Here is a 57671-nt window from a genome sequence, read left to right as displayed (position 1 = left end):
AAAGATCACGGCCACCAGGATCACCAGTACGGCGACACACACCGCACCGAAGATCAGGCCACCGTCGGTGTCGAGGATCCGCTTGCCGTCGAGCGGCAGTCGAGCGGCGATACCGGCGAAGATGAGCAGCGACATGCCGTTGCCGACACCGCGCTCGGTGATCTGCTCGCCGAACCACATGACCAGCGAAGCACCCGCGGTCATCACGAGGACGATGATGATCATGCCGAAGATGCTGGTATCGGCGAGAATCGGCTCGTTACAGCCCTGCAACAGCTGACCGCGCGAGGCCAGCGCGACCAGACCGGTGGCCTGCAGGATCGCCAACGCGACCGACAGGTACCTGGTGTACTGCGTCATCTTGGTCTGGCCGGATTGGCCTTCCTTGCGCAGTTCCTCGAACCGCGGGATGACGACGGTCAGCAGCTGGATGATGATGCTCGCGGTGATGTACGGCATGATGCCGATCGCGAACACCGACAGCTGTAGCAGCGCCCCGCCGGAGAACAGGTTGATGAGCTGGTAGATGCCGGCGGATTCACCGCCGGAGACCACCTTCACGCATTCCTGAACGTTCTGGTAGTCGACACCGGGGGACGGCAGCGCGGCACCCAACCGGTACAGCGCGATCAACCCCAGCGTGAAGAGAATCTTCCGCCGTAAGTCCGGAGTCCGGAAGGCCGATACGAAGGCGGAAAGCACAAATCCTCCTGGCGAACGACATGGTCATGCCATGCGACTGAACCACTGGACAGCATGTGGAATCGTCAGCCGATGACGAGCTTGGCAGACAACACTTGGAACTCTAACAGTGACACCGGACGAGCTCGCGACTCGTCCGGTGTCAGCTGCTGACTACAGTACCGTCAGGCCAGTTCGGTGACAGTGCCACCGGCGGCGGTGATCTTCTCCTTGGCGGAGCCGGTCACCTTGTCGGCGGTCACCTGGATGGCGACACCGATCTCGCCGTCGCCGAGAACCTTGACGAGCTCGTTCTTGCGAACGGCGCCTGCCTCGACGAGTTCTGCCTTACCGATGACGCCGCCCTGAGGGAACAGCTCGGCAATGCGGCCAACGTTGACGACCTGGTACTCGACCCGGAAGCGGTTGGTGAAGCCGCGAAGCTTCGGCAGACGCATGTGCAGCGGCATCTGGCCACCCTCGAACGCCGCGGGGACGTTCTTGCGTGCCTTGGTGCCCTTGGTACCGCGACCGGCGGTCTTACCCTTGGAACCCTCACCGCGACCCACACGGGTCTTCTCGGTCTTGGAGCCAGGGGCGGGACGCAGGTGGTGCAATTTGATGGTCATGTCTAGACCTCCTCAACTGTTACGAGGTGGCGCACGACGTTGATCAGACCGCGGTTCTGAGCGTTGTCCTCACGAACCACCGACTGGCGGATCTTCCGCAGACCAAGCGTCCGCAGGCTGTCGCGCTGGTTCGACTTGGCACCGATCGTGCTCTTGATCTGAGTCACCTTGAGATCAGCCATGTCAGGCTCCCTGTCCTGCACGCGCACGCAGCATGCCCGCCGGAGCGACATCCTCGATCGGCAGACCGCGACGAGCGGCAACCTCTTCGGGACGCTGGAGCATCTTGAGCGCGGCAACCGTCGCGTGAACGACGTTGATCGCATTGTCGCTACCGAGCGACTTGGCCAGAATGTCGTGAATGCCTGCGCATTCGAGCACGGCGCGAGCCGCGCCGCCCGCGATCACACCGGTACCGGGCGAAGCCGGACGCAACATGACCACACCGGCCGCCGCCTCACCCTGAACGGGGTGAGTGATGGTCGAGCCGATCATCGGGACGCGGAAGAAGCTCTTGCGAGCCTCCTCGACACCCTTCTGGATGGCCGCGGGAACTTCCTTGGCCTTGCCGTAGCCGACGCCGACCAGACCGTTGCCGTCACCGACGATCACGAGGGCGGTGAAGCTGAAGCGACGACCACCCTTCACGACCTTGGAGACACGGTTGATCGCGACGACGCGCTCGAGCTGGTTCTTCTCGGCCGCGTTGTCACGACGGTCGCCGCCACCGCGACGATCGCCACCGCCACGACGGTTGCCCTCGGGGCCTCCGGCGTTGCTGTTGGAGTTGCTGTTGGGTCCGGCGGGTCCGTTGCCGCCGTCACGCCGCTGACGTCCCGGCATCAGACGTTCCTTCCGTTCGAAATAACAGTCATCAGAACTTCAGCCCACCTTCACGAGCGGCATCGGCCAGCGCCGCGATACGGCCGTGGTAGTCGTGACCACCACGGTCGAACACGACCGCCTCGATACCGGCAGCCTTGGCACGCTCGGCGATCAGCTGACCGACCTTCGCGCCCTTGGCGGACTTGTCGCCCTCGAGCGCACGCACGTCGGCCTCGATCGAGGAAGCGGCGGCAATGGTCTTGCCCACCGAGTCGTCGATCAGCTGAGCGTGCAGGTGCCGCGCGGAGCGGTTGACCACCAGGCGCGGACGCTCGGTGGTGCCTTCGACCTTCTTACGAAGACGGAAGTGACGGCGGGTCTTCGACAGGCGACGCTTCGTGGAAGCATCCTTGCCCAGCGGAATCCGCTTCGCCTTCTGGTTAGCAGTTTGCGCCATGATCACTTACCCGTCTTTCCGACCTTGCGGCGAACGACCTCGCCGGCGTAGCGGATGCCCTTGCCCTTGTACGGGTCGGGCTTACGCAGTCCGTGGATGACAGCGGAGATCTGACCGACCTTCTGCTTGTCGATTCCGGACACCGAGAACTTGGTGGGCGATTCCACCGCGAAGGTGATGCCTGCCGGGGCCTCGATCGGCACCGGGTGGCTGTAACCGAGGGCGAACTCGAGGTTCGAACCCTTGGCCTGAACGCGGTAACCGACGCCGAAGATTTCCATCTTCTTCTCGTAGCCCTTGGTGACACCCTCGACCATGTTGGCGATCAGGGTGCGGGAAAGGCCGTGCAGCGAACGGTTCGCGCGCTCGTCGTTGGGACGAGCAACCTCGAGCTCATTACCTTCACCCTTGGTGACGATGATGGGCTCGGCCACGGTGTGCGAGAGGGTGCCCTTGGGCCCCTTGACCGTGACAACCTGGCCGTCGATGTTGACGTCGACGCCGGCCGGAATCTCGATGGGCTTCTTACCAATACGCGACATTTGTCCTGACCTCCCTTACCAGACGTAGGCGAGGACTTCGCCCCCGACGCCCTGCTTGGCCGCCTGACGGTCGGTGAGCAGACCGGTCGACGTGGAAATGATCGCCACGCCGAGGCCGCCGAGGACCTTGGGCAGGTTGGTGGACTTCGCGTACACACGCAGACCCGGCTTCGAGACGCGACGCAGGCCCTGCAGGCTGCGCTCACGGCTGGGGCCGTACTTCAGATCGACGACGATGGCCTTGCCAACGGTCGCGTCTTCGGTGCGGTAATCGGCGATGTAGCCCTCACGCTTGAGGATCTCGGCGATGTTCACCTTGATCTTCGAGTGGGGCGCCTTCACCTGATCGTGGTACGCCGAGTTGGCGTTGCGCAGACGCGTCAAGAAGTCTGCGATCGGATCAGTCATGGTCATGGTTAGACCTCGACACCTTTCTCGCTGCGGTTCCCATGCAACATCTCCCGCACTCTCACGCGGTCGACCGTGGGCCTACAACAATTCGGCTGGTCCGGTCGGCACTTACCGACCGGATGAGTTCTCTTGCGAGCTCTCGGCGCCTGGCACGGTCCCACCCGCGCCGAAGCGCGCAGCGGACACAGATCTGCCCAGGCAACCGCTCTAGTGTAGGCAACGCCGTGGTCAGGACCAAACTCGGGGGCCGACGGACCGGGGCGATCTCCGTCACGCGGCGGTGTGGCCGGCCCTCCCACCCGTCTTGTAGGTGATCAGGATCGCCACGGCCGAGACACCGGCGGCGACGATCAGCATCATCTCACCACCCACCACCGTGCTCATCAAGCCGCCGAGCAGGGCGCCGACGGCGAACGCCGCGTACTGCATGCCGTAGCCGAGCCAATCGCGCGCACTACCCCCGCTGACATGGCTTTCGATGCCCTGGCTCAGTTTCACGACTGTTCCGGTGGCATAGCTGAGCGGAACGCTGGTCTCGCCGTTCTTGACGAACGCGGTGTTGAGCGCGCCCACCGCGAACGCGACGAACGCGATCGGGATGAACCCCACCTCCTGGCCGCCGGTGCGGTCGAGGGCGAAGTCGACCACCGCGGCCACGGCGAGCGCCACGGTGGTCACCACGGACGCGCCGTAGTGACCGCGCCGCCACAGCCGCCGTCGCAGCAGCGAGGCCACGAACACACCGAGGCCGAACGAGAAAAGCAGCGTGATCGCCCCGGTGGCCAGCAGCTGATCATTGTCGAACCAGCCGAGAACGGCGCGCTCGGTATTACCGGTCATGAATGTCACGAAATATCCGGCGGAATGCGTATAAGCGGCCGCTCCGATAAATCCGGCCAAAATAGAAAGAAACGCGACCATCGGCATCGCGCCGGCCGGAATTCCACGCAGAGACACCCGGTGGGCCACGTCACGTGGCTTGTTTACTGTGGTCGGGGTCACGAACTCACATCCTCTGCATTCACTCGGCAAGGGATCGACATTGACGCCCATCTGCTCGCTGCATTGTCACGCAACGACCCCGACAGTAGCCACGAAATGAATTGCCGACCAGCAGGGAGATCACATTCTCGGGAAAGACACAGAATTATGAGGAGCCGGTAATGCCGCGGTAACCCAGAAATTCGAGGACAATTCTGTGGACGACCACATCCACCGCCGCGCGAAGGAACCCGACGACCTGCGGCGATGCCGTCCGATCTACATCGTCGATCGAATTGTGTTCGATACCAACCACTTTGCGTTAGTAAGCGCCGCTCACGAATGTGGTAGCTTCGCGTGGTTCGTCGGAACCGCGCAGGAGGCTCGGCCGTTGTCTTCCCACTGTGCACGCCGCCGGGGCTCGGCTTATCTGCTCGCCGTACTGCTCGGGATCGGCGCGCTCGTCACGCCCGCGCGCGCTTCGGCCGATCCCTACGTCGACCAGCTCGCCGAGGGTGCCGCCACCCCGACACTGGCGTGGGAGTCCTGCGCGGACGGGTTCGAATGCGCGCTGGCTCAGGTGCCGATGGACTACAACAGCCCGCAGGCCACGCAGATCGACCTGGCTGTCATCAAGTTGCCCGCGTCCGATCCCGCACGCCGCATCGGCACGTTGTTCGTCAACTTCGGCGGGCCAGGACCCTCCGGCGTCGACCGCTTGCGCGAGCGGGCCCGCTGGCCGTGGCTGTTCTCCGACGAACTGCGCGCCCGCTTCGACCTGGTCTCCTGGGATCCGCGTGCGGTCTCGCGCAGCGCGGGCACGCAGTGCTTCCCGAGCGCCGATGAGCAGACCGCGTACCTCGGTTCCTTCCCCGGCACTCCGACCGATCCGGGCGACGAGCCCGCGTTCTTCGCCGCCTCGGCCGATATCGCGACCCGCTGCGCGCAGCACGCGGGGCCGATCCTGCGCCACGCCTCCACCGCCAACACCGCCCGCGACCTGGATCTACTGCGCCGCGCGGTGGGCGATGAGGCACTGACCTACCACGGCATCTCCTATGGCACCCAGGTCGGCGCGGTTTACGCCAACATGTTCCCCGGCCGGGTCCGCGCGATGGCGTTCGACGGTTCTCTCGACTTCGAGGGCAATGTGAACGGCCACGGCACCGACGGCGTGAATCTGCCGCTCGACACCCGCCAGGGCGTGGCCGCCGGCATCGCCGAAACCTTCGACACCTTCCTGCGCGACTGCTCCGCCGCGGGTCCACGCTGCGCGTTCGCCGCGGGCGATCCGAAACTCAAGTGGATCGCGCTGGCCGAGCGGGCCCGCCTCGCGCCGATCACGGTCGCGGGCACGCCGTGGACCTTTTCCCAGATCGTGAGCGCCGCGGGCAGTCTCTCCCGCCCCGACACCTACCCCGACCTGGCGATCCTGCTCCAGAACCTCTTCGACGCGGCAACAGTCCTGCCCGCCAGAGTCCCCGACGCCCTCTTCGCGGAGAACCACCCCGCCAATCGAGTCGAGGCCTTCTACACCATCCAATGCTCCGACAGCACCGTCCCCACCGACCCCGCCGTCTACAGCCGGGTGGCCGCCGCCGAAGACCTCCAGTCCCGCTACTTCGGCCGGATCGCCGTCTTCAACGCCACCCCCTGCGCCTTCTGGCAGGCCGAGGACCGGGACCGCTACACCGGCCCGTGGAACCGCGAAACCGCCGCCCCGATCCTCGTCCTCAACAGCCGATACGATCCCGCCACCCCACTACGGGGAGCCAAAGCCGGTGCGGCCCAACTGAACCGGGCCCAGGTAGTCGTGATCGAAGGCGCGGGCCACAGCTCCATGTACGTCCAGAGCACCTGCGCCGAACACCTCAAACGCGACTACCTGTTCACCGGCCAGCTCCCGCCCGCCGGCGTCAGCTGCGGAATCGACCGCTCCCCGTTCAGCTGAGCAGGCAGAGCAGGTCGTAGAGCGGCGGCTTCTCCACACTCCCCGTGGCGAACAACAACTGCGCGATCGGCGAACAGATCAACTCCGTCTCCGACGACCCCGACCCACCCCCGGACCCGGAACCGGCGCTGGGGGCGGCGGATGCAACAGCGGGCGCCCCGAGGAGCGCGACGGAAAGAACAGCGACTGTGGCGAACTTCTTCATGCGCCAAGAGAACACATCAGCCCTCACCCCTGGAGTGAAATGCATATATTTCATCCAGTGCTGGTGACAGCTCACAACGTGGAAATGCGCGAGGGCACGGACTTCACTGAAGTAGTCCGTGCCCTCCCGAGAAGAACGGGTTGGCGACGATTGTGCACGTGCCGTGTTTCGGCGCGGCGCTCGCCATCGCGGCGCTCGCCCCGAGCCCCATGGCGGCCAACACCACACTCAACACGAGCACAGCGGGCCGACGGGCGGCAGAAACTCGCAGTTCCGGCGCGGATCGAGTGGATGGTTGTGTGCGGGTTTCCGGCAGAGGATCCTGAAGAGGTCGGGTAGTTGGAGGCTGTTCGATGACACCTCGTTCGATCGCGCTCATCGGTGGTGTGACGGCCAGTGCCGCCGCGTTGAGCGTCGCCGTGGTGTTGTCGGTGGACTGGTCGGAGGTAGCGCTCTACGACCCGGCCAGAATCCTGTTGCTCGGCCCGCGCGAAGCCTTCTCGGCGGCTCAGCATTCGCCGAAGTTCGGGCAGGTCGAGCTCGTGCTGTTCCTGCTGACCGGGGCATCGTTCGTGGCGTCGGGACTGTTCACCTGGACCAAGCGGCCACACGAGCTGGCCGGTCCACTGTTCGTGGTGGCGGGATTGGTGTGGTTGGCCTGTGGCGTCCGCCGGTCCAGTGACCCGGTGTTGTTCACCGCTGGTGCTGTCCTGACGAATATCTATCTGCCGGTGATGATTCCGGTGCTACTCGGCTTCCCGTCGGGTCGGCTGCGTCAACCGTGGGAACGCCGGTACGTCCGGCTGTGCTGGGCGCTGGCCGTGTTCGGTGTATCGGCCGAGTGGATGTTCTTCGACCCGCGGGAGGTGCCCGCACCGCACCGATCGACCTCGGTCAACCTATTGCTGATCCGCCACGATCCGGTGCTCGCCGATCGAATCCAGCTCATCGTCGGTGCATTCGCCTTTTTGATCGCCGTCACTGCCATCGTCGTCGTGATCAAGCGGTGGCGATCCGGCACCGCGGCGTATCGATCGGGCTTCGCCCCCATCATGGTGCTCGCGACGGTCGCCGGAGTGAGCGTCCTGTGGCTCATGTTGACCGCGATCCGATTCCCCGGTTCGCTGCACGGTTGGACGCTGAATCTGCGCTACATCCCGATGGTGCTACTACCGATGGCCATCGCGTTCGGGCAGGTCCGGTATCGCATGGCCAGGACGGCGGTCGGTGACGCCATGGTCGAAATCGGCGCGACCCCGATCAGTTCGGGTTTCGTCGAGGCACTGCGGCGCGCACTGCACGATCCCACCCTGGCACTGTGGAACTTCGACGCCGATCGACGCGGCTACGTCGACGACCAGGGCATCGCCAGGGTACTGCCGCGCGGCACAGGTCACCGGGTGGCGACGATCCTCGAGCGGGACGGCGCCCCGGCTGCCGCCCTTGTCTATGACAAGCATTTACAGACCGAACCCGAACTGCTGGCCGCTGTACGCGGCGCGACCGAACTCGCCCTCGATCACGAACGGCTGCGCAACGATCTGCAGGCCCAGCTCGCCGAGGTACGTCGCTCGCGCGAGCGCATCGTGGCAGCCGGCGACGCCGAGCGACGCCGGGTCGAACGCGATCTGCACGACGGTGCGCAACAACGTCTGGTCGCCGCGGCCCTCCTGCTGCGTCGAGCTCAGCGCACAGCGGACACCGAAACCCGGGGTGATCTGGTGACGCTCGGCGCCGCCGAACTGGACACCGCGCTCAGCGAGCTCCGCGAGCTGGCAAGGGGCGTGTTCCCACCGATCCTCGCCGAACGCGGTCTGACGGCGGCGCTGACCTCACTCGCCGAACGCGCCCCGATCGCCGTACGGATCCACGGCACACTGGTTCCGAGGCCACCGGCCGGGGTGGAGCTGGCCGCGTACTTCATCGCCGCCGAGGCCGTCACCAACGCGGCGAAACATTCCAACGGCACGCACGTCGATATCCAGGTCGGCATCGTCGACGAGGCCGTGCGGCTCGTGATCGCCGACGACGGTCGCGGCGGAGCCCAGGTCGGACCCGGCGGCGGCCTGAGTGGCTTGGGTGATCGAGCCGCGGCGCTCGGTGGGCACCTGCGGGTGGACAGTTCCTCCGGCGCGGGCACAGTCCTCACCGCCACCCTTCCACTTCGCGGGGGCGACGCATGAGAGGGTGCGACCTGGAAGCAGGCACGGTGTTCGCGGGCTACACCATCGAGCAGGTGCTGGGCGCGGGCGGCATGGGCTGCGTCTACGCGGCTCGGCACCCCACACTGCCACGCACCGTCGCACTCAAAATCCTGCATCCCTCGCTGACCACGGACGACTACGTCCGTACGCGATTCGAGTTCGAAGCCGACCACGCCGCCCGGCTGGAGCACCCCGCCATCGTGGCGGTCTACGACCGTGGCCGCGAGGGCGATCGCCTCTGGATCGCGATGCAGCTGGTGCCGGGGACCGATGCGGCGCGCCTGGTGCGGGACGGGCCGGTAGCGCCGGAGCGGGCCGTGCGCATTGCTGAAACGGTCGCGGCGGGCCTGGACTACGCGCATCGGACAGGTGTGTACCACCGCGATGTCAACCCGTCGAACATCCTGCTGGCCGCGCCCGACCAGCCGGGCGAGCCCGAACGGGTGCTGCTGACGGATTTCGGCATCGCCAAAGCGCTCGACGACACCGTGCACCTCACCAGCGCCGGAATGATGGTCGCCACCATCCGCTACGCGGCCCCCGAACAGATCGAAGGACGAACCATCGATCATCGGGCCGATGAATACTCGCTGGGCTGCACACTGTTTCATCTGCTCACCGGCCGCCCGCCCTATCCAGGACCGAGTCGAGCGGCCATTCTGAACGGCCACCTCAACGCGCCGATTCCACGACCGAGCGCGCTGCTGGACACCCTGCCGAGGGCATTCGACGCGGTCATCGCGCGGGCGATGGCCAAGCTCCCTGGCGACCGCTATCCGGACTGTGGCACGTTCGCGGCCGCCGCGCGGGCGGTACTCACCGCGGCAGCCGACGCCACCGCCGAACATGCGACGGTCCGCCACCACCAGGCGCCGACCGCACCTTGCCTGCGCGTGGTGCTCGCCGACGACTCGGCGCTGCTCCGGCAGGGAATCGCCCGATTGCTCGAGGACGAGGGCATGGAGGTGGCCGGGCAGGCCGGCGATGCCGCGGCGCTGCTGGGCCTGGTCCGCGCGCACCGCCCCGACGTCGCTGTGGTCGACATCCGGATGCCACCGACCTGCACCACGGAGGGCATCGATGCCGCCGTAGTCATCCGTCGCGACTTTCCCGAGACGGCGGTGCTGCTGCTGTCGCAGTACATCGAAACCGAGAGCGTTCTCGACCTGCTCTCGGGCGGCGCGCGCAGCCTCGGCTATCTGCTCAAAGACCGGGTTTCCGATATCGACGAGTTCGTGACTGCCCTCCAGCGGGTCGCCGCGGGTGGCTCGGCGATCGATCCCGACCTGGTCGGCCGCTTGGTCTCGCGACCGCACCACGGCGCCCTCCCACTCGACGCGCTCTCCACCCGCGAACGAGAAGTCCTGCGGCTCATGGCCGAAGGCCGCTCCAACCGTGCGATCGGCGCCACCCTGTTCCTCGGCGAACGCACGATCGAAACCCACGTCCGCAGCATCTTCGTCAAACTCGGCCTACAGCCGGAACCCGACGACCACCGCCGCGTCCTAGCGGTACTGACCCACCTCCGGGTCTGCAACTGAACGCCCGAAGGCGGTAGGTACTTCATCCATCAACGTTGGTTCCAGAGAACCAACAGCAGTGCGTCAGCGCCGAGGACCACCACGGGAACGAAGTACTGCCATGGCCAACTCCACCGCGAACGCAACACGATGAAGACCAGCGCTGCCCCGGCCCCTCCAGCCGCTACCAGCCCGAATCTCCATGCGGGATTCTCGGTGTCGAATACTCCAAACGCCGCGACGATCACCGAGAAAAGTACGGCGCCCTGCTGCAAAGCCTCCCTGACCCAGTGCGCGACAACCATTGCCAGCCCATATCCGAGGACCGGTGCAAGCTTCTTTCTCCGCTGTCCGCTATCGGCGTCGTCGTAGGCCGCCGCCTCGAGACCTTTGCGATACAGCGGATCAGCTTCCCGCTCTTCCTCGTTCACCGGTTCACCCCCACACAGTTCTCACTCGGTATCGAGAATGCCGACGACGGAGTGGGCGATCGCGGTGACGTCATCGCAGACATTCGACGTGTTCTTCGATGAATCGACCAGGGTGATGTCCAAGACACCGTCCTCGGATTTGACGGCGATCGCACAGGTCCGCCCGGCCTGGGGCGACTGATAGACCGCCGCGCCCCGCCCGCCGACCACTTCGTTCGCCAGAACAGGCCAATTCTTGTCGGCACGAACCTCGTCGATGGTCCGGTTGCTCGATCGGACCGAGAGGAGACCGACCGGAATCATCGTTCCGTCGACCCCCTCGTTCCGTATGAAGTCGCACCCGATGGTTGTCAGACCCGCCGTGACGACGCCGCCGGACCTGGCCCGGGTGGCAGGATCGAAGCCGATCCGGGTGACGACGTCGTCGCCCAGCCGAGTACACGGATCGAGTCGCACCTGCCCCGGGCCGCTCTGGGAGGGTGGCGCGGCGACCGTCACCGCGATCGGCGGGGGCACGAAGGTCGTAGGAGTTGGCCCGCCAGAGGCAGATTCACCGGCACCACAGCCCGCGACAAATGCTCCGCAGGCCACGACGCAGACTGAGCCGACTAGCTTTCCGATCACCGGTACAGCTCGGCGGGCATGCCGTTCGGCCCGACCCCCGCGCGTGCCGCGGCGCCGTGCTCGGCCTGCATCGCATCCAGATGAGAAATAACCAGATCCGAATTGCTGGACTGCCCGGAGAACAGGGAATCCCAGGTCTCGCCTCCGCCGGACACCAGCCCGGCGGCCGCTTGCATATCGGCGCCCAGTTCGCCACTGGCGGCCTTTTCCTGCAGGCCCTGCCACACCTCGGCGGGAACCTGGCAGGAGGCTTTGAAACTGGCGAGTTGCCGCTCGAGCTCACCGAGCGCGGTGTCGATGGCAGACACGGCAGCCTTGATCTTCGAAGCGTGGTCTACGGTTGCCATCGTCTGTCACGACACCTTTGCGGGTTCGGCCGGAAGTGCGTCCCGGGAGAGTACGTCCTGTGCTGCGATGATGGAATCCTTGATCAGCCTCAGCAGCGACCAGAACAACATCAGAACCTTGCGGGCCTGATTGAGGACCGACACTGCCTCCATGGCGGTTCGCACCATCTTGACCTGGCCCCAGAGCGGGACCACAGCGGCTCCCCACCCTGCGCCCGCCAAGGCGATCACGGTTTTGATCACGTCGACCACGACCTGCGCGAGCTTGACTGCCTCGTTGACGGCGTCTCGCAGATGACTTCCCATCTGAGTCATCGCACTCCGCTGGCTGGTCCAGACGGTGTCCCAGTTCCCGAACAGCGTGGCCTGCGCGGTGGCGGCCTGACCCGTCCAGGTCTTCGCGATATTGGTCTGCCCGTGCTTGATGTTGGTCTGGATGTTCTCGAGATATTCCTCCAGCCGATCCCACGACGCGCTCTGCGTCCCGGCCTCGGCGATATCGCCGGCGATCCAGGTGGTGATGTGCTCACGCGGGTCCGGACCGCCGACCAGCTCGAGGAGGTCACAGACCTTGTCCATCATTCTGCCGAGCGAAATCTCCGGCAGGGTTCGCGTATCACGCGTCGGCATATTCATGCCAGGAACTACACCGTCGTTGAATCCGGCGGCCTCGCCGTCATCGGTGCGGTTCATCGTCTGCCCGTTGTCGAGCTTCGCGATCTCACCGGCCCAGTTGCTGTCTACACGGACATATTCCTGACCTGCGAACGCCAGCGCCTGCTGGGTGGTCGCCAGCCGCTTCGAAGCAGTAGCCAACGCATCATGAAACTTGGGCAGGAGTGCGGCGTAGTCGGCCGTGATGATCTCGAGGATCCTTCCGAAGTCCGTCGACGTCATCCCGATGAGCGAGCAGGTGTACGTGTTATCCATATATTCGCTGTTCCGGCCGACTTGGGCCGCCCACCCGTTCAGATCGGAAATCTCCACAGAGAATGACGTCACGGCTCCCCCGAACTATCGAGATGAAATTTCAAAGTTTCGCTGCGCGTGAGGATTTCACTCTGATTGACCCCCCGCCACGCGTCCCGACCTTATTCACCCGGCCGAGCCCGAGTCAAGATGTCCGAATCATCCGATTCATACCAAATCGACCGCCCCCTGAACGCGCGAAGGCACGGACTCCCGTCGGGAGTCCGTGCCTTCGTCGATATTTCGCCTAGGCGGCGGGTGCGCTCACGAGGAGCGCAAGCTCACCAGGAGCTCTTGTGCACGCCCGGAAGCTCACCGCGGTGCGCCATTTCGCGGACGCAGATACGGCACAGGCCGAACTTGCGGTAGACCGCGTGCGGGCGACCGCAACGCTGGCAGCGGGTGTACGCGCGGACGGCGAACTTAGGCTTGGCCTCCGCCTTGATGCGCAGTGCTTTCTTAGCCATGTGCTCAGTTCTCCTTGAACGGGAAGCCGAGGTGCTTCAGCAGCGCGCGGCCTTCTTCGTTGTTGGTCGCGGTGGTGACCACGGTGATGTCCATACCGCGCGGGCGGTCGATGGAATCCACGTCGATCTCGTGGAACATCGACTGCTCGCTGAGGCCGAACGTGTAGTTGCCGTTGCCGTCGAACTGCTTCGGCGACAGGCCGCGGAAGTCGCGGATACGGGGCAGCGCGATGGACACGAGACGGTCCAGGAACTCCCACATACGGTCGCCACGAAGGGTGACCTTCGCGCCGATCGGCATGCCCTCACGCAGCTTGAACTGCGCGATCGACTTGGTGGCCTTACGGATTTCGGGCTTCTGGCCGGTGATCAGCTCGAGGTCCTTGACGGCACCGTTGATCAGCTTCGCGTCACGGGCGGCGTCGCCGACACCCATGTTCACGACGACCTTGACGACGCCGGGGATCTGCATCACGTTGGCGTATTCGAACTCGCCGTTGAGCGCGTCCTTGATCTCGGCGCGGTAGCGCGCCTTCAGCCGGGGCTGAGTCTGCTCAGAGGTGGTCATGTCAGATGTCCTTCCCGTTTTTACGGGAGATCCGGACGCGCTTGCCGGACTCTTCGTCGGTGCGGTAGCCGACGCGAGTCGGGTTACCGTCGGAGTCGACGACCATCACGTTGGAAACCTGGATGGGGGCTTCCTGGGTGACGATGCCACCCGAGGACGCGCCACGCTGGTTCGCGGAATCCGCGACGTGCTTCTTGATGCGGTTCACGCCTTCGACGAGAACCTTGCCGGTCGCCGGGAAGGCCTGAATGACCTTGCCCTTGGCGCCCTTGTCCTTGCCCGAAATGACGAGCACGGTGTCACCCTTGTGCACCTTCATAGTCAGAGCACCTCCGGGGCCAGCGAAACGATCTTCATGAAGCGCTTGTCACGCAGCTCGCGGCCGACCGGGCCGAAGATACGGGTGCCACGAGGATCGTTGTCCGGCTTGATCAGCACGGCAGCGTTCTCGTCGAACTTGATGTAGGAACCGTCCGGACGACGACGCTCCTTGGTCGTGCGAACGACGACAGCCTTGACGACGTCGCCCTTCTTCACGTTGGCGCCGGGGATGGCGTCCTTCACGGTGGCGACGATGATGTCGCCGATACCGGCATAGCGACGCGACGAGCCACCGAGCACGCGGATGCAAAGGATTTCCTTCGCTCCGGTGTTGTCGGCGACGCGCAGTCGCGACTCCTGCTGAATCACTTCAGCACCTCCTGGACCTGGATGTATACGTACGCCGGATTGCCGACCCGACGCACATGGTCAGTCACCCTCCGGACGCGCGCCTGCCAGCGGAAATACCTTCCACTGGGGGTTCACTGCCGGATTGCGAGGGCATAGCTCCCGCAGGCAACCGTTCTAGTGTAGGTGAACCCCCAGCACGAACCGAATCGGGGTGCGTCGACCAATCTGAAGTAGATATGTTTCAAACTGGCTTCGTCGCGCACGGCCCGTTGCTACCGTCCCGCCATGAACATCACCCTGCCGATGAGGCGCCGGCTCGCGACCACGGCCGCCACGTTCGCCGCCGTCGTCACCATGGTGGCACCGCACGCGAGCGCGGGCCCCGTCATCGACATGCTCACCGACACGCTCACCGTCGGCTGCACCTCCAAGATCGACGTCGTCGGCCTCGACAACTATGTCGGCGCACAGGTCGACTTCCTCGCCAACGGCAAGTTCTTCGCCAGCGACACCGTCGACCTCGAGGTGAACGTCGCGGGCGTCACCGTCGCCAAGGCCACGGCGTTCTACCACGTCGAAACCGAGGTCGAGGTGCAGCTGTCCCTGCTGCTGCACGCCACCGGAACACCGCTGGTGACCAAGCGCGTGCCGACGGTCATGCGAATCGTGAACGCGGGCAGCGGACTCGCCTGCGACCTGGCGACAGGCAGCTCGAGCCTGTCTTCCTAGCCACCACTCCACCGAGACGGCGTCGCGCCGGTAGCCTGTGCGAGCTAGCTGGATCGCAACAAGCAGGGTGCGGCTGCCGCATCGGGGAAGGAAGTCCTGTGACATCGTCCGGTCGTCCGTCGGTGGTCGACCGCCGCGCATTCCTGATCGCCATGGGCTTGGTGCCCGTGGCCGCCGCGCTGGCGTCGTGCTCGCCCGAACCCACCGAAATCCAGCTCACGGGCGTCGACCTGGGCGGCGGCGACCCCACCATCCGCCCGCAGGACGATCTGTACCGCCACGTCAACGGCACCTGGCTGCGCGATTACCAGCTCCCGCCCGACAAGGCCTCGGTCGGCGCGATCACCGACGCCAACGACCGGACCCTGGATCAGCTGCGCGCGATCATCGAGGGCATCAGGGATCCGAAGCACGGCTCGGAGGCGCAGCAGATCAAGGATCTCTACGACGCGCGCCTGGACCTCGACGAGATCGAGCGACTCGGCATCACGCCGCTCAACAGCCTGTTCGCCGCGATCGACAAGGCCGCGGGCAAGCCGGAGCTGGCGAAGGTGATGGCCGAGGCGCCCATCGCCGGGCTGATCGGGATGGGCATCGGGATCGACCGCAAGAACTCCAAGGCCTATATCCCCAGCGTCGGCCAATCCGGGCTCACCCTGGGCGAGCAGTACTACCGCAAGCCCGAGTTCGCCGCCCAGCTCGCGGGCTATCAGATCTACCTCGAGCAACTGGCCGCGGGCCTCGGCCTGCCAGACCCGGCCGGGGTGGCGCAGCGGACGGTCGATCTGGAGAAGCGCATCGCCGCCGGGCATTGGGACAGCGTGCGCCTGCGCAACACCGATGCCACCTACAACCTGATGAGCTGGCAGGAACTGACCGCGCTCGGCCCACAGTTCGATTGGGATCCGTGGCTGGCGGGCATGACCGACCGGCCCAAGTCGCTGTTCGACAAGATGGTGGTCGGCCAGCCGTCCTTCGTCACCGCGGCCGCTCAGCTGTGGGGCGAGGTCGATATCGCCCAGTGGCGCGACTACCTCAAGCTGCATGTCGCCAACAGCTACGCGCGCTTCCTGCCCAAGGCCATCGCCGACGCGCGCTTCGAGTTCGTCGGCCGGGTGCTCAGCGGTATCGAGGAGAAGCCGGAGATGTGGCGCTCCGCGGTGGGTGTGGTCGACGACAATCTCGGCGAACCGCTGGGAAAGCTGTACGTGGACAAGCACTTCCCGCCCGCGGCCAAGGAACGCGCGTTGGAGATGGTCGCCGACCTCACCGCCGCCTACCGCGACAACTTCACCAATTCGACCTGGATGACCCAGCCGACCCGTGACGCCTCGATCGCCAAGCTGGACAAGATCGTCGCCCAGATCGGCTACCCCGACAAGTGGGTCGACTACTCGTCGGTGCCGGTCACCCGCGGCAAGCTGATCGAATCCCTGTTGGCCATCAACACTTTCGAGTCCAAGCGCGCGTTCGCCCGCCTCGGCACCGAGGTGGACAAGATGGAGTGGAGCATGTCGCCGCAGACGGTGAATGCCTACTACAGCCCGACCACCAACCAGATCGTCTTCCCGGCCGCCTACCTACAGCCCCCGTTCTTCGACAAGGATGCCCAGGCCGCGGTCAACTACGGCGCGGTGGGTTCCACGATCGGCCACGAGATCGGGCACGGCTTCGACGACCAGGGCTCCAAGTACGACGGCGACGGCAACCGTCGCGACTGGTGGACGCCCGAGGATCTCGCGGCGTTCGACGCCAAGACCCAGCAGATCATCGCCCAGTACGACGTGCTCGTTCCCGAGGGCGCGCCCGAGGGGCAGCACGTGAACGGCGCGCTGACCGTCGGCGAGAACCTGGCCGACCTGCGCGGCCTGCAGATCGCATTGGCCGCCTATCAGAAGGTGGCCCAGCGCTCCGGCGAGCAGCCCGATTTCCGGACGATGTTCCTGTCGTGGGCGCGGCAGTGGCGCGACAAGCAGACCGAGGAAGCGACGCTACAGGGGTTGCAGGACACCCACTCCCCCAACGAGTTCCGCTGCAACCAGGTGGTTCGCAATATCGGCGAGTTCTACACCACCTTCGAGGTGAAGGACGGCGACAAGCTGTTCATGCCGCAGGACCAGCGCGTCACGCTGTAAGGGCACAGCTTCCCGCCGAAAAGCGACGTAGGTTAGCCTAGGCTGACTTACGCTGGAACTTGCTCTACGGAGGGTGTACCCATGACGACTGTTCGGACTTCGCGCGGCTGGCGGCGCGCGGCGGTGGCCGCGCTCGCCGGTGCCCTCGCCTTCGGTGTCGTGGCCTGCGGTTCCAGCGAGGACGAGGCCGCCTCGGGCGAAGCGGTGACCATCACCCACGCCCGTGGCGAGACCACCGTCCCCGGCACCCCGAAGAAGATCGTCGCCCTGGGTAACCAGTGGCTCGACAGTTCCCTCGCCCTCGGCGTGGTTCCCGTCGGCTACATCGACAACGTCTCCGCGGTGTCCAAGAGCACCCCGCCGTGGACGCCGGAGTCCTTGAAGGCGGCCACCGCCCTCAACACCACCGGCAATATCGCCGAGCAGGTCGCGGCGCTCGAGCCGGACCTGATCCTGGCCGACCCGTTCATCGCCGATCAGAAGACCTACGACGACCTGTCCAAGGTTGCCCCGACCCTGCCCGCGCTGACCAAGGACGCTGTCACCCCGTGGCAGGACCAGGTCACCGCGCTGGGCAAGGTGCTGCACAAGGAGTCCGACGCGAGCGCGGTGATCAAGAAGGTCGACGACAAGGTCGCCGCCATCGCCACCGCCAACCCCGGCCTGAAGGGCAAGACCTTCGCCAGCACCTGGCTCGCCAGCCCCGCGCAGCTGATGGTGCTCACCGACCCCAACGACGGTTCGGCCAAGGTGTTCACCGCACTCGGCATGGGCATTCCGGCCAACCTCACCGCGCTGCCCGCCAACCAGGGCCGCCTGGCGCTGTCGCCGGAGAAGGTCGACGAGCTCACCGCAGACCTGCTGCTGGCCGGCTATTCCCCCGGCCTCGACGAGAAGTACCGGCAGCTGCCCGGTTACGCCGATCTGCCGTCGGTGCGCAAGGGTTCGGTCGTGTTCCTGACCACGCAGGAGATCAGCGCGATCAACCAGCCCAGCGCACTGTCGGTGCCGTACATGCTGGACAAGCTCGAGCCCGCGTTCGCCGCCGCCGCGAAATAGGCTCTGCCCCAGACCGGTTCTACCCCCGAGGATTTCACCGTGCTCGCCTCCGCTTACCCCGCCCAGACCCGATTCGCCCTGCGCGCGGGCGTCACCTGCCTGACGACTCCCGTCGGCGCGGTGCTGCTCAATCCGCCGCGCAACGAGAAGCTGACCGGTCTGGGCGCGGGGGCGCTGCAAGCGCTGAAAACCCTGAACCAGGGCCCGGCGACCGCGGCGGAAATGGCGACCGCGGCAGCCGGTGACGACATCACCGCACTGATGCGCAAGCTCACCGACGGCGGCTGGCTGTCGGTGACAGTCCGCGACGGCGGCCGTGACCTCTACAGCATCCGTCCCTTCGCCGACCCCGCCCCGCGCCCCACGGTGGCCCTGCCCACCTGGTCGGCGACCCTGTCGAAATTCGCTGTCCTGCACCGCGACAACCAGGGCTTCGTCCTTGAACACCCGCAGGCGTGGTGCGACCTGCGCATCCACGACCCGCGCCTGCTCGCCCTGCTCGACGGCCCCCTCGCCGCCGATTCGCCGGTGCCCGCCACCGTGAAGACCCAGTTCATGGCCGACCTGCAGTGGTGCGGCTTCCTGGTCGACGGCGACGAGGAGGAGCGCGAGTTCACCACTCGCTCCTGGAACACCCCCGACCTGTGGTTCCACCGCCGCAGCACCCTCGGCGCCCGCACGGTGACCTGGGACGATTTCGGCCCCACCCGCTGGGCCGACGGCCAGTTCCCCGAATTGCCCTTGCGCCGCGCGTCGTTCGACGGCGAGCCGGTCGCTTTGGCGACGCCGGATCTGGTGTCGCTGCGTGTGTCCGATCCGAGTCTGGCCGCCACCATCGAAGACCGGGTCTCCACCCGCGCCTTCGACGACGCCGCCCCCATCACCTCGATCCAGCTGGGCGAATTGCTGTTCCGCACCGCCCGCACCCGCGAGGACGGCTCCCGCCCCTACCCCTCCGGCGGCGGCGCCTACGAACTCGAGATCTACCCCGTGGTGCGCAATGTCGCCGGCCTGGAAAACGGCATGTACCACTACGATTCGGCCGACCACGCCCTGCGCCCGGTCGCGCCCGCCGACGCCCCCGCCGTCCAGAAGCTCCTCAAATCGACCTCGGCGACCCTGGCCGGCGGTGCGCAACCCCAAGTCCTGCTGCTGGTTTCGGCCCGCGCGGGCCGCGTCATGTGGAGCTACGAACAGGTCGCCTACGCCAACATCCTCAAACACGTCGGCGTCCTCATGCAAACCGTCTACCTGGCCGCCACCGCCATGCACCTCGGCGTCGTCGCCCAGGGCTTCAGCGACACCTCCGCCTTCGCCGCGGCCACCGGCCTCGACGAACTCGAGGAGTGCAACGTCGGCAGCATCATCGTGGGCTCACCGGCCCGCTAGCGGTAGAGATCTACGTCACACCATGCAACCCTCGACGGGTCTCGCGCGTCCAACCATATGACGTGCATTCCGACAGATCGAGGGTCTCATGAACGAGGACTGGTCGGCGCCGACACAGGCGTCGAACAACGCTTTACGTGCGCAGATCGATTCGATGCTCGATACCTTCACTGCTGAGAAGTCGGCTCTACTCGACGCCCGGTCCCAGGCCACCCAGCTCGTGACCGCCTGGTCGGCGGACGGGTTGGTCCGCGCCTCGGGGACCATCGCGGGGATCTCGGAGGTCCACCTCGAGCCGGACGCCTTCAAAAGGTCGACCCCGGAGTCCCTCGGCCGATCGGTCACCGAGGCGATCGCCGAGGTGGCCGCCCAGGCGGCCCAGAACCAGCAGCAAGCCCTCGCCCCCTTGTCGGACCTGAGCGCGGATATGCCGGACCTTCCCGACCTGATCCCGGGCGCCCCCAGCATGAAAGACCTCATCGCCCAGCTGACCCCGCCACCGCCACCGGACCCCGAACCGGTCACGGACTCACCACACAGTCTCGTCGATGACACCGACGACGAAGAAGGCGAATACTTCCGCAATCGCGGATACCTCCGATGAGCTCGCTGAAAGCCGACCCGCAAGCGCTGCGCGGCACTCAGCCGTCGTTCACCTCGGTCGCCGACACGATCACCACCGGCGCCCAGAAGCTGGCGGCGGTGATCGCGGCCGAGGGTGAGTGCTGGGGCAGCGACGAGATCGGTCAGTCGTTCGCCAAGAACTACACCCCGGGCGTCGAGCCCGGCCAGAAGGCGGTAACCGGCCTGGCGACGGTGATGACCCAACTCGGCGAGAACATGGTCAAGGTCGCCGAAGCACTACAGACCCAGGACACGACGCGCGCCGGTGAAATCGACAAGGCCACGGGGTCGCTGTAGTGGGCATCGAAATCCCCGACGAGCTCGCCTGGGTCGCCAAGTACATTCTCGGCGCGGGTGATTGGCCCGAAGGTGACGAAACGGCGATGCGCCGGGTCGCCGACGGGTGGACCGCCATGGCCAGCACCCTCGACACGGTCGACGACAACGCCGCCCTCGCACTGAACGCCGCCCTGACAGCGCTGTCCGAAGGCGAAACCCACACCGCCATCACCGCTTACCGCGACAAGCTGCTGTCGGGCGACGAAGCGACCTTCACCGCTGTTCGCAAGTGGTGTGCGAAACAGGCCGAACTACTCGAAGACGGCGCCAACGATATCGAGCACACCAAACTGGTGATCATCGCGACGATGGTCATCGCCGCGGTGGAGATCGGTGCGGCGATCGCGACCTCGTGGACAGGTGTCGGCGCCGTCGCCGGTGTGGCCGCCCGGGTGGCCGCCCAGGTCGCGGTGCGGGTGGCGATCAAGCAGCTCATCGCCCGCATGCTCACCCGCGGCGCCGCGAAGGCGGCCGCCCGGTTAGCGCTGCGCGGCGCCGCGTTCGAAGCACTCGAGGAAGGCGGCACCGACCTCGGCGCACGGCTGATCCAGGTAGCCAAGGGCGACCGCTCCACCGACAAGTTCGGCTGGACCGATCTGGGCCTGGCCACCTTCGGCGGCGCGGTCGGCGGCGCGGCAGGCGGCCTGCTCGGCGGCGGCACCGGCGCGCTCGGCGATGTCGCGTCCTCTACCGCGGGCAAACTCGCGGGCAAGGTCGTCGGCGGCACCGTCACCGAACTGGGCGCCGACCTCTCCGCCCAGGTCGCCACCGCAGGAGTCGGCGCGGCCTTCCTCGGCCAGGAATTCAAACTGGATGTCGGCGTCGACACCTTCACCAGCGCTGGAGCGGGTGGCGTCCAGAGCGCGCTGGAATCCAGTAGCCACGGTGGAAACAGCACGGCCCCCACCGTTCCCGATCTGGGCACCGACGTTCCCGGGTCCACCACGCCCGCGGGGACCGATACCCCCTCCGGTGATCAGAGCCCGAACGCATCCGACAACACCGGCCCGAATGCGCCGGCAACGCCGAGCAACGGCGAATCAACGAACCCAGCATCCACCGCTCCTACCGGGGACGGCGCAACCCCACAAAATGGTTCGCCCAACTCCTCGGCACCGGGAGAATCCACTCCTTCGAGCCCAAATGGCAACGGCGCGAACGACACTCCGCCCACTGGCGACTCCACACCGTCGAGCCCGAACAACAACGGATCCACCGACGCCGGGCAAACCGCACCCTCGTCCAACGGATCCCCCTCCCCTGGCGACACGGCACCGTCCAGCCCGAACGGCAACGGGTCCAACCCGACCCCGCCGCCCGGCGACACCACACCATCGACCCCGAACAGCGACACCCCCACCGCGACACCCCAGACCGGCGAGTCGCCATCGACCCCGAACAGCAACGCCCCCACCGAAACACCGTCGACCGGCGACACCTCGCCCTCGAACAACCCCACGAACACATCGCCCACAGGCGACACCTCGACGCCCAACCTCACAGGCTCGTCGCTGGACCTCCCGACCCAGGATTCCTCGACCCAGCCCAACACCCCCACCGATACGACCCCGAATACCAATAGCGGGCAACAGAACCCGACTCCGAGCGACAACGGACACGCCGCCACCACTCCCACGACACCGGCGAATCCCCAACCCACGACACCAGCCCCCACCAACACACCGGATTCGACCACCCAACAACCGACCACATCGACACCCACGCAGGAGTCGGCCACACAGCAATCACCGACTTCGACTCCCGCCGCAACCACCGGTTCGCCGCTGTCCACAACCTCCCAACCGGCAACTCCGTCGAACAACCCCACCCACACCCCTGCCGACACCACTCGTCCGTCCTCCACGGACACATCGACAGCGACCGCCACCACCGCGACAGCGCCCCAAACCACGAACCCCACAACAACACCCACCACGTCGACCCCGGCGCCCACTGCCACACCGACGTCCACGTCGACGCCCCCGATCAGCCAGATCCCACCATCAGCACCGCCGTCGCCCAGATCGATTACGACGCCCCCAGCAACCACTGGAACCCCACAACCCACGCCCCCACCAACCTCACCGACAGCCTCCGAAACGCGCCCGGCGACGGGCCTCGACAGCCGACCGAGCACCACCACCCCCACCAACGCTGCCCAAACGACACCACAAAACACCACGCCCACAACAACTTCGACTCCGACGCCTGCTCCGACAAACGGATCACGAGACCCGGGTTACAGTCCCGATGCCCGCCCCTTGCGCGACGCACTACGCCATCAACCGCCGCACGACGGCCGAACAACCACCGTCGGCGCGAACCAGAATCCGACCCAACCGCGCCCCTCCTACCGGATTCGCCGCTTCCAGGTCGGCAACCGATGGGTCTCGGTGGCCACGATCCGCGCCCACATCCCCAACGCGCACCTGATGTCTCCAGCCGAACTGAGCCAGGAGATCGAATTCGCCCAGCGCGCAGTCGATGCCGCCTTCAATCATGCGCAGGACCTTCACAGCGGCGACCAGTTCCTCGTCGACCTCGAGCTGACGACCGACCCGGCTGCCGCCGACCTGCGGCTGAATTTGCAGCAACACCCGTTCGACCTGTCCAACGACCTCCGCGAGCACATGGGCTTGCCGCGGAGCGCACCGGACACGCCGCTGAGCCCCGACGACCTTCGCTCGATCAGCAACGACATCGCCCGAGCCAACACGCCGTCGCCCCTGGCCGACATGCCCGGGACGCGAGTGTTCGCCCCCGGCTACCTGCGCGGCGTCGAAATCCCCCAGCACCAGCACGCGGTCGAAGACGCCCTACGCGACGGCAACCGGTTCATGGTCGGTGCCGATCCGAGAACAAATCCCTACGGGCGGTTGATCAACGACGGCGGACCACACGTCACCGGGCGAAATATCAACTGTCTCGACGCCTCGCTTGCCGCGCTGGCGTCGTTCAACGGCCGACCAGAAGTCTCCGCACCTCGAACGGTGGATTTGCTTCCCGACGGAACTGTCAGCCGACAAGGAGAACGGAACGGCCCAGATCGCGCCGCAGCATGGCTCGGTGGCCAATGGCAGACCTTCGCGAATCCCAACCAGTCCGTCCCGGACCGGTTTCAGGCCCTGCACGACTGGATCAGCCAGATGGGACCCGGTTCGTCGGCACTGGTCCTCAACGACTGGCAGGGCGGCGGCGGGCACGCGACCGCTATCGTCTACCCGATCGGTGCGAGCGGTCCAGTCTGGTGGGACCCACAACAGCGGACGTTCTCGGATTCTCCACCGGCGAGCCTGACGTCTCAATCCTCTTCGTTCAGATTCATGACGGTTGACCAGCAGGGAGCAGCGAATGGAGCCGCCACAACTCCGAACAGCGGAACAAGTGCGGGACTACCTGGCTCAGATATTCCCGGCGCGGGAGTTCAGTCTCCTTCAGAGCCGACACGCCTGGATCTGCCGCGAGATTCTGACCCCGGCGGAGATCGCGGAGGGGACGGGTCTAGGCCTGGCGAGCTACGCGGTGGACAAGGAGACCGGAGTGGTCACCACACAGTCGAGCCTGGCACTGACGACGATCGGCGAGATGTACGACGCAGCGATCGAGACCGGGACTCCGATCCAAGCCGAACAGATCTATCCCCCACTGAATCGACTGACGCTCCAACAGATCCGGCAAGACCCGGAGACGATCGAGTACCTGGTGACGGTCGAATCGCTGGCGACAACCCCGCCGACCAGAGAAGACCTCAATCTGACCATCGACAAGGTGACCCTGGAAGCCACTCCGTACACACCGTTGGCCCCGATGGTGGCCGCGAGGGCGGCGTGGAGTCGGCAGCGCAACGGCACGTGGCCGACAACGGAGACATTCGAGGTGTAGTCGATACGTCGGACGCGAGCCGCCCGGCCGATGCAGGAATCGACGCAACGGTAGCGAGGGACACCGGAGTCACCCCTGCACTGTCCGGTTCGACTGCGCCGTCAGATGGCAGTCCGAGCACGACGAACGGTCCGGCTGATCAGGCCCGCCGCGCACGCGAACTGTTGCGCACGGAGACCCCCGAGATCGGACGGTCCGTCACAGTCAGAGCACCCAGCGGGGGCCGCAGGTATCAAATCGACCGCTACCCCGATGCGCTCGGCCAGCCGGTCACAGTCGCACGCATCAACGTCAACGTCGCATCTGGGCCAGGTGTCGGATCCCAGTCGTTGGCGGACCTCGGCGAACAGCTACAACAAGCAACCGACACCACGTTCAACCAGGGCAGCCAGTTCCCCAACGGGGAATGGTTCATGGTCGACCTCGTTCCCGTGGATAACCCGGCCGATGCCGAGATGCAGGTAAGGGTGGACGACACGGGGCGACCCGGCACCACTCACCCGAACGCAGACGTCACAGCTCTGACGTCACAGCTGCGCGGTCAGCTCGGGTTGGCTCCGAGTTCCGCCGGCACTCTCTCGCCGAGCGATCTTCAACAGCTCAGCAACGAGATCGACCGTGCCACGCTCGTCCCGACTTCCCTCCCACCTTGGCTCGCACACGCGGCTGAATCCACCACCGACATCGACGCACAGGCGACCGACTACCGAACGACCTCGACTCTGGACTCGGACAACGCGTCGGTAGCAGGCCACGACACCAGCGACACGTCGCTGCCCGTCGCCGATTACTTTCAACCCAACGGACTACCGGTAACTACCGACGAGCTCGTCCATCCAGACATGGACGAGGCCGAACTTCAACAACTACGAGCCCTCGACAGCCAACTGTCGGCCATCGCGAGGGATCACCGCACCAGGACGGGAGCCTTTCCGGATCCACCGCCCGGCGTCGGCCGCGGCAATCCCGCTGTGGACGCGCTGCTGCCCGACGGCTGGGACCCATTTCACGGAGTTGGCCGCGACGCCTGGATGCGGTCGATCGCTGGCCCGAACGGCGATCCCGCTTGGGCGGACGGCAATCTATATCCGCAGGGCTTCTCCAGCCCGACCGACCGTCACCCGGCCGTGCTCCAACCGGGCGAGGTCATCGACCGATTCGGTGGGCCTTCTGGCAGGTTCACATCACCTGCGGGTGTTCCGTACCCGCAACGAGCGCTGCCGCCGACCAACCTCGACGGTGAGTCGTACCACCAATACGAGGTCCTACGGCCATTGCCTGTGTGGCAGGGCGGCATTGCTCCCCAGATGGGAGAACCTGGGCTCGGATCGCAGCACCATCTTCCGGTCAGCGTGCAGGCACTTATCGATGCCGGATATCTGAGAGAAGTCGATCCCCTTCCTCACGCACCTACTTCCGGTTCTGACGTCGATGTCCCGACTGCCGAAGGCTTGGAAGAACGTGGCAACCCCGCGGCGTCTCCCACTACTCATCCGTTCGCGGACGACCGCCCAGGGTTCTCGATCATGTCCGCGAACGATCGCTTCTACCAGGACGTACAGAGTGTTCCGCCACTTGCGGGGCACTACGATGTTGTTGCGCATGGGAGGCCGGACAGCGTGAACATGGACTCGACCGGAGGAGGAACAATGTCTGCGCGAGAGCTGGCTAATTTGATCCGCCATCGATCGGACTATGTACCCGGCACTCCCATCCGGTTGTTGTCCTGCAATACCGGACGGCTCGACGGCAATTTCGCACGAAGTCTTGCCCAAGCGCTCGGCACGCCGGTGGTAGCGCCGGATGGATACCTCTATACGTCCCGAGGCAGACTCGGCGTTGATGCCAGACTGCGGAGTATCAGCCCATGGCAAGTACCACGACTGCCTGACACATGCCATCGATTCCACCCCGACGGCAGAGTCGAGGAATTGGACCGTTCCGAGTGGGAAGGCTGAGCGTTGAAACTACTGCCCAATTTTTCGGAGGACCCTCGCGAAGGCATCGACGGGTGGCCGGAAGTCAGCTTGGCCGACCTCGTCGGACGCCTGGACAACGAACTCCGCGAACCGCTTTCGCATTACCTGCTGGAGTGTCAATCGTTGGTCACGACCCAGTCGATGGCCGACCCGCTCGACCCGGCACGTGACCACGGCGTACCGACCGGAATGTCGAGCGACGGCACGTGGGTGTGGTCCACATACTGGGGATACTTCGTGCGGGAGTACGGAATCGCGGTTCCCGCCGAGTTCATCGACCATGCCCGATCGCGCAATTTTGAGCCGGTCCTGCTCGACGATACCGAGCAGGAACGTATCGACAGCGAGCTCGAAGCCGCGTTCTCCGACTGAGCTAGAAGAGGTTTCATCGTGAACATCGACGAACTCACCATGATCTTGCGGGGACTTGGTGTGCCCGACTCGGTTGCCTCGGTCGGGAGACTTCGCGACGACCATTACTGCTTGGTACCAGGCCGAGACGGCTCGTTCGAAGCCTTTTGGTACGAACGTGGCGGCCCACACGACCTGTGCATATACGACACCGAAGCCGCTGCGTGTTACGGCTTCCTCGGGTTGATCGGCGGAGCGCTCGACGGGTCACAGCCACTGGCACCGGGTCGCGGTACTGCCGGATCTGTCGGCGGCGCGCCGATCAGCAGTCCGGCTGTTCAATCGATTCTCGATGACGGTGATCTGTTCGGCGGTATGCGTGAAGCGCAATGGGCGCGGGAGTTCGTGGCTCCTGATGACGTCGGAGCCTCGGCGGGCAGACGGCTACTGCGCTGGCCCGATCCGATACTCCATCCAGATGGCTTCGCGACCCCCACCGACCGGACACCAACTCGGCTCGCCCCGGGTCGGATCATGGACTCGTTCGGCACCACCTTCACTCGACTGCTCTACGACATCGGAACCCCCTTCGGCGCGCGTTCGCTTCCGATCGACTACGCCGAATCCGGATACCGACGGTGGAAAGTCCTGACACCGACGCCAGTGTGGTCCGGCCCCGTCGCTCCGTGGTTTGCCAGGCCAGGTGGCGGCAACCAATACTTCACCGTGATGCCGGTCGTGGATCTGGTCGGCTCGGGATTCATCGAGGAGATTGCGGTATGACTCCGAACGACGATGTGTTCTCCCCGAATCCGATCAGCCAACTCGCTCGGTTCTCCCATGTCGATGCGCCCGCGTCCCTTGTCTCGGAAGGTGAACTGCGCGAACAAGCTTGGTGTCTGATCGAGGGAGATGACGGGTGGTGGGACGTCTTCTACTACGAACGCGGCGCCCGAACCACCAAACTCGGCCGTGCCAAATCCCGTCTCGCTGCCCTCCGGCTACTCGGCGGGCGCCTGCTCTACACCGACATCCTCAATCGAGCCACCTCATAAGCCACCGCTGTGTCCGGACTCGAATGCGCTGCTGACCAACGACATTCGACTGCCGAAAGGAGGAGCCTGTGGCGATCTACGTGGTTTTTCGGAAGTCTTCGGAAGACTCGATGGGGGTGACCTATGAGTTCGGTGGGGCGGATCACCGGTTCGATCGGGTGCTGAGGGTCAATGCTGTGGATTACTCGGTCAGGGTGGAGGACGGGCGGAACGACCACATGACGGTGCGGGTGGCGGGGATGGCGATACGGGGGCATCGGGTCGATGGGGTCTGGCCCAAGGCTGGTGTTCATCAGGCGTGAGGTGTCGGGTGCGGGCGTAGGGTCGCCTCATGGCTTGCAAGATCACCGAACTCGTCATCGATTGCGCCGACCCGGAACTGCTGGCGGGCTTCTGGTGCGAAGTGCTCGGCTATGTCGTGCTCGATCGGGACGAGGGTGATGTCCAGATCGGCGCGCCGGGAACCGAATTCGGTGGGGCGCAGCCCACTTTGCTGTTCAGCGTCAGCACCGACCCCAGGCGGGGGAAACTGCCGATGCACCTCGATGTGAACGCTACCGACCGCGATCAGGACGAAGAACTCGAGCGTCTGCTCGGTGCGGGTGCCCGCAAGGTCGACATCGGACAGACCGGCGCCGAAACCTGGCACGTGCTGGCCGACCCCGAGGGCAACGAATTCTGCCTGCTGCGGCGGCGAGTGGGGACAGCCTGAGCCACTCGGCGGTCGGGTCTGCCGACCGGATCCGGCCGACGACCATCGCTCAGGCGGGGGTCGGTTCGGATCCGTCGAAGGGTGGGTAGGTGTCGCCGGTGGTGCGTTCGGCGGCGGCGATGTAGACGGCCAGGGCTTCGCGGGATTGCGTGAGGCGGTCGATGTGGTCGTCGATGCGGTTCAGGCGGGTTCGCATGGCGGACAGCAGGTCTGGGCAGGCGGGGAGGGTGGGGGTTTCGCCTTCCGCGCAGGGTAGGAGGTAGGCGATGTCTTCGGAGGACAGGCCAGCGCCGAGCAGGTGGCGGATCTGCTTCACGCGTAGCGGGGCGGTGTCGTCGTATTCGCGGTAGCCGTTCGGGCTGCGGTCGGCGACCATCAGGCCCTGGGCTTCGTAGTAGCGCAGTTGGTGGGCGTTGACGCCCGTGCGGGTACTCAGTTCGCCGATTCGCATCGCAACCTCACTTGACCTTCATACCGGTATCAACGTTGATGATGCTGCCATGCACAACGCAACCGAAACACCTGTGACTGTCATCGGACTCGGCCTCATGGGTCGATCGCTCGCCGGCGCGTTCCTCGCGGCCGGGCATCCCACCACCGTCTGGAATCGGACGCCCGCCAAGGCCGACCGCCTGGTGGCCGAGGGCGCGCGACTCGCACCGGCCATCGGTGACGCCCTGCGGGCGAGCGCGATCACGATCGTCTGCGTCACCGACTACCCGGCCGTGCGCGATCTGTTCGCCGCGAGCGATGTCGACGGCACGACCCTGCTCAATCTCACCTCGGGCGACTCCGCCCAGGCCCGCGAAACGGCCCACTGGTTCGAACAGCGCGGCGCCCGCTACCTCGACGGCGCGATCATGGCCATCCCGCAGGCGATCGGAACTCCCGACGCGGTGATTTTGCACAGCGGTCCACAGTCCGACTTCGACGCACACCGGAAAACCCTCGAAGTACTCGGCACCGTCACCTATCTCGGCGCCGACCACGGCCTGGCCTCCCTGTACGACGTGGCGGGTCTGACCATGATGTGGAGCGTCCTCAACGCGTGGCTCCAGGGCACCGCCATGCTCCGGACCGCCGGTGTCGGCGCCGCGACGTACGCCCCGTTCGCGCAGATGATGGCGACCGGGGTAGCCACCTGGCTGCCCGGCTACGCCGAGCAGATCGACAGTGGTTCCTATCCCGCCGAGGTGGCGGCCCTGGAGACCGACGCGCGAACGATGGCGCACCTGATCGAGGAGTGCGAGGCGCTCGGCGTCAACGCCGAGCTGCCGAAGTTGTTCAAGGCCCTGGCAGATCGGTCTATCGCCGCAGGTCACGGCGGTGAACAGTATCCCGTGCTGATCGAGGAGTTCGCCAAGCCCCACAGCGACTGACCTGCCCCGCGTGAGCGAGGGGTAGCCCGCGTGCCAGACACGACGATGCGGACACACAGCACCGACATCGCCCAGCGATCGGCGCCCTACCCGTGCACGACGTCGGCGAGCGTGATGATCGCCTGCTCCCAGAGTTCAGCGAAGCGCGCGGCCTGGTCTTCGGTGAACAGGGACGCGCTCCAGCGGAAGTTGGTGGTCAGGGCCGGCCCGTCGGGGGTGGTGCCGATGCCCGCGATGACGTCGATCGCGTACCGCAGGGGAAGGTCGGGTTCAGGGTCGAGAGGTAGGGCCTGGTCGTGCTCACCGACGAGCAACGACCAGGGATCGGATTCGTTGCCGCTGAGGTCGATTCGGCCGAGGTAGTTGAATTCGACCTGGGGTTCGGCGGCGGAGCGGAGTTCCGCCGCGCGGTTGACGTAGCGCAGCAGACCGTAATCCAGTCCCTGGTTGGGGATTTCGCGCAGATGCGTCGAGACGGAATCGAGCAGAGTACGGGCGGCAGCCGGGTCCGCTTGCGCGCGTGCGATATCCACCGCGTTGTCGCCGACGCCGAGGCGGACGGGGAAGACGCTGGTGAACCAGCCGAGGGTGTTGGCCGTGTCGGTGTCGAGGGTGGTGTCGGCGCGGCCGTGACCCTCCATGGCGATCAAGGCACCTGCGGCCGGGTCGTTTCCGTTGTCGGCGTGCAGCGAGGCCATGGTCATGGTGAGGGCGGTGAGCAGGAGCTCGCGGACGCCCTCGTCCTTGCCGACACGATCGAGGAGTCGGTCGGTGACCGCCACCGGCGTCGCGACCGTGCTGACGCGCAGGCTCGACCAGGTGTCGGTGGCCGGTACGGGGTGCCGGGAGCCGAGGGCGTCGTCGGGCTCGCAGACCTGTGCGGTCCAGTAGTCACGCTGGGCCAGGACTTCCGGTGCGGACGCACGCTGCCACATGGCCTCGGACCACTGCCGGTAGGAGGTGAACTCGGGCAGCATCTTCGGCGTCACGCCTGCTTGGATCTGCTGCCAGGCAGCGGCGAGGGCATCAAGCATGATGTGCCAGGACACGACGTCGACCGCGAGGTGGTGCACGGCGAGCAGCAGGATGCCGGCACCGGCGCCGGAGCCCGGCACGTCTTCGACGGCAGACTCGGTTCCCGCGAACCACACGGCCCGAACCATTTCCCCGGCCCGTGGGTCGATCGCGTCGTTCGCGATTCGCGCGTATTTCGTGATGGCCGTGTCGAGTTCGGTGCCGCTGAGCCCTCGCGGTGCTTCGATGACGAGCTCGCCCGTGTTCACCACGCCGGGCGCGCGCGTGACCATGCGCGGGCCGTCCGGTGTATCGGTGAGCACCGCGCGCAGGGTGTCGTGCGCGTCGAGCAGCGCCTGGAGGGTGGATTCCAGTGCCGCACGGTCGATTCCGGTGGGCAGACGCAGCAGCGCGGCCTGGGTGAAGCGGCGGTAGTTGCCGTATTCGTACATCCAGGAGACCACCGGCAGCGGCGGGACCACACCGTAGGCGTCGGCACCGGACTGAGCGGCGGCGGCCGGCGCGTCATCGACGGCGGCGGCGAGTTCGCGAATGGTCGGGCAGGCCAGCACCATGCGCGGATTGAGGGCGAGTCCACGGCGGCGGGCCTTGTTGACCAGCGAGATCGCGACGATGCTGTCGACGCCGAGTTCGTAGAAGTCGGCGTCGATGCCGGGCGCGCGGCCGTCGAAGAGTTCGGCGAACAGCTCGCTGAGCGCGATCTCGGTGGGCGTCTCGGCGGCCGCGTTACTGTCGGCGACCGACAGCGACTGCTCGGCGAGCTCGTTCAGCGCGGGACCGTCGAGCTTGCCGTTGACGTTCACCGGCAGCTGGTCCAGCACGACGATTCGCGCGGGAATCATGTACGCGGGCAGGCGTTGCGCGAGATCGGCACGCACCCGGCTGACGATCACGGCCCGTCCGGCCTTGCCGACGACGAAGCCGACCAGCGACGCGCCCCCGGCACGGCGCACCACAGTGACCGCGGCGGTGTCGATATCGGCCGAACGTCGCAGCGCGGTCTCGATCTCACCGACCTCGATGCGATAGCCACGCACCTTCACCTGGGCGTCGGCGCGGCCGAGGTAACCGAAGCGGCCACCCGGGAGCCGGCGCACGAGGTCGCCGGTGCGGTACATGCGCGCACCGGGGCGCGTCGGGTCGGCGACGAAACGGTCCGCGGTGATGGCGGGCTTGCCGAGGTAGCCGCGGGCCAGCTGCACGCCCGACAGGTAGAGCTCGCCGACGATGCCCTGCGGGACCGGCCGCAGCCGGGAGTCGAGCACGTAGCCGACCATGCCGCCGTTGGCGGTGCCGATCGTGGGGATCTCCGAGGTGGCCACGGGCGCGACCACCGCTTCGACCGTCGTCTCGGTGGGCCCGTAGCAGTTGTACACAGCCGTCGCGGGGAGCGCGCGCAACCGCGCCCACAGGGCGGTGTCGATCGCCTCGCCGCCGAGGGCCAGCACCGGCAGGTCACGATCGAGCAGGCCCGCTGCCGCCAGCTGAGCGAGCATCGACGGGGTGGTGTCGATCATGTCGATGTCGAATTCGGCCATGCCGGCGACGATGCGGTGCGCGTCGCGCATCTCCTCGGCGTCGAACAGGTGCAGCGCCTGCCCGGCGAGGAACCCGACCATCGGCTGCCAGGAGGCATCGAAGCCGAGCGACCAGGCGTGCGCGATCCGCAGGGGGCGGCCGAGCTTGTCCATGGCCGGACGGTAGAAGCGCGCGAGGTGATCGGCGAAGTAACCCGCCAGGGCGGCGTTCGTGCCGACGACACCCTTGGGTTCGCCGGTCGAGCCGGAGGTGAAGATGATGTAGGCGCTGTGGTCGAGTTCGCGATTCACCGCAGGGGCCTGGGCGGGCCGGGCCGCGACCCGTGCGATGACGGCAGGATCGTCGAGCGCCAACACGGGCACCGATCGGTGATCGGCTGTGGTCTCGGTGACGCCGTCGAGCAGCGTCCGATCTCCGTCGAGGACGACGGCGAGGACCGGATTCGACTGGCGCAGAATCGAGGCGATCCGGGCGGCCGGGAGCGTGATGTCGACCGGGACGTAAGCAGCGCCCGCGGCGAACGTCGCCAGGATGGTGATGATCGAGCGCGGGCTACGCGGGAGCATCAGGGCGACAACGGTTTCCGGGGCGACGCCGTGCGCGGCGAACTCCCCGGCCAACCGGCAGGCTTCGTCGTGCAGCGCCCGGTAGGTGAACACCTCGCCCGCAGTGGTGGTGAGGGCGATCGCGTCCGGGGTAGCGGTGGTCTGCTGCTCGAACAGTTCCCACGGGGTGGCGGTCGGCGCCGGAGTCGTATTCGTTGCGGCACTGCGGAGTTCGGCGTGCTCGGCCTCGGTGAGCAGGTCGATCGCATCGGTGGTCGCGGTGGCGTCGAGGGTCGGCAGGGTGCGCAGGACGGTCAGCATCCGGGCGCCGAGGTCGGCGGGGTCGAGGTGTCCGAGGAGCGCGGGAATCGCTTCGACGAGGACGAGGAGTTCGCCGTCGCTCAGGTGGGAGACGACCGTGAGCGGGTAGTGCGCGAGGCTTTCCATCTCGATCGGCCGGAACCGGGCGCCGTCGGGGGCGGTGACCGTCTGGATGGCGTCGTCGATGGGGGCGTTCTCGAAAACGAACAAGGTGTCGAACAGGGCACCGTGACCGGCCGCGCGTTGCAGGGTCGACAGGCTGAGATACCCGATGTCGCGCATGGTCGCCGAATCGCGTTGCAGGCGTGCGCATTGCGCGACGACCGGCTCGGCGGAGTCGAGGCGGTGCACGACCGGGACGGTGTTGATGAACAGCCCGACCATGCCTTCGACGCCCGCGAGCTTCTCCGGGCGGCCGGAGATGGTGGTGCCGTAGACCACGTCTCGGCGGTCGGTGATGCGGCCGAGCAGCAGCGTCCAGGCGAACTGGACGGCGGTGTTCAGCGTCATCCCGTTGGTGCGCGCCCACTGCTGCAATTGCTCGGTTTCTTCGGCGGACAACCGGAGTCGCGTGGTCTCCGGGACTGCGGAGCCACGATCGCCGGTGCCGTCGGCCAGCACCAGGGGTGCGCTGACCTGCTGGAGGTACTCGGCCCAGCGGCGGGCCGCGGCGTCGTGGTCCTGCGCGCCGAGCCAGCCGATGTAGTCACGGTAGGGACGGGGCGCGGGCAGACCGTCGAGGGTGCCACCCGCTCGATAGACGGCGAGCAGCTCGGTGAAGAACACCGCGACCGCCCAGCCGTCCATCAGGATGTGGTGCGCGGTGAGGATCATCCGCTTGCGCGGCTCGGGCGCGTCGGTGACGTCGAGCAGCAGCACACGCAGCGCGGGACCACGGCTCAGCACGAACGGGACGCGGCGCTCGGATTCGGCGATCGCCTCGAATTCCGTGGTGCGCGCATGTCGTTCGGCCCACGGCAATTCCGCGCGTGAGGGGATGATCTGCACCGGTTTGGGCACGTCGGTGTCCCAGAACGCGGCACGCAGGTTCGGATGACGGTCCAGCATCGCCTGCGCGCTGCGACGCAGCAGGTCGGTGTCGACCGGGCCGTCGATATCGACCACGAACTGCATCGTGTACAGGTCGATCTCGGTACCCGTCAGCCGGGAGAGCGAGAAGAGCCCCTCCTGCAGCGGACTCAGCGCGAGTACGTCTTCGATCTGCGGCGCACTCATGCTGCGTCCCTTCCTAACTGCTCGTTCATCCCGACGTTCGTGCTCATCCCTGCGCGGACCAGGCGGCCGTCAGCGCGGACAGGGCGTCGGATTCCAGGCCCGACGCGCTCATCGGCGCGTGCGAAACCTGTTCGGGCTCATCGGCGTGCGTCGCGTCACCGGCGGCGGCGTCGACGGCGGCGGCCAGTTCGGTGATCGTGGCGCATTCGAACACCAGCTGCGGCGACAGCGGCAGGCCGAGGGCATCGGCGCGCGCCGACCACTGGATGGAGATGACGCTGTCACCACCGAGGGCGAAGAAGTTGTCCTCGCCGACGACGTCGTCGATTTCCAGCAGTTCCTCGATCAGCGCGATCAGGGTGCGCTCGGTGTCGGAGTCGGCCGCCGCACCGGTGGCCACGGCGCTCGCGGCCACCGGGGCGGGGGTGGCCAGCAGACGCTCGAGATCCGCGGCGGGCAGCACACGCAGGTCGGCCACCGGCAGGTCCGGCGTTTCGGCGAAGGCGCGCAGCGTGGCGGCGAGCGCGTCGGCGATCAGCGTGGCCGTGGCCGGTTCGTACAGATCGGCGTTGACGACGACGCGGACGCCCATGCCGCCCTCGGCGGTCACGTTCAGGCTCAGGTTCAGATCCAGGAACGAGACGTCGAAGTCGGCGGGCAGCACGGTGACAGTGCTCTCCCCCGAGGTCGCGAACGGGAGCGTGGTGGGTGCCCAGTCGGCGCCACGGAAGTGGATCATGCTCTGGAACAACGGGTTCCGCGAGCGCGAGCGACGCGGGTTGAGCGCTTCCACCAGGCGCTCGATCGGCAGCTCCTGGTGGGCGTTGGCGTCGAGCACCACATTGCGTGCCCGAATCACGGTGTCGCGCAACGTCGGCGCGTTCGACAGGTCGTTGCGCAGCACGACCATGTTGGCGAACAACCCGATCAGGGCTGTCGTCGCCGGATCGGTGCGCGCCGCGACGGGAGTGCCGAGGGTGATGTCGGTGCCGCCACCGAGGGTGTGCAGCAGGGTGGCGACCGCGGCCTGGCACACCATGAACTCGGTGGCGCCGCTGCGGACCGCGAGCGATTCGAGCCCGGAGCGCACGGCGGCGGGCAGCGAGAAGCTCACCACTTCACCGCGCTTGCCGAGCACCGGCGGACGCTGCCGATCGTGGGCGACCGCGATCTCCTCGGGAACATCGGCGAGCGTGGACCGCCAGTACTCGATCTGGTCGGTGGCGAACGCGCTCGGTGCGGCCTGGTCGAACAGTTCGCGTTGCCACAGCGCGTAGTCGGCGAACTGGACCGGCAGCGGCGCCCAGTTCGGGGCGCCACCCTGTTCGCTGCGAGCCCGGTAGGCGGCGGTGAGGTCGTCGAGCAGCACGCCGAAGGACGCGTGATCGGCGACGATGTGGTGCACCAGCAGCGAGAGCACGTGCGCGCCCGCGTCGAGCACGAGCAGTTCGGCGCGGATCAGCGGCTCACCGTCGAGGGTGAAGTGGTAGCCGGCGATCTCGGCGAGTGCCTCGGTGAGCTGCCCGGCGGCGAGCTCGCGCACCGGCAGCGGGACCGGTGCGGCGGGGTGCACCACCTGGTAGGGCACGCCGTCGTGTTCGGGGAAGGTGGTGCGCAGCGACTCGTGCCGGGCGACCACGTCATCGAGCGCGGCACGCAGGGCGGCGATGTCGAGTGCGCCGTCGAAGCGCAGGGCCAGCGGCAGGTTGCCGACCGAGCCCGCACCCTCCATCCGGTACTGGAACCACATCGCCAGCTGCGAGTACGACAGCGGAACGCGCTCGCCGCGCGGGCGCCCACCGATCGCCGGGCGGCTGGACCGCCCCGGTCCGGCGGTCGCGGTATCCGCCGTCACGGTTTCGGCCGGTTCGGTGGTCGTGCTCTCGGCGGGGGCGTCGTCGAAGTCGTTGTCGACGGCATCGAGGTCGATATCGAATTCCGCCAGGAAGCGGGCGACCAGGTCGGCGGCCAGGGCAGCGGGGGTCGGGCTGTCGAACACGACGCGCACGTCGAGCTCGATGCCGAACTCCGCGCGGACCTGGGCCACCAGGCGCGCCGCGAGCAGGGAGTGCCCGCCGAGTTCGAAGAACGAGTCCTCCGCGCTGACCTCGTCGAGGCTGAACAGGGCGCCGAACAGGGCGCACACCTTGCGTTCGGTGGCCGTGGCCGGAGCGCGGTGGGTGCGCACCACGGCGGGGGACGCCGCGGGCAGGGCGCGCTTGTCGAGCTTGCCGTTGACGGTGAGCGGGATCTCGGGGATCACCGCGAACGCGCTGGGCACCATGTATTCCGGCAGTCCGCCTGCCGCGAACGCGTGGACCTGTTCGAGGTCGACCGTGCCCTCGGCGGGGACCACATAGGCGGCGAGCATCGCGCCGATGGCGGGGTCCTCGGTCACCACGACCACGCAGTGGGCGACGGCGGGATGCGCGGCGATCGCGGCCTCGACCTCGCCGAGCTCGATGCGGAAACCACGCACCTTCACCTGTTCGTCGGCGCGGCCGACGAACTCGAGCTCGCCGAAGGCGTTGCGGCGCACCAGGTCACCGGAGCGGTACATGCGGGCGCCCATCGCGGGGCCGCCCTCGGCCGCCGCGAACGGGTCGGCGACGAAACGCTGCGCGCTCAGCGCGGGACGGTCCAGGTAGCCGCGGGCGAGCTGATCGCCACCGAGGTAGAGCTCACCGACGACGCCGTCGGGCACCAGCTGCAGTGCCTCGTCGAGGACATAGGTGTAGACGTTGCGGTTGGGGACGCCGATCGGCACCACGCCGGTACCCTGCGGACCCGCGACCGGCATATGGGTCGAGCAGACCACGGCCTCGGTCGGTCCGTAGTGATTGCGGAGTTCGGCCTCGAGGGTGTTGAAGAACCGGTCGGCGACTTCGCCGGGCAGCGCCTCGCCGCCGACGGGGATCTGGCGCAGCGACTGCCATTCGCTGATCTCGGGCAGCAGCAGGAACGTACTCAGCATCGACGGCACCATGTGCAGCACCGTCACCTGGCGGCGGGTTATCAGGTCGGCGACGTAGCGGATATCGCGGAAAGCGTTGGGCTTGGGCACGATCAGTTGCGCGCCGACCGTGAGGGTGATCGCGATGTCGACCAGCGAGGCGTCGAAACTCACCGACGACGACTGCATCAGGCGGTCGGCGGCGGTCATGTTCCAGTCGGCGGTGAAGCAGACGATGTGTTCGGCGATCGCGTTGTGCGGCACCGGAACACCCTTGGGCTTGCCGGTGGAGCCGGAGGTGTAGATGACGTAGGCCAGATTCGCGGGGAGCAGCGGACGCAGGCGCTCGGCATCGGTGGGCGCGGTCGCGGGGAGATCGGCGGCCATCTCTTCGGCAGCGGCCAATTCGACTGCGCTGAGCAACAATCGAGGGTTCGCGTCCTCGATCAGGTACTCGATGCGATCCTGCGGGTAGGCCGGATCGATCGGGAGATAGGCGCCACCGGCCTTGAGGACGGCGAGCACGGCGACGATGAACTCCACCGAGGTGCCGAAGCGAAGGCCGACGAGGTCCTCGGTGCCGACGCCCTGCCCGATCAGCCAGTGGGCCAGGCGATTCGCGCGCGCGTGCAGCGCGGCGTAGGTGAGCTCGGTGTCGTCGGAGAGCAGTGCGAGCCCGTCGGGGGCGGCGGCCGCGGCCGATTCCAGCAGGGCGACAAGGGTGGTCGCCGGTTCATCGACGAGGGCGCCGTGCGAGCGATCCAGCAGGGTCGCGCGGTCGGTGGCACCGAGCATGTCGAGGTTGGCGAGTCTGCGTCGCGGCTCGCGCAACGCACTGTCGAGGAGCTGACCGAAGTGCGCGAGCAACTGGTCGACGAGGGCCTCGGCCAGCACATCGGTCTGGTACTCGGCTTCCACCACCGCGGTGCCGTCGGCGTCGAGCACAATGGCCAGCGCCAACGGCACCTGCGCGCTCGCCGCGCCGAGTTCGAGCTGGGTGGAGCTCACGCCGTCGAGGGCGAAACCGTCGGCGCTCTTGCGCACCGAGAAACCGAGGCGGACCAGCTGATCCAAGCCGTCGCGCCCGGCCACCCGATCCGGGTTCGCCTCGCGGACGACACGATCGATGCCGACGCCCCGATGCGCGAAGGCGCCGGTGCAGGTGTCGCGGACCGCGGCGACGAGCTGGGTGAAGTCGGCGTGGGCGCCCATGGTGGCGCGCAGCAGCAGCGTGTTGCCGAAGTAGCCGATGAGCTGTTCGGTGCCCGCGGGGCGATCGGTCACCGGGATGGAGACGAGGAAGTCGTCGGCGGCGGTGTAGCGGTGGATCAGCGCGTCGAAACCGGCGAGCAGCACCATGAACGGGGTCGCGGCCTGTTCGCGGGCGAACTGTTCGGTGCGGGTGACGAGCTCGGCAGGCAGACGGTGGGTGCGGCGCTGGGCGTTGCGGCCGGGGGTGGCCGAGGCGGAGCCGGGCAGTTCGAGGGGTTCGGGCAGCGGGCGCAGGGCCTCGCGCCAGAACGCCACGTCGGCCTCGGCGGGTTCCGCGGTCGACGCGATGGCCGCGAATTGCACGGTGTCACGGCCGAGCGCCGAATCTCCGTGGCCTGCCTCGTTCGCTTCGTCGGGTGAGGCGGCCGGGGCGCTCGGTGTGGACGATCCCGCAGTACTCGACCCGGCGGCGGCGCTCGGCTGCCCGGCCCGGTACGCGGCGTTCAGTTCGGCGAAGAACACCGCCCAGGAATCGTCGTCCCAGGCGATGTGGTGGATGGTGAGGAGCACGACGTGCTCGTCGGTCCCGGTGCGGATCAGCGTCGCGCGCAGCGGGAGTTCGGTGCCGAGCGCGAACGGACGACCGAACTCACGCTGGGCCAGCACCTCCACCCGCAGGTCACGACCCGACTCCGCGAGCTCGGTGAGGTCGTGGGTCGACCATTCGGCCTGGGCGTCGGCGGCGAACACCTGATACGGCGTGCCGTCGACGTCCGCGCCGTAGGTGGTGCGGAGGATGTCGTGGCGAGCCACCACCTGGTCGAACGCCGCGTGCAGGCGATCGGCGTCGAGCGGGCCGGTGAGGCGGTAGGCGACACAGATGTTGAGGGCGGTGTCGTCGGCGTCGCGGGTCTGCAGGAACCACATGCGGCGCTGGCCGGGGGTGAGCGGGCGCCGCTCCCCCACCGGAATACGCGGTACGGCAACGGGTTCGGCGTTCACTACGGCCATGCCGCGTTCGCGCAGCTTCTGCTGGAGCAGCAGTTTGCGGCGCTCGGCGACGGACAGGGTGGCTTCGGTGTCAGACATGTTCTTCGGCCCCTCAGCCCTGGTTGGTGTTCTGTGCCATGAGCAGCACGACATCGTTGAGCGATGCGCCGCCGAGAATCGCCGCGACCGGCAGATCGCGATCCAGTTCCGCTCGCACGCGCTTGCGGAAGTCCAAGGCCTGCAGAGAATCGAGGCCGAGCGCCACCAAGGGCATGGTGGCGTCGATGGATTCGGCGCTGTCACCGCCGATCACCTTGAGCAGTTCGGTGCGCATGCGCAGGTCGAGCGGGAAATTATCGGTGGGCGCCGCGGGCGCCGCAGCGACAACGTCCGCCGGAACCGCACTCACCGTGGCGGCGGGCGCCGGTGTCACCTGCGGTGCGGGCGTGGCGGATTCGAGACCGGTGAGCACGCTGGCCTGGCCGAACGCGCCGAGCACCTCGCGCAGGAAGTCCCAGTCGGCGGCGATGATCATGCCGTCGCGCACCGGCGCGGCGAGCCCTGCCTCGATCGCGTCCGCGGGCACCATCGGGAACACGCCTGCCTCCTCGACCCGGGCGAACCCGGCGTCGTCGAGCGGGCCTGCCACGCTCCACAGCCCCCACTGCAGACTCGCGGCGGCGATGCCACGGGCGCGCAGCCTGCGGGCCGCCACGTCGAGCATGCGGTTGGTCACCGCGTACAGGACCTGTCCGCGTCCGCCCAGCGTCGCCGCCATCGACGAGCACAGCAGAACCCGGCAGTCCACGGTCAGCGCGACCGCGTCGATCAGGTTGTCCAGACCACGCAGCTTCGCGGCGGCGGCGGTGCGCACGGCGTCGCCGGTGATCTGGTCGAGTTCGGCGTCCACATAGTTGACCGCGGCGTGAATCACCAGGTCGACCGGGCGATCGGCGATCTCCGCACCGAACGCCTTCGCGGCGTCGACATCGCTGACATCACACGACCGCACCACGATCTCGGTCGCGCCGATACCGCGCAGCCGCGCCAGTTCCGGTGCCAGCGCCTCGGTTTCGCCGCTGCGGCTCAGCAGCGTGACGCGGCCCGCTCCGGTGCGCGCCAGCTGATCGGCGAACCGCAGACCCAGCTGACCGGTACCACCGACGATCACCACATGATCGAGATCTGTTCCGAGCGAACCGGTTTCATTGGTGGTATCGACGACCAGGCGCTTGACGAACAGCTTGCCGGCGCGCAGCGCCAACTCGGCTTCCCCGCTGGAGTGCACCGCACCGACGATCTTGGCGGCCTGGGCGGGAGCGGATTCGTTCGCGGCGAGATCGAGGTGCCGGAACAGGATTCCCGGGTTCTCGATACCCACACTGCGGAATCCGGCGCTGACGCCCGACTGGAACAGCCCGGGAATCGGGTCACCGTCGTGGACGGTCTCGCCGCCGACGGTCAGCAGCCAGCACTCGCCACCGGGGCGCAGCGCGGACAATGCCGGGGCCCAGGCGCGTTCGGCGTAGAACCGCACCAGCGCGTCGATCGCACCGGCGCTGTCGTCGTCGCCGGCAGCGGGCAACAGCACGACCACGGAGTCGGCGGTGCCCACAGCGTGGTCCCGGGCGTCCTGGCCCGAAGGCGCGTCGGCGGCTCCGATCACGCGCGCGTCGGCGCCGTGGCGGTCCGCGGCGGCCACCAGGGCGGCGGCCAGCTCGACGCATTCGCCGGTGTGGTCGACGACGAGGAGACTGCGTGGCGCGGTCAGCGCGCGACGCTGCACCGGAATCCACTGTTCCACCAGCCGTTGCGGTTTCGGGGTGGAGACCACGAGTTCGGCGGGGGTCTCATGGGCGCCGAGGGGAGCCCACAGTCGCTTGGCGTTGGTGACGGTGTGCGGGAAGTCGCGCAGCGGGAGGCTGACGGTGTCGTCGACTCGCAGTGCGTCCCAGCGGTAGTCGATGTCGAGGACAGCGACCTGGGCGAGATTGCGGGTGAATTCCGAGAGCCCGTCCGCGGTGCGCAGCGACGTGCCGAGGACGCGGAAATCCCGCGCGGGCAGGCCGGGACGGTTCGGGACCAGGCTGAGGTTTTCCTGGATGGCCAGTTGCAGCACGGGGTGTTCGGCGACCTCGATCAGCAGGTCGACGCCGTCACTGCCCGCGCTGACCACGGCGCGGTCGAACCGGACGCGGTTGCGCAGGTTCCAGTACCAGTACTCCTCCTGCTTGAGGTCGGGCGTGATCATCTCGCCGAGAGTCGCGCCGTAACAAGGGATCTCGGAGGCGGAGAAGTTCGGTGCGCTCATCTCGTCACCGAGGAAGCCTTCGAACTCGGCCCGTACCTCGGCGACGATGGAGGTGTGTGCCGGGAAGGCGACCCGGATCTCCCGCGCGAACTGGCCGCGCGCGGTAGCGGCGGCCACCAGATCGACGACGGCGCCGCGTTCACCGGAGATGGCGATGATGTGCGGCGAGTTGACGACCGCGAGCTCGGCCCACCCCGAGTGCCGTGCCATCAGCGCTTCCACGCTCTCGCGGTCCATCCCGAAGACCGCCATCGAATAGCCGCGCGGGGACAGCCGGTCCGCGAGCAGGGCGCGATGGGTCACCGCGAGCACCGAGTCACGCAGCGTCATCACGCCGGAGACCGCGCCCGCGGCGAGCTCGCCCTGGCTGTGGCCGATGGTCGCGTGCGGATCCACCCCCGCGGCTCGCCACACCGCGGCCAGGCCCGTCATGTGGAACATCAACGCGGGCTGCACTTCCCACACCGTGTCCTCGTACTGCCCCTCGTTGCCGAGCAGGTAGTGCAGCGGCTGGGAATGCCCGAAGCGTTCGGCATGAATGGCGGCGCATTCGTCGACCACCGCGCGGTAGTCGGCCGACAGCTCATAGAACGTCGCGCCCATGCCGGGCCGCTGACTGCCCTGGCCGGGGAAGACGAACCCGATCCGGCGCGCGCTCGCCGGCACGTCGCCATACACGACGAGTGCGTGCTCGGAGCCGGTCGCGATCGCGTCGAGTGCGGACAACAGCTCATCGGTCGCCCCCGTCGGCGACGCCAGGATCAGCGCCCGGCGACGACGGGGCACGCGGGTGCGCAACAGCATGTCCGACACTCGTTGCGCGCTCGCCTCGGGATGCGCGGCAACATAGGCACGCAGGGCGGCCGCCTCGGCGCGCAGTCCCTCGACAGTGTCGGAGGACAGCAGGACGGGAACGCTGCCGTCCGGTAAGCGGTACTCAGCCATGGTTGGTCTCCTCCAGCACCGGCAGGCCGACGATGGCGTGCGCGTTGGTTCCCGCGACGCCGAACGAGGACACCGCGGCATAGCGCAGGCCGTCCGCGCGCGGCGCCCAGTCGGTGAGTTCGGCGGCCAGGCGCAAACTGGTCGCGTCCCAGTCGATCTCGGTGTTGGGCGCGTCTGCCCACAGGCTCGGTGCGATGGCGCCATGCGCACCGCACAGCAGCACCTTGATGAGCCCGAGCATCCCCGACGCGGCCTGGGCGTGGCCGGTGTTGGACTTCACCGAGCCGAGCAGAGGTCCGTCGGTGCGGTCCGGGTTGCCGTAAGTCGCTGCCAGTGCGGTCAATTCGAGCGGGTCGCCGACGGCGGTGCCGGTGCCGTGGCCTTCGATCAGGCCGATGTCGTCGGCGCTGATCCCGGCCGCGGCGACCGTGTCCTCGATCAGCCGCTGCTGAGCGCCCGCGCTCGGCACCGCGATCGGGGCGCCGGAACCGTTGTGGTTGACCCGCGAACCGAGCAGCTGCCCGTAGATCCGGTGCCCCAGCGCCTTCGCCCGCGATTCCCGTTCCAGCACGATGACTCCCGCGCCCTCTGCCCAGAGGGTGCCGGTGGGGTCGGCGGCGTAGGAACGGCAGTGGCCGTCGGTGGCGAGGGCGTTGTTCTTGGAGAACTCGTAGAACGCGCCGGGCGAACCCATCACGCACACTCCGCCGGCCAGCGCCCATTCGCACTCGCCCGCGCGGATCGCCGAAGCCGCCTGGTGCACGGCGGTCAGCGACGACGCGCACGCGGTGTCCACACTGATCGAGGGACCGACCAGGCCGAGGCCGTGGGAGATGCGCCCGGCTACCGCGCCGAGCGCCGTCCCTGTGGCGCGATAGCCGCTGTACTCGTTCACCGAGCCCACCCGTGGCCCGTATTCGACGGTCGAGACGCCCATCCACACACCGGCCGAATCACCGTCCAGCGCACCGGGATTGATGCCCGCGTGTTCGAGCGCACGCCACGCGACCCGCATGGCCACGCGCTGCTGCGGATCCATCGCCACCGCTTCGCGCGGGGTGATGCCGAAGAACTGCGCGTCGAAGTCGGTCGCGCCGTCGAGGAACCCGCCCGCGTCACGAACCGGCGCCCAGCCTTCGAGCCTGCCGAGGGCGAACAGTTCGTCGAGCGGCCAGTCACGGTCGCGCGGGAACGGGCCGATCAGCTCACGCCCGGAAGCGAGGGCGGACCAGAAGTCGGGCAGGGTCTCGACGCCGCCGGGGGCTTCGACACCCATCCCGACGATCACGATGGGATCGGAGTTCATCGCGCGAGGGCCTTGCCGACGAGCGCCTCGGCGATGCCGTCGATGTTCTCGTCGAGGTAGAAGTGACCGCCCTCGAACAGGTTGACCTCGATCTCGGCGGTGGTGCTCTGGTCCCAGCCGTAGAGGTCGCGCGGCCCGACGAACGGGTCGTCATCGCCACCGAGCACCAGCACGGGTGTCGCGACAGCCACGTCGGGACCACAGGAATAGGCGTCGAAGGCGCGGTAATCGGCCTTCAGGACCGGCAGCGCCATCCGCATCACCTCACGGCTGGCCATCACGTCGGCGCCGGTGCCGTTGAGCGTGGCCATGTGGTCGAGCAATTCGTCGTCCTCGGTGGGATGTGCGGGGAGCTCGGCGATTCGGTGCGGTGCGGCGGCAGCGGAGACCACCAGCAAACGCACGGACAACCCCGCGGCCTCGGCCAGCCGGACGAATTCGAACGCGACGATGGAGCCCATGCTGTGACCGAAGACGGTGAGCGGTGCGCCGGTGTTGTGCGCGGAGTCGCGGAACGCCTCGAAGGCGCCGGCGGCCAGCTCGGGCAGAGTCTGCGCGGCGGCTTCGCGCGCGCGGTCCTGACGGCCGGGGTACTGGACGATCGCGGTGTCGAAGTCGGCGGCCATACGCTTGGCGAACACCCGATATGCCGAGGCGCCCGCACCCGCGTGCGGGAAGACGATCAGCGGCGGTAGGGAATCGGTCCTGGGGGCCTGAAATTGCCTGATCCAGCCGAGTTCTCTTGCCATGTCGCTCTCCCTCACCGGCCGCGCAAAGCTGCGCGGCCGTTTCGCACTATCCAAACGCCGCGCTCACGCACGGGCCCGCCCGGCGCTGTCGTCCGGGACGGGGCGAATCCTGTTGCATCCGAATCCGACCCGAATCGGGAACGGCCCGGCTATCACCGGGCGATCGGTCGGGCAACAGTAACACCCAGCCATTAGTATAGGCTAGCCTTACCAATCGAGGTGACCAAGGTTACGATTGAACGGAGCACCGAGTAGATGAACCCCGCCGGGACCCCCACCGCGCTGCCCCGCGAGCAGACCGATCTGCCCGCCGAGGTGGCCGCCGCGCCCGCACCCGTGCTGCCGGTCTTCGCGGCGCCGTTCAGCCTGCGCCTGGCCGATCCCGACGGCACCGATCCCGAGCTGCTCGCCGAATGGATGGCCCGCCCGCACCTGCTCGAATCCTGGGAACAGGACTGGGACGCCGACCGCCGCCGCGAGAACTTCCGCGCCCAGCTGGCCGGAACCTATTCCCGCCCGTGCATTCTCAGCCTGGACTTCGCCGTCCTCGGCGAGCCCGAACTCGGTGTGCGCGACATCGCCTACCTGGAGTTCTATCGCGCCGCCAAGGACGAGATCGGTCGCTTCTACGACAGCGACCCCAGCGATACCGGCTTCCACATCGCCACCGCCGACACCGCGGTGATCGGCAAGGGCATCATGTCCGCCTGGATCTCCACCATGACCACCGCCGTCTTCGCGGCCGATCCCGCTTGCCGCCGTGTGTTGGCCGACCCCGACCACCGCAACGTGGCGATCGCCCGCAGCCTGGCCAAGGCCGGGTTCCAGCCGATCGGCGAGATCGACGTCCGTCCCGACCGGCGGATCGCGTTGCAGTACGTCCCGCGCACTCCGGAAGACATCATCGCGCCGCGTTGAGCGCAAGAAAGCCGAACACAAAAGAGCCCCCTCTCGACGAGAGGGGGCTTTCTTGTGTGCACTCAGCGCGCGATGGCGGCAGCCCGCGCCCGAGCAGGCACCGTTTGCAGCACCCGGTCCGAAAGTTCGCCGAGGCAACTGAGGTTCGGGAACCCCGGCCCCTGCGCCATCGCGGCCATATTGGGCAGATAGAGCTTGCCGCCGAGCCCGGTGACCGCCAGGTCGTAGCCGATCGACGACTCGATCCGCGACTGCGTCAACGCACCGCCGACGGCGAGCTCGAGCCGATCCGCGGTCCGCTGATCGAACATCTCGAGGAACCACAGCGGCTGACCACCGGTGGCATCCACCACCAGGTCGAAGTTGTGGACCTGGTCGGCGCGCAACTCGTTGCTCAGCGTCAAGGCCAGTGATTCGCCCTGCGGCGCGATCTTGGTGACCCGCCCCTGCAGGTGATGAACGCGGTTGTCGCCCAACAGACTTTCCTGCACACGCACCGAGAACACCCCGCGGTCGGTGCGCCGGATCACGTCGCGCCGTTCCTGGATGCTCAGCGCCGCCCACTTCACGGGGTCGCTGAACAGCGAGTTCTCGAAGAAGCTCTCGCCACGGGTGTAGAGGGTGGCCAGCGGCGAGATCACCGAGATGGTGAGCATCTCGTGGCGAACCAGCTCGTCCAGCGCCGAACCGCCGGTCTCGCCGCCACCGATCACCGCGGCGCGGGAGGCGGCGGGCAGCGTGCGTTTGCCTGCCCGGTCCCAGAATTCGGCGATGCTGAGCACACGGGGATGGTCGAGGAGGGCACGGCTGCTGCGGCCGGGGCCGGTGATCATCAGGCCGTCGGCGGTGAGCCGGCTCTGCGCGCCGTCGGCGTCGACCACGTCGACCTGCCACTGTTCACCGTCGCCGTGACCGATCTTGTCCACCCGACCGAGCACCAGCTCGAGGTCGATGGACTTCGCGACCCACTGCAGGTACTTGGCCCACACATGGTGTTGCGGACTCGGCCTGCCGCGGTCGATCCACTCGGCATAGGTGCCGTGTTCGATCAGGAACGTGGTCCAGCTGAAGGCGGCCATCGCGTGATCGATATCGCGGTTGCGCCCGCGCGCCCAGGTGGAGTGGTACGGGAAGCCGACGTCCTTCTCGGGGCTGGTGCCCAGCCGGTGCTGCCCGTCGGTCCAGCCGCCGGTGGGCAGCCAGTTGCCGCCGACGGCATGCGCCTCGACCACGACCACGCGCGGAGCGGGCATCCCGAGGGAGCGCAGAACGTGTGATTTAGTCGCCACCGCAAGGGCTTTCGGCCCAGCACCGACTACCAGGAGGGTATCCACCGGTTCGTTCTCCACTCTCTCACGCACCAGCCCATATTTGCATAGGCTTACCTTATTTAACCACCGGAGCAGACAAACAAGTGTCGTTAGGCTAACCTAACGAACATGGGTAAGGGATTGAACGGTCTGATAACCAAGGCCTGGGGCGGCGCCGACTACCGGCTGACAGTGACCTCCAACGAGGAGATCACCGACAAGTTCATCCGCATCGGCTTCACCGCGGGCGGCCTGCTCGCCGACCACCCGGTGCACCCCACCCAGTGGATCCGCCTGTGGATCCCCGACGCGACCAGCGACAAGCTGCACCACCGCGGCTACACGCTGGTCGACCAGAACCCCGACGAAGACACGATGAGCATAGATTTCGCTCTGCACAACGGTCCGGCGGCCGACTGGGCCCGCCGCGCGAAGCCGGGCGACCTGCTCGACGCCACCGTGCTCGGCTCGGACTTCCAGCTCCCGGAGCAGACCCCGAGCGAGTACGTCATCTTCGGCGACACCGCCTCGCTGCCCGCCATCAACTCGCTGCTCGACGCCATCGGCGACACCCCCGCGCGAGTCTGGCTGGAATGGCAGTACGAGTCCGACAAGACCATCCCGGTCAACAACAAGCCCCACCACACCCTCACCTGGCTCCAGCGCGTCGACGACGGCCGCCTGCTGCGCGAGGCCGCCCAGGAAATCACCTGCGTCCCCGGCACTTACGGCTGGGTCACCTGCGACGGCCACACCACCCGCTCGATCGTGAAGTCCCTCAAGACCCAGCACGCCCTGCCCAAGACCTCGATCAAGGCGCAGGCCTACTGGAAGTAAGCGAACCGGTTCCGCGACAGCCCGCGAGGCGGGTGGCGGGCCGACGGGATTTCGGCGAGGGTGGGGGTGGAAGTTGTCCCCTGCCTGCGAGGAGAGCACCGTGTCCATTCTCGATGCCGCTACCCCCTTCGGCGAAGAGGTCGGCAAGCGACTGGCCGAGGAACACGTGATCTGGTTGACCACCATCGGCGCGGACACCACCCCGCAGCCGAACCCGGTGTGGTTTCACTGGGAGAACGACGAGTTCCTCATCTTCACCATGCCCGAGGCCAAGAAGCTGCGGCACCTCGCGCACAATCCGCGGGTCGCGCTCAACTTCAACGCCACCGAGAGCGGTGGCGAGGTCGCCGTCTTCACCGGCACGGCACGCGTGAACGAAGCGCCCACCGAAGACGAGATCGCCCACTACGCAAGGAAATACACCAGGGGCTTCGTCGACATCAAGATGACCCAATCGGAATTCTTCGAGGCCTACTCGGTGCCGATCCGTGTCGCCCCGGACCGCCTGCGCGGCTTCTGAACTGCCGCGGTGCGTGCGCCGGAACCCGGCGAGTACTGTGGCGAGCTCCGTCCGTATCACGGTGGGGAGCCGACATGCAGTTCAAACAGTCGAGCAAGCTCGCGAATGTTTCCTATGAGATCCGCGGCCCGATAGCCGAGCACGCCGCTCGACTCGAGGTCGAGGGACACCGGGTGATCAAGCTCAATACCGGTAACCCGATGCAGTTCGGCTTCGACGCACCATCGGAGCTGCTGCGCGACATCATCGCCAACCTGCCGTCGTCGGCGGGCTACGCGACCTCCAAGGGGTTGCTGCCCGCCCGGCGCGCGGTGGTGCAGTACTACGAGGGCCGCGGCGTCGACGACCTCGATATCGAGAACGTCTTCCTCGGCAACGGCGCGTCCGAACTCATCATGATGGCGATGACCGCACTCATCGAGAACGGCGACGAAGTCCTCGTCCCCGCACCCGATTTCCCGCTGTGGACCGCCGCCGTGCATCTCAACGGCGGCAAGGCGGTGCACTACCTGTGCGACGAGAGCGCCGACTGGTATCCCGACATCGCCGACATCGCCGCCAAGATCACCGACCGCACGCGCGCCATCGTGATCATCAACCCGAACAATCCGACGGGCGCGGTGTATCCGACCGAGGTGCTCGAGCAGATGCTCGAACTCGCCCGCCAGCACAATCTGATCGTCTGCTCCGACGAGATCTACGACAAGATCCTCTACGACGACGTCGCCCACACCGTCACCGCCTCGCTCGCGCCCGACCTGCTGTGCCTGACGTTCAACGGCTTGTCCAAGGCCTACCGGCTCGCCGGTTTCCGGTCCGGCTGGCTCACCGTCTCCGGCCCGACCCGCCATGCCGAGAGCTACCTCGAGGGCCTGACGATGCTGTCGGGACTGCGGCTGTGCGCGAATGTTCCCGCACAGCAGGCTGTGCAGGCGGCGCTGGGCGGGCACCAGAGCATCCACGAACTCACCCTGCCCGGTGGTCGACTACTCGAACAGCGTGATCGGGCGTGGACCGCCCTCAACGCGATTCCGGGCGTGTCCTGTGTGAAGCCGAAGGGCGCGCTCTACGCCTTCCCCAAGCTCGACCGCGCGACCTACCGGATCGACAACGACGAGAAGTTCGTGCTGGACCTGTTGCTGGCCACCAAGATTCACGTCGTGCAGGGCACCGGCTTCAACTGGCCCTCCCCCGACCACTTCCGCATCGTCACCCTGCCGCAAGCCGATGAGCTCGACCAGATCATCGGCAGGATCGGCGAATTCCTCTCCACCTACCACCAGTAACACAAGCGGGCGGGCCGAGAAGCCTCGGCGGTGTCGCGACACCGCCGAGGCCCTGGCGTTTACGCGGAGACCGGCTCCAGACGCCAGCCGGTTGCCCGCTCGCGCTCGTTCCAGAACGCGGCGTAGCGACCGTTCAGCGCGAGCAGTTCCGCGTGCGTACCACGTTCGGCGATCCGGCCCCTGTCCAGGAAGAGGATCTGGTCGGCATGGGCGATCGTCGAGAGACGGTGCGCCACGACGAGAACCGTCTTGTCCCTGGTGAGTTCGTGGATGCCACGAACCACCACGGCCTCGCTGTGCGGGTCCAGCGCACTGGTCGCCTCGTCGAGCAGGACGATCGGGGCGTCCTTGAGCAGGGCGCGAGCGATCGAAACCCGTTGACGCTCACCGCCCGACAGCGAGGTGCCGCCTTCGCCGACGGTGGTGTCGAAACCGTCCGGGAGGCGATCGACGATCTCGTCGACCCTGGCCGCCACCGCCGCGCGGTGCAGCTCGTCGTCGGTGGCGTCGAGCTTGCCGATGCGGATGTTGTCGGCGACCGAGCGGTTGAACAGGTAGACGTTCTGGAAGACCAGCGAGAGCTGGTCGAGCAGGGTGTCCGAAGGTTGCCTGCGCACATCGTGTTCGCCCACCGAGACCGCGCCGGAATCGACATCGTAGAAGCGGGCGGCCAAGCGCAGCAGGGTGGTCTTGCCGGAACCACTGGGTCCGACGATGGCGGTGGTGGTGCCGGCGGGGACGGTGAAGGTCAGGTCCGACAGGACCGGTTCGCCGGGGCGGTAGCCGAAGCTCACCTCGTCGAAGACCACCGCGGGCGCACCGGGAGTGACCGGTTCGGTCGCGGCGGGCAGGGGTGATTCGGCGAGCAGGTCGGTGATGCGGTCGGCGGCCGCGGCGGCCGAGCGCAGGGCCGTACCCAGCTGGGCGGCCTGGTTCACCGGTTCGATGAAGCGCGCGCTTACCGCGATCAGCGCGATGGCCGCGGCGACCGAGATCGCGCCATCGGTCACCTGGACGACCGCGATATACGCGAGCACCAGGAACACGGCCTGCACGAACAGCGCGAACACGGTCAGCCCCGGCACGGTCGCGACCATCATCTTCAGCACGGCCGAACGTTGCCGCACCAGTGCCGAATCCAGCTTCTTGTTCCCCGCGCCGACCGCACCGAACGCGCGCAGCACCGGCTGGGCCTGCGCGAACTCCACCACCCGCGAGTCGGCCTCGGCCGCGGCGGCGTGCAGCCGGGCGTCGGCGCCGGTGTAGGCGCGATTGGCGAGATTGTTCACCAGGTAGAGCACCGGTGCGGCGAGCAACATCGCCACGCCCACGCGCCAGTCGATGAACAGCATCCCGATCGCGACGACCAGCGGCACGATGACGCCGGTGAGCACCTTGGTGAGCAGATAGGCGATCAGGCCCTGCATTTCGCGCACCTGCTCGACCATCACCCGCGAGAGTGGGCCCGCGTCACGATCTTCGAACCAGCCCAGCGGCAACGCGTTGAGCTGATCGCCGAGCCGGGTCTGCAGACCGCGCTGCATGCCGAGGCCGATCCGCAGACCGATCACGGCCTGCAGGTAACCGAAGACGACCACACCGGCCACGGCGACGGCCATGCCGAGCGCCCACAGCCACGCGCCGCTCAGATCGTCACCGAACAGCGCTTCCAGCACCGGAACCAGCAGCAGATACGCGATGGCCTGGCACAGCGCCTGCACCACGATCACGCCGAGCAGCCGCGAGATCAGGGGGGCGAACTCGTCGGGGACGAGCCGGAAAACCTTGCGAATCATCGTGTTTCCTCCACCAGGGCGAGCGCGCCGAGGGCAGCTTCGTTGATCTCCCACAGCCGCTGATACAGGCCACCGGCAGCTCGCAGTTCGGCATGCGTGCCCTGTTCGACCAGGGTTCCGTTGTCCAGCACCAGGATTCGATCGACTCCGGTGATGGTGTGCAGGCGGTGCGCGATGACCAGCACCGTGCGCCCGGCGACCAGGGCCGCCAATGCGTCCTGGACCGCGGCCTCGGATTCGGGATCGGCGAACGCGGTCGCCTCGTCGAGGACGAGGACCGGGGTGTCGGCCAGCAGTGCGCGGGCGATCGACAGCCGCTGCGCCTCGCCGCCCGACAGCGTGGCGTCGACGCCGATCTCGGAATCGTAGCCGCGGGGCAGCGCCAGGATCCGGTCGTGGATCTGAGCGGCCCTGGTGGCGCGTTCGATGGCCTCGGTGTCCGCGCCGGGGCGGGCCAGCAGGAGGTTCTCGCGAATGGTGCCGCGGATCAGGCGCACGTCCTGGAACACGAATCCGACCGTGCGATAGAGCTCTTCGCTGGTGAATTCGCGAATATCGCGGCCGTCGATGGTGATTCGCCCCGCACCCACGTCGTAGAAGCGCGGCAGCAGCTTCGCCAGGGTCGACTTACCGGAACCGCTCGGGCCGACCAGGGCGGTGATGGTGCCGGGGGTCAGTTCGAGGTCGATGCCGCGCAGCACGTCGTGGCCGGTGCGGTAGGCGAACTCGACGCCTTCGAAACCCACGATGCCGGTCTGCGCGCCCGCGGGCGTTTCGGCGATCTCCAGTTCCGGGGTCTGCAGGAGTTCGTGCAGGCGCAGGGCCGCTGCGCCACCGGCGCGCAGGGCCTGCGAACCGTAGCCGAGGCCGAGCAGCGAACTGCCGATACCCAGCCCGACCAGCAGGAACGGCAGCAGATCGAGCGGGTCCACCCAGTCGAGTCCCACACCGGCGAGACCACCGAGGACCACCACCAGCATGACGAACACGGGCATCACCACGATGTCGGAGGCCGCCTGCACACGAATGATCGGCGTCTTCATCCGATGCGCCGCCTGGACCTGACCTTCGACGGCGTCCTGGAACTCCCTGTGCGCCTTGCCCGCCTGACCGAACGCCCGGACCACCTGGATACCGTCGACGAACTCGACCGTGGCGGCGGACAGGCGGCGCTCCCACCGGGTGTACACCGCGAGGCGATCGCGGCCGTCGCGGTCCATGATCTTGCTGAACAGGATCATGTAGGCGATCAGCGGAATCATCAGTACCAGCGTGAGTCGCCAGTCGACGGTGAACAGGTAGCCGAGGGTGACCAGCGGGACCACCAGCGCGCCGATGAAATCGAGGCGGGCGTGCGCGACCAGGAAATGCAGGGCGTCGACATCGTCGCGCAGATAGCCTTTGACCTCACCGGAGCTGCGCTCGCCGAACCAGCCGAGCGGCACCCGGGTGAGCTTGGCCGCGAGCAGCCTGCGCAGCGTGAGCTGGTAGCCGGCGTCGACCGCGTGCGACCAGCTCAGTGCCACGACCTGGAGCAACGCCCGCACGACGAGCACGATCACGGCCGCGCCGAACAGCCACCACACCCGGTCGGTGTCGACCGGGGAGTTCAGCAGTTCGCGGCAGGCCGCCACGATCAGCAGGAACGGGACCACCGAGCACACCGAGGCGAGCGCGACGATCAGGCTCGCCACCGTCAGCATCCCCGATACCGGTGCCAGAATCTCCTTGCGCGCCAGCGCTTCCCGCTGCTTCTGCGCTTTCGCTGCCGCCTTGGGCAGCCGGTTCCCCGACTCCGCCCCCGGCGGCGGCGCTACCTGCACCGTCATATCGTTCTCGCCTCTCGACCTGTCCGCGGCAACTCCGCCAAAGGTAGGTTAGCCTAAGTTGAGTGCTTGTGGACGATCGGGGAAGGTTGTGTGAACTGCCCGTCAACCCGTCGGCAATTCACTCTTTCGGGCGTAATTTCCTCCCTACCTCTTGATCTCGTGTAGCGGTGGGAGAACGAAAATGTTTGTCACGTCAATCATTTCAGCAATCGCCGATTGCCATTCCGACCCTGGAAAGCTGTCGCCCGAACAGGCGCATCGGGCGATGCAGATACATCTCGAATGCAGCGTCGACCTGTGCCGGGTGCGACGGCGTGCGCGTCAAGTCCTCGTCGAAGCGAAACTGATGGTGCTCGATCAGCGGGCAGGTTAGCGATTGAGCGACGGAATTGCGGGAATGCGCTTCCCATGTTCACTCCGCTGCCCTCTTCGGCCGCCTGGTTACACCGGGACGCGCGTACCGGATTCGAGGTCACGTATTTCCGTGACGATGCGCGCGGAGTTCTCGTCGAAGGGTGCGCGACGGCGGTCGAGGACGGGATCACCTGGGTGATCGACTACCGGCTGCGGCTCGACGGGAGCTGGCACACCCGGTCGGCGCAGATCGTCGGACGGTATCCCGAGGGCAGGCGGTCGGTGACCGTGCAGTCCGATGGGCTGGGACGCTGGCAGGTCGACGGCACGGTCGCGCCCGAGCTCGACGGGTGTCTCGATATCGATCTCGAGGCGTCGGCGTTCACCAATGCCTTGCCGGTGCACCGCCTCGGGCTCGCGGTCGGCGACGGTGCCGACGCGCCCGCCGCCTATGTGCGCGCCGCCGACCTCACCGCGGCCCGATTACCGCAACACTATCGCCGGATCGCCGACGGGGTAGGTCAGCGCTACGACTACCGTGCTCCCGAATTCGACTTCCACGCCACCCTGGACTACGACGAGTCGGGTCTGATCATCGACTACCCCGGGCTGGCCACACGCACCGCGTGATCGACGACGTCGAGCAGGTTCCGAGGGGCCGAGAGCAGCCGGCTCCACCGGCTCGACAACACTTCTTCCTATGCGACGTAGGCAGCAGCCGCCGCTGCCGAAACGGCACGGCCTCGATCCCGCCCGGCTCCGGCTCCCGGAGGACGGGCAGTGGACGACCGTGCGCGATCACCTCGTCGAGCGGTTGCCGCGGGTGGATCCGGCCAGGATCGACGCGATGCTGGTGGCGGGCGAGATCGTGGATCTGGAAGGCCCGCTGAGACCGGACGCGCCGTTCGTGCCGGGCGGCGCCGTATGGTTCCACCGCGATCTGCCCGTCGAGACCGAGGTGCCGTTCGAGATCGGGATCGTGCACCGCGACGACGACATCCTCGTGATCGACAAGCCGCACTTCCTGGCGACGATCCCGCGCGGTCAGCACATTCTCCAAACGGCGCTGGTGCGGTTGCGCAACGAGCTCGAACTGCCCGACCTGATCCCGGCGCACCGACTGGACCGGGTCACCGCGGGCCTGCTGCTGTTCGTGGTGAATCCGGCCCGGCGCGGCGCCTATCAGACGATGTTCCACCGCAAGACCGTGCGCAAGGAGTACGAGGCCATCGCGCCCTACGATCCCGCGCTCGCGCTGCCGCGGACCGTGCGCAGCCGGATCATCAAGGAGAAGCAGGTGCTCGCCGCTTTCGAGGTGGACGGCGAGCCCAATGCCGAGACCGAGGTCGAACTGGTCGAACACCGCGACGGGCTCGGGCGCTACCGCCTTCGCCCGCACACCGGGCGAACCCATCAGCTGCGCCTGCATATGAACGGGCTCGGCGTGCCGATTCTCGGCGACGATTTCTACCCCGTGATCACCGATAAGTCGGTCGACGATTACACGCGGCCGTTGCAATTGCTGGCGGCCTCGCTCGAATTCACGGATCCGATCAGCGGGGCCCCGCGACGGTTCGAGACGCGGCGCGAGTTGCAGGCCTGGACCGATATGGCCGGATGGTCCGGGTCGGCTGTCGAGTAGCTCACAGCACCGCGCCGACTGTCGATCTTGGTGGGCTCATTCCGGGCCGCTCAACGCGGGGGTAGCGGGTTTTCACGCATTCACCGGACCGTTTTCGTTTCGTGATATTTCCGTACACTCGGTCGGGTGCCCGTACCCGCCGTCGCCGATTCCCCGCCGAAGCTCCATGCCTACATCGATATCGCGGTGGTCGTCGTCGTGCTGGCAGGCACCAACCTGATCGCTCACTTCACGACCGCGTGGGCCAATATCGTCACCGTTCCCGTCGCGGCGTTCGCGCTCTTGGCGCTGATGCGCAGGCGGGGGCTGGGCTGGGCGGAACTCGGGCTGTCACCCAGGCACTGGAAGCGCGGCACGGTGTACGCGCTCGGTGCCGTCGGGATCGTGCTCACCGCGGTCGCGATCGGCGCTCTCTTGCCGCTCACCAGGCCGTTCTTCCTCGCCGATCGCTACGCCACGATCTCGGGCGCACTGATCGCGTCGATGATCGTGATCCCGCTGCAGACGGTGATCCCCGAAGAACTCGCCTTCCGCGGGGTACTGCACGGCACACTCGACCGGGTCCTCGGTGTCCGCGGGCTCTTCGCCGCCGGATCGCTGATGTTCGGCCTCTGGCACATCGCGTCTTCGTTCGGCCTCACCTCCGGCAACAAGGGACTGTCCAGCATCGTCGGCGGCGGCGTGCTCGGCCAAATGGCCGGGATAGCACTCGCCGTAGCGGCCACGGCCGCCGCGGGCGTCGTGTTCACCTGGCTGCGCCGCCGCAGCGGTAGCCTTCTCGCACCCATCGCCCTGCACTGGTCGCTCAACGGCGCGGGCGCACTCGCCGCCGCCGTCGTCTGGCACACCGCCCTGCGCTGAAGCCGACCCGAGCTGGGCAGTTGAGCGCCGCGCTGTCAGCCGAGTGTTGTGCATCAGTCGAACGCAGCAGGCGCCTGGTGATCGAGTGTCCAGAAGTCACCGCTGAGGCTATCGCCGCGTTGTGATGGCGTGGAATACTGGCGACAATTTCTGGCATGACAACATGCCAGATGTAGCGGTTTCCACCGAGAGGGCATGTCCGCCATGAAACGTACGCACACCGGCAGGGTCGTCGCGGTGACCGGCGGTGCCGCTGGGATCGGGCTGGAGATCGCGCGGCAGTTCGCAGGCGCGGGGGCTCGGGTGTGTCTCGGTGACCTGTCGGGCAGCGCGGCGCGCGCGGCCGCGGCCGGGCTGCCGGGAACCGTGCACGGGTGCGAACTCGATGTGACCGACGAGCGGTCGTTTCACGACTTCCTCGCCGTCACCGAGGCGATCCTCGGACCGATCGACGTGCTCGTCAACAATGCCGGGGTGATGTGGGTCGGGTCGTTCGACGCCGAACCCGACAGCGCGACCGCGCGCATGCTCGCGGTGAATCTGCACGGAGTGATCCGCGGGGTGCGACTGGCGGCGCCTGCGATGCGGACACGCGGGCGCGGGCACATCGTCACCATCGCGTCGATCGCGTCCAAGGTCTCCCCCGCCGGTGAAGCGACCTACGCCGCGACCAAACACGGAGTGCTCGGGTATCTGACAGCGGTTCGCGAGGAATTGCGCGGGAGCGGCGTGCGGTTGACGGCGATCATGCCCGGGGTGGTCGAAACCGAATTGGCGGTCGGAACCGATACCGGCGCAGCACAATTGCTTCAGCCAAGCGATGTCGCCACGGCAGTGCTCGAGGTTGTCGCACGGCCGCGATTCGAGGTGACATTGCCCGCGCATCTCGGGCCGCTACTCGGTCTGTCCGGTGCGCTGCCACAGTGGTTGCGCGACTTCGTCTTGCGGCGAACGGTACCGAATCAGGTTGCGGCGGTGGCCGGATCGTCGAGCCGCGCGTCGTATGAGAAACGGCTGCTCGACGGCGACACCGATTCCTGAATTCCGGCGTGTCGCCGC

The 57671-nt window shown here is 67.2% G+C and carries 50 protein-coding genes (1 of these 50 only partly in view); 24 read left to right on the top strand and 26 right to left on the bottom strand.

Annotated features, from left to right (window positions below; genetic code table 11):
- From secY to ACWDXS_RS26050, 8 genes are all read right to left on the bottom strand, one after another.
- On the bottom strand, positions 1–702 hold the 5' portion of the coding sequence (gene secY, locus ACWDXS_RS26085) for a preprotein translocase subunit SecY (protein ID WP_378993648.1). Its footprint begins 621 nt before the window's first position; 702 of the gene's 1323 nt are visible here — the first part of the coding sequence; the start codon lies at positions 700–702; its stop codon lies off the left edge, out of view.
- 164 nt (positions 703–866) lie between these two features.
- Positions 867–1310, bottom strand: coding sequence for a 50S ribosomal protein L15 (rplO, locus tag ACWDXS_RS26080; RefSeq protein ID WP_101464424.1), 444 nt, complete (start codon positions 1308–1310; stop codon positions 867–869).
- Between the two features lie 2 nt (positions 1311–1312).
- Positions 1313–1492, bottom strand: a complete 180-nt coding sequence (rpmD, locus tag ACWDXS_RS26075) for a 50S ribosomal protein L30 (protein ID WP_056819257.1) — start codon at positions 1490–1492, stop codon at positions 1313–1315.
- 1 nt (position 1493) lies between these two features.
- Positions 1494–2153 carry a 30S ribosomal protein S5 gene (gene rpsE / locus ACWDXS_RS26070; RefSeq protein ID WP_378632262.1) on the bottom strand — a complete coding sequence of 220 codons (660 nt, stop codon included), beginning with the start codon at positions 2151–2153 and terminating at the stop codon, positions 1494–1496.
- 31 nt (positions 2154–2184) lie between these two features.
- Complete coding sequence (gene rplR, locus ACWDXS_RS26065; RefSeq protein WP_266296784.1) at positions 2185–2592, bottom strand: 50S ribosomal protein L18; 408 nt, start codon at positions 2590–2592, stop codon at positions 2185–2187.
- A gap of 2 nt (positions 2593–2594) precedes the next feature.
- Positions 2595–3134 carry a 50S ribosomal protein L6 gene (gene rplF, locus ACWDXS_RS26060; RefSeq protein WP_378993649.1) on the bottom strand — a complete coding sequence of 180 codons (540 nt, stop codon included), beginning with the start codon at positions 3132–3134 and terminating at the stop codon, positions 2595–2597.
- A gap of 15 nt (positions 3135–3149) precedes the next feature.
- Complete coding sequence (gene rpsH, locus ACWDXS_RS26055; RefSeq protein WP_056818383.1) at positions 3150–3548, bottom strand: 30S ribosomal protein S8; 399 nt, start codon at positions 3546–3548, stop codon at positions 3150–3152.
- Positions 3549–3815: 267 nt separating this feature from the next.
- A complete protein-coding gene (locus ACWDXS_RS26050) occupies positions 3816–4466 on the bottom strand; it encodes a YoaK family protein (protein WP_449969622.1) in 651 nt (216 codons plus the stop codon).
- A gap of 451 nt (positions 4467–4917) precedes the next feature.
- Between ACWDXS_RS26050 and ACWDXS_RS26045 the strand changes: the two genes are divergently transcribed.
- Positions 4918–6477 (top strand): alpha/beta hydrolase, encoded by a 1560-nt coding sequence (locus tag ACWDXS_RS26045; RefSeq protein WP_449969496.1) that lies wholly within the window; start codon positions 4918–4920, stop codon positions 6475–6477.
- Here ACWDXS_RS26045 and ACWDXS_RS26040 read toward each other — a convergent pair.
- Positions 6470–6682, bottom strand: coding sequence for a hypothetical protein (locus tag ACWDXS_RS26040; protein WP_378632256.1), 213 nt, complete (start codon positions 6680–6682; stop codon positions 6470–6472). The two genes, ACWDXS_RS26045 and ACWDXS_RS26040, sit on opposite strands and share 8 nt — an antisense overlap.
- A 353-nt stretch (positions 6683–7035) precedes the next feature.
- On the opposite strand from ACWDXS_RS26040, the gene ACWDXS_RS26035 reads away from it, so the two are divergent.
- Together ACWDXS_RS26035 and ACWDXS_RS26030 are read left to right on the top strand one after the other, a co-directional pair.
- The gene (locus ACWDXS_RS26035) at positions 7036–8865 is read left to right on the top strand and encodes a sensor histidine kinase (protein WP_449969492.1); all 1830 of its coding nucleotides are present in this window, start codon (positions 7036–7038) and stop codon (positions 8863–8865) included.
- On the top strand, positions 8862–10427 hold the full coding sequence (locus ACWDXS_RS26030) for a protein kinase domain-containing protein (protein WP_449969489.1): 1566 nt from the start codon (positions 8862–8864) through the stop codon (positions 10425–10427). Before ACWDXS_RS26035 ends, ACWDXS_RS26030 begins: the two co-directional genes overlap by 4 nt.
- A 29-nt stretch (positions 10428–10456) precedes the next feature.
- Here ACWDXS_RS26030 and ACWDXS_RS26025 read toward each other — a convergent pair whose 3' ends face one another.
- From ACWDXS_RS26025 to rplN, 8 genes are all read right to left on the bottom strand, one after another.
- The gene (locus tag ACWDXS_RS26025) at positions 10457–10837 is read right to left on the bottom strand and encodes a hypothetical protein (RefSeq protein ID WP_449969486.1); all 381 of its coding nucleotides are present in this window, start codon (positions 10835–10837) and stop codon (positions 10457–10459) included.
- Positions 10838–10858: 21 nt separating this feature from the next.
- Entirely contained in the window at positions 10859–11428 is a 570-nt protein-coding gene (locus ACWDXS_RS26020) for a DUF3558 domain-containing protein (protein ID WP_387446497.1), read from the bottom strand.
- Positions 11429–11457: 29 nt separating this feature from the next.
- Positions 11458–11808 carry a hypothetical protein gene (locus ACWDXS_RS26015; RefSeq protein WP_387446496.1) on the bottom strand — a complete coding sequence of 117 codons (351 nt, stop codon included), beginning with the start codon at positions 11806–11808 and terminating at the stop codon, positions 11458–11460.
- A 6-nt stretch (positions 11809–11814) separates the two neighbouring features.
- Positions 11815–12795, bottom strand: a complete 981-nt coding sequence (locus tag ACWDXS_RS26010; RefSeq protein ID WP_387446494.1) for a hypothetical protein — start codon at positions 12793–12795, stop codon at positions 11815–11817.
- 263 nt (positions 12796–13058) lie between these two features.
- On the bottom strand, positions 13059–13244 hold the full coding sequence (locus ACWDXS_RS26005) for a type Z 30S ribosomal protein S14 (RefSeq protein WP_056818387.1): 186 nt from the start codon (positions 13242–13244) through the stop codon (positions 13059–13061).
- Between the two features lie 4 nt (positions 13245–13248).
- Positions 13249–13812: a 50S ribosomal protein L5 gene (gene rplE / locus ACWDXS_RS26000; protein ID WP_056818389.1), complete on the bottom strand. Its 564-nt coding sequence runs from the start codon at positions 13810–13812 to the stop codon at positions 13249–13251.
- A 1-nt stretch (position 13813) separates the two neighbouring features.
- Positions 13814–14131: a 50S ribosomal protein L24 gene (rplX, locus tag ACWDXS_RS25995; protein ID WP_056818391.1), complete on the bottom strand. Its 318-nt coding sequence runs from the start codon at positions 14129–14131 to the stop codon at positions 13814–13816.
- A gap of 2 nt (positions 14132–14133) precedes the next feature.
- Entirely contained in the window at positions 14134–14502 is a 369-nt protein-coding gene (gene rplN / locus ACWDXS_RS25990) for a 50S ribosomal protein L14 (protein WP_056818394.1), read from the bottom strand.
- 267 nt (positions 14503–14769) lie between these two features.
- On the opposite strand from rplN, the gene ACWDXS_RS25985 reads away from it, so the two are divergent.
- The 12 genes from ACWDXS_RS25985 (at position 14770) to ACWDXS_RS25930 (ending at position 28738) form a co-directional block, all read left to right on the top strand.
- Positions 14770–15213, top strand: a complete 444-nt coding sequence (locus ACWDXS_RS25985) for a hypothetical protein (RefSeq protein ID WP_449969478.1) — start codon at positions 14770–14772, stop codon at positions 15211–15213.
- A gap of 98 nt (positions 15214–15311) precedes the next feature.
- Positions 15312–17348: a M13 family metallopeptidase gene (locus tag ACWDXS_RS25980; RefSeq protein ID WP_378993656.1), complete on the top strand. Its 2037-nt coding sequence runs from the start codon at positions 15312–15314 to the stop codon at positions 17346–17348.
- A gap of 81 nt (positions 17349–17429) precedes the next feature.
- On the top strand, positions 17430–18407 hold the full coding sequence (locus tag ACWDXS_RS25975) for an ABC transporter substrate-binding protein (RefSeq protein ID WP_378993657.1): 978 nt from the start codon (positions 17430–17432) through the stop codon (positions 18405–18407).
- 39 nt (positions 18408–18446) lie between these two features.
- Positions 18447–19796 carry a SagB family peptide dehydrogenase gene (locus ACWDXS_RS25970; RefSeq protein ID WP_379311870.1) on the top strand — a complete coding sequence of 450 codons (1350 nt, stop codon included), beginning with the start codon at positions 18447–18449 and terminating at the stop codon, positions 19794–19796.
- A gap of 88 nt (positions 19797–19884) precedes the next feature.
- Positions 19885–20400, top strand: coding sequence for a YbaB/EbfC family nucleoid-associated protein (locus ACWDXS_RS25965; RefSeq protein ID WP_449969474.1), 516 nt, complete (start codon positions 19885–19887; stop codon positions 20398–20400).
- Complete coding sequence (locus ACWDXS_RS25960; protein WP_378656646.1) at positions 20397–20717, top strand: hypothetical protein; 321 nt, start codon at positions 20397–20399, stop codon at positions 20715–20717. The genes ACWDXS_RS25965 and ACWDXS_RS25960 overlap by 4 nt, the downstream gene beginning before the upstream one ends.
- Complete coding sequence (locus ACWDXS_RS25955) at positions 20717–26599, top strand: glycohydrolase toxin TNT-related protein (RefSeq protein ID WP_449969470.1); 5883 nt, start codon at positions 20717–20719, stop codon at positions 26597–26599. The genes ACWDXS_RS25960 and ACWDXS_RS25955 overlap by 1 nt, the downstream gene beginning before the upstream one ends.
- A 144-nt stretch (positions 26600–26743) precedes the next feature.
- Positions 26744–26992, top strand: a complete 249-nt coding sequence (locus ACWDXS_RS25950; protein ID WP_449969467.1) for a hypothetical protein — start codon at positions 26744–26746, stop codon at positions 26990–26992.
- A gap of 18 nt (positions 26993–27010) precedes the next feature.
- On the top strand, positions 27011–27754 hold the full coding sequence (locus ACWDXS_RS25945) for a TNT domain-containing protein (RefSeq protein WP_449969464.1): 744 nt from the start codon (positions 27011–27013) through the stop codon (positions 27752–27754).
- Complete coding sequence (locus ACWDXS_RS25940; protein ID WP_378632220.1) at positions 27751–28026, top strand: hypothetical protein; 276 nt, start codon at positions 27751–27753, stop codon at positions 28024–28026. Before ACWDXS_RS25945 ends, ACWDXS_RS25940 begins: the two co-directional genes overlap by 4 nt.
- A gap of 68 nt (positions 28027–28094) precedes the next feature.
- Positions 28095–28328, top strand: coding sequence for a hypothetical protein (locus tag ACWDXS_RS25935; protein WP_387446482.1), 234 nt, complete (start codon positions 28095–28097; stop codon positions 28326–28328).
- A 29-nt stretch (positions 28329–28357) separates the two neighbouring features.
- Positions 28358–28738 carry a VOC family protein gene (locus tag ACWDXS_RS25930; RefSeq protein ID WP_449969460.1) on the top strand — a complete coding sequence of 127 codons (381 nt, stop codon included), beginning with the start codon at positions 28358–28360 and terminating at the stop codon, positions 28736–28738.
- 49 nt (positions 28739–28787) lie between these two features.
- Here the strand turns inward: ACWDXS_RS25930 and ACWDXS_RS25925 are convergent, their stop codons facing one another.
- Complete coding sequence (locus tag ACWDXS_RS25925; RefSeq protein WP_449969457.1) at positions 28788–29189, bottom strand: MerR family transcriptional regulator; 402 nt, start codon at positions 29187–29189, stop codon at positions 28788–28790.
- Positions 29190–29262: 73 nt separating this feature from the next.
- Between ACWDXS_RS25925 and ACWDXS_RS25920 the strand changes: the two genes are divergently transcribed.
- Positions 29263–30117, top strand: coding sequence for an NAD(P)-dependent oxidoreductase (locus ACWDXS_RS25920; protein ID WP_449969454.1), 855 nt, complete (start codon positions 29263–29265; stop codon positions 30115–30117).
- A gap of 86 nt (positions 30118–30203) precedes the next feature.
- On the opposite strand, the gene ACWDXS_RS25915 is transcribed toward ACWDXS_RS25920, so the two are convergent.
- From ACWDXS_RS25915 to ACWDXS_RS25895, 5 genes are read right to left on the bottom strand one after another with little or no spacing between them, the layout of a single operon-like run.
- The gene (locus ACWDXS_RS25915) at positions 30204–34793 is read right to left on the bottom strand and encodes an amino acid adenylation domain-containing protein (protein ID WP_449969451.1); all 4590 of its coding nucleotides are present in this window, start codon (positions 34791–34793) and stop codon (positions 30204–30206) included.
- Positions 34794–34836: 43 nt separating this feature from the next.
- Positions 34837–40047: an amino acid adenylation domain-containing protein gene (locus ACWDXS_RS25910; protein WP_449969448.1), complete on the bottom strand. Its 5211-nt coding sequence runs from the start codon at positions 40045–40047 to the stop codon at positions 34837–34839.
- Between the two features lie 13 nt (positions 40048–40060).
- Entirely contained in the window at positions 40061–43204 is a 3144-nt protein-coding gene (nbtC, locus tag ACWDXS_RS25905; RefSeq protein ID WP_449969445.1) for a nocobactin polyketide synthase NbtC, read from the bottom strand.
- Positions 43197–44510: a beta-ketoacyl [acyl carrier protein] synthase domain-containing protein gene (locus ACWDXS_RS25900; protein ID WP_378993669.1), complete on the bottom strand. Its 1314-nt coding sequence runs from the start codon at positions 44508–44510 to the stop codon at positions 43197–43199. The genes nbtC and ACWDXS_RS25900 overlap by 8 nt, the downstream gene beginning before the upstream one ends.
- Complete coding sequence (locus ACWDXS_RS25895) at positions 44507–45259, bottom strand: thioesterase II family protein (RefSeq protein ID WP_378656614.1); 753 nt, start codon at positions 45257–45259, stop codon at positions 44507–44509. The genes ACWDXS_RS25900 and ACWDXS_RS25895 overlap by 4 nt, the downstream gene beginning before the upstream one ends.
- A gap of 255 nt (positions 45260–45514) precedes the next feature.
- Between ACWDXS_RS25895 and ACWDXS_RS25890 the strand changes: the two genes are divergently transcribed.
- Positions 45515–46177, top strand: coding sequence for a GNAT family N-acetyltransferase (locus ACWDXS_RS25890; protein WP_378993671.1), 663 nt, complete (start codon positions 45515–45517; stop codon positions 46175–46177).
- Positions 46178–46239: 62 nt separating this feature from the next.
- On the opposite strand, the gene ACWDXS_RS25885 is transcribed toward ACWDXS_RS25890, so the two are convergent.
- On the bottom strand, positions 46240–47511 hold the full coding sequence (locus ACWDXS_RS25885) for a SidA/IucD/PvdA family monooxygenase (protein WP_378993673.1): 1272 nt from the start codon (positions 47509–47511) through the stop codon (positions 46240–46242).
- A 105-nt stretch (positions 47512–47616) separates the two neighbouring features.
- Between ACWDXS_RS25885 and ACWDXS_RS25880 the strand changes: the two genes are divergently transcribed.
- The 3 genes from ACWDXS_RS25880 to ACWDXS_RS25870 all read left to right on the top strand — a co-directional run bounded on the left by ACWDXS_RS25880 (position 47617) and on the right by ACWDXS_RS25870 (position 50130).
- A complete protein-coding gene (locus tag ACWDXS_RS25880; RefSeq protein WP_379316193.1) occupies positions 47617–48324 on the top strand; it encodes a siderophore-interacting protein in 708 nt (235 codons plus the stop codon).
- A 100-nt stretch (positions 48325–48424) separates the two neighbouring features.
- Entirely contained in the window at positions 48425–48844 is a 420-nt protein-coding gene (locus tag ACWDXS_RS25875) for a TIGR03667 family PPOX class F420-dependent oxidoreductase (RefSeq protein WP_378993677.1), read from the top strand.
- Between the two features lie 74 nt (positions 48845–48918).
- Positions 48919–50130, top strand: a complete 1212-nt coding sequence (locus ACWDXS_RS25870; RefSeq protein ID WP_378632188.1) for a pyridoxal phosphate-dependent aminotransferase — start codon at positions 48919–48921, stop codon at positions 50128–50130.
- 59 nt (positions 50131–50189) lie between these two features.
- Here the strand turns inward: ACWDXS_RS25870 and ACWDXS_RS25865 are convergent, their stop codons facing one another.
- Positions 50190–51926 carry an ABC transporter ATP-binding protein gene (locus ACWDXS_RS25865; RefSeq protein WP_449969438.1) on the bottom strand — a complete coding sequence of 579 codons (1737 nt, stop codon included), beginning with the start codon at positions 51924–51926 and terminating at the stop codon, positions 50190–50192.
- Entirely contained in the window at positions 51923–53755 is a 1833-nt protein-coding gene (locus tag ACWDXS_RS25860; RefSeq protein WP_449969435.1) for an ABC transporter ATP-binding protein, read from the bottom strand. The genes ACWDXS_RS25865 and ACWDXS_RS25860 overlap by 4 nt, the downstream gene beginning before the upstream one ends.
- A gap of 408 nt (positions 53756–54163) precedes the next feature.
- Here ACWDXS_RS25860 and ACWDXS_RS25855 point away from each other — a divergent pair, with 408 nt between their 5' ends.
- The 4 genes from ACWDXS_RS25855 to ACWDXS_RS25840 all read left to right on the top strand — a co-directional run bounded on the left by ACWDXS_RS25855 (position 54164) and on the right by ACWDXS_RS25840 (position 57653).
- Positions 54164–54739, top strand: coding sequence for a putative glycolipid-binding domain-containing protein (locus ACWDXS_RS25855; RefSeq protein ID WP_378993683.1), 576 nt, complete (start codon positions 54164–54166; stop codon positions 54737–54739).
- A gap of 70 nt (positions 54740–54809) precedes the next feature.
- Entirely contained in the window at positions 54810–55751 is a 942-nt protein-coding gene (locus ACWDXS_RS25850) for an RluA family pseudouridine synthase (RefSeq protein WP_379317040.1), read from the top strand.
- Between the two features lie 126 nt (positions 55752–55877).
- Positions 55878–56612, top strand: a complete 735-nt coding sequence (locus ACWDXS_RS25845) for a CPBP family glutamic-type intramembrane protease (RefSeq protein ID WP_378993687.1) — start codon at positions 55878–55880, stop codon at positions 56610–56612.
- Positions 56613–56816: 204 nt separating this feature from the next.
- Positions 56817–57653, top strand: coding sequence for an SDR family oxidoreductase (locus tag ACWDXS_RS25840; protein WP_378993721.1), 837 nt, complete (start codon positions 56817–56819; stop codon positions 57651–57653).
- The last annotated feature ends 18 nt before the right edge of the window (positions 57654–57671 follow it).

The sequence above is a fragment of the Nocardia sp. NPDC003183 genome (assembly GCF_053590715.1).
Note: the sequence above shows the minus strand (reverse complement) of the source record. Positions and strands in the feature narration are given on the sequence as shown.

What these genes read in the sequence shown, in the direction of transcription:
- rplO (WP_101464424.1), bottom strand. Translation starts at nt 1,310, where the DNA reads ATGACCATCAAATTGCACCACCTGCGTCCCGCCCCTGGCTCCAAGACC.
- rpmD (WP_056819257.1), bottom strand. Translation starts at nt 1,492, where the DNA reads ATGGCTGATCTCAAGGTGACTCAGATCAAGAGCACGATCGGTGCCAAG.
- rpsE (WP_378632262.1), bottom strand. Translation starts at nt 2,153, where the DNA reads ATGCCGGGACGTCAGCGGCGTGACGGCGGCAACGGACCCGCCGGACCC.
- rplR (WP_266296784.1), bottom strand. Translation starts at nt 2,592, where the DNA reads ATGGCGCAAACTGCTAACCAGAAGGCGAAGCGGATTCCGCTGGGCAAG.
- rplF (WP_378993649.1), bottom strand. Translation starts at nt 3,134, where the DNA reads ATGTCGCGTATTGGTAAGAAGCCCATCGAGATTCCGGCCGGCGTCGAC.
- rpsH (WP_056818383.1), bottom strand. Translation starts at nt 3,548, where the DNA reads ATGACCATGACTGATCCGATCGCAGACTTCTTGACGCGTCTGCGCAAC.
- ACWDXS_RS26050 (WP_449969622.1), bottom strand. Translation starts at nt 4,466, where the DNA reads ATGGTCGCGTTTCTTTCTATTTTGGCCGGATTTATCGGAGCGGCCGCT.
- ACWDXS_RS26040 (WP_378632256.1), bottom strand. Translation starts at nt 6,682, where the DNA reads ATGAAGAAGTTCGCCACAGTCGCTGTTCTTTCCGTCGCGCTCCTCGGG.
- ACWDXS_RS26035 (WP_449969492.1), top strand. Translation starts at nt 7,036, where the DNA reads ATGACACCTCGTTCGATCGCGCTCATCGGTGGTGTGACGGCCAGTGCC.
- ACWDXS_RS26030 (WP_449969489.1), top strand. Translation starts at nt 8,862, where the DNA reads ATGAGAGGGTGCGACCTGGAAGCAGGCACGGTGTTCGCGGGCTACACC.
- ACWDXS_RS26015 (WP_387446496.1), bottom strand. Translation starts at nt 11,808, where the DNA reads ATGGCAACCGTAGACCACGCTTCGAAGATCAAGGCTGCCGTGTCTGCC.
- ACWDXS_RS26005 (WP_056818387.1), bottom strand. Translation starts at nt 13,244, where the DNA reads ATGGCTAAGAAAGCACTGCGCATCAAGGCGGAGGCCAAGCCTAAGTTC.
- rplE (WP_056818389.1), bottom strand. Translation starts at nt 13,812, where the DNA reads ATGACCACCTCTGAGCAGACTCAGCCCCGGCTGAAGGCGCGCTACCGC.
- rplX (WP_056818391.1), bottom strand. Translation starts at nt 14,131, where the DNA reads ATGAAGGTGCACAAGGGTGACACCGTGCTCGTCATTTCGGGCAAGGAC.
- ACWDXS_RS25985 (WP_449969478.1), top strand. Translation starts at nt 14,770, where the DNA reads ATGAACATCACCCTGCCGATGAGGCGCCGGCTCGCGACCACGGCCGCC.
- ACWDXS_RS25975 (WP_378993657.1), top strand. Translation starts at nt 17,430, where the DNA reads ATGACGACTGTTCGGACTTCGCGCGGCTGGCGGCGCGCGGCGGTGGCC.
- ACWDXS_RS25965 (WP_449969474.1), top strand. Translation starts at nt 19,885, where the DNA reads ATGAACGAGGACTGGTCGGCGCCGACACAGGCGTCGAACAACGCTTTA.
- ACWDXS_RS25960 (WP_378656646.1), top strand. Translation starts at nt 20,397, where the DNA reads ATGAGCTCGCTGAAAGCCGACCCGCAAGCGCTGCGCGGCACTCAGCCG.
- ACWDXS_RS25940 (WP_378632220.1), top strand. Translation starts at nt 27,751, where the DNA reads ATGACTCCGAACGACGATGTGTTCTCCCCGAATCCGATCAGCCAACTC.
- ACWDXS_RS25930 (WP_449969460.1), top strand. Translation starts at nt 28,358, where the DNA reads ATGGCTTGCAAGATCACCGAACTCGTCATCGATTGCGCCGACCCGGAA.
- ACWDXS_RS25925 (WP_449969457.1), bottom strand. Translation starts at nt 29,189, where the DNA reads ATGCGAATCGGCGAACTGAGTACCCGCACGGGCGTCAACGCCCACCAA.
- ACWDXS_RS25915 (WP_449969451.1), bottom strand. Translation starts at nt 34,793, where the DNA reads ATGAGTGCGCCGCAGATCGAAGACGTACTCGCGCTGAGTCCGCTGCAG.
- ACWDXS_RS25910 (WP_449969448.1), bottom strand. Translation starts at nt 40,047, where the DNA reads ATGTCTGACACCGAAGCCACCCTGTCCGTCGCCGAGCGCCGCAAACTG.
- nbtC (WP_449969445.1), bottom strand. Translation starts at nt 43,204, where the DNA reads ATGGCTGAGTACCGCTTACCGGACGGCAGCGTTCCCGTCCTGCTGTCC.
- ACWDXS_RS25900 (WP_378993669.1), bottom strand. Translation starts at nt 44,510, where the DNA reads ATGAACTCCGATCCCATCGTGATCGTCGGGATGGGTGTCGAAGCCCCC.
- ACWDXS_RS25895 (WP_378656614.1), bottom strand. Translation starts at nt 45,259, where the DNA reads ATGGCAAGAGAACTCGGCTGGATCAGGCAATTTCAGGCCCCCAGGACC.
- ACWDXS_RS25890 (WP_378993671.1), top strand. Translation starts at nt 45,515, where the DNA reads ATGAACCCCGCCGGGACCCCCACCGCGCTGCCCCGCGAGCAGACCGAT.
- ACWDXS_RS25880 (WP_379316193.1), top strand. Translation starts at nt 47,617, where the DNA reads ATGGGTAAGGGATTGAACGGTCTGATAACCAAGGCCTGGGGCGGCGCC.
- ACWDXS_RS25870 (WP_378632188.1), top strand. Translation starts at nt 48,919, where the DNA reads ATGCAGTTCAAACAGTCGAGCAAGCTCGCGAATGTTTCCTATGAGATC.
- ACWDXS_RS25865 (WP_449969438.1), bottom strand. Translation starts at nt 51,926, where the DNA reads ATGATTCGCAAGGTTTTCCGGCTCGTCCCCGACGAGTTCGCCCCCCTG.
- ACWDXS_RS25860 (WP_449969435.1), bottom strand. Translation starts at nt 53,755, where the DNA reads ATGACGGTGCAGGTAGCGCCGCCGCCGGGGGCGGAGTCGGGGAACCGG.
- ACWDXS_RS25855 (WP_378993683.1), top strand. Translation starts at nt 54,164, where the DNA reads ATGTTCACTCCGCTGCCCTCTTCGGCCGCCTGGTTACACCGGGACGCG.
- ACWDXS_RS25850 (WP_379317040.1), top strand. Translation starts at nt 54,810, where the DNA reads ATGCGACGTAGGCAGCAGCCGCCGCTGCCGAAACGGCACGGCCTCGAT.
- ACWDXS_RS25840 (WP_378993721.1), top strand. Translation starts at nt 56,817, where the DNA reads ATGAAACGTACGCACACCGGCAGGGTCGTCGCGGTGACCGGCGGTGCC.